This is a genomic window from Lysinibacillus sp. PWR01, from assembly GCF_043359455.1.
GTDB lineage: Bacteria > Bacillota > Bacilli > Bacillales_A > Planococcaceae > Lysinibacillus > Lysinibacillus fusiformis_F.
Map to the genome: position 1 here is coordinate 1 of NZ_JBHERJ010000049.1, position 57,671 is coordinate 57,671.

Here is a 57,671-nt window from a genome sequence, read left to right on the forward strand (position 1 = left end):
CTCACCTTGCAAAATTGCTTTTTCTGCCGTTGACATCATCTTTTTTCAACAACATGAAGCTATCTTACTGTAATCAATAAGATAGCTTTTGCTGATTTGGTTTAAAAAGATTTTTCTGCCCATTCGATGGCTTCATAATATAAAAGATCAATATCAACTAACTGAATATTCAACTGTACAGCTAGCTCTTCTAATCGCGGCCAATCTAATTTGCTTAACGCAATACTAAACTCCAAATAAGGGGACATTTCCGTTTCAAAGCCTAAAATGGTATTCGTAATATCCTCTGAGAATGGTAGTTGCTGTAAAATAACATTCATCGGTCTTTGAAGTAATGTATCGATAAGTGAAAACATGCCGACTAAAAAATATTCTGAGAAATTCTTTTTATAAGATAGCTTAGCTAGTTTCTCACAAACCTTAGCTCGGAATAAAGACGTACACATCACTTCTTTAAAAAGATCGGAATCGGCATCGATATCAATTTCACGCATGGCCAATAAATAAATCCATTTTCGTAAATTCGATACGCCTAGTAATACAATCGCTTGTTTGATGGAGCGCACTTTCGATTTAGAGCGTTTAGATGAGTTATTAATCATTTGCAATAATTTGTATGTCAATGAAATATCACGTTCAATATTTTCCGCTAATAATTGAATATTCGGTTCTTCCTCTTTCAGTAAGGAGATAATGTGAATATATTGAATCGCATTCGCTGGAATGTCTGTTGCTCGTATTATTTGCGGTTGTTCAAAAAAATAACCTTGAAATAACACATAGCCAGAGGATTTAGCGACTTCAAATTGGTGACGCGTCTCTACCTTTTCAGCAAGCAATTGAATATGTGGAAATTTCTCCTTTACTTTATTTTCAATTTCCATTCTTTTTACGATGGAAGAGGCTAAAAAATCTACCTTAATATAATCAATTTGTTCGAATAATTCATCATAAACTTCCACTTGATCATCCATCATAAAATCATCCAAAGCAATTTGAAACCCATGTTTTTTTAGCTCAATCACACGCTCCACTAACTGAGAGGTAAGTGGAACATCCTCTAATATTTCAATCACTACCTGTGAGGGATTTAAAAATTCATGTATAGAGCTCATCAGTAGGTTTTCAGTAAAATTAACAAAACCAGGTTTACCTTTCGTTACCTCTTCAAAACCAATTGAAAGAAATGAGTTCACAAGTACGTCAATCGTTGCTGCATCTGAATCAACCATTGGAAAGGCATTTACGTTTTTGCTACGATATAACAATTCATATGCAACGACCTGCTCATGCAGATTAAATATAGGCTGTCTGCCAATGAATACTTCCATTTCGTTGCCCCCATTTCTCCATTTTCTAGTAATTTATAGTATAACATTTTTTACGACCTGATGCTTATACTTCAAGCTAACTTAGCATGGTCTCATTGGCTTTTTTAGACAATTTAAAAGAAAAGACAGTCCCGTGATAATTCATCACTTTAGGACTGTCCTTATTATTTACCGACTTTGGCTTTGATTGCTCCGATCACTGCAGGCACAACTGATATAAAGATAATCAAAATAAGTACAACTGAGAAGTTATCTTTAATAATTGGAATATTTCCAAAGAAGTAACCTAATAATGTACAACTGAATACCCATAAAATGGCACCGAAAATATTAAAGAATAAGAAATAACTATATTTCATTTTACTTGCACCCGCCACAAACGGGATAAATGTACGAATAAATGGCATGAAACGTGCAATAACGATCGTTTTCCCACCATGAGTATTAAAGAATTTTTCTGCTGCTTCCATCCGCTCTTTTTTTACAACTCTACCAAGGAGGCTCTTTGGTGGGATAGATGTCCCTACCTTATGTCCAATATGATAGTTCATCGTATCTCCCAAAATAGCTGCTGCTAAAAATACAGGGATTAAAATCCACATATCAAACGCGCCCATTGCAGCGGCTAATGTGCCACTTGCAAATAACAAGGAATCACCAGGTAAGAATGGGAAAATAACAACGCCTGTTTCTACAAAAACAATCGCAAATAAAATAAGATAACTCCAATTGCCAAAATCACGAATAATTTCTTCTAAATGCACATCGATATGCACAATAAAACTGATTAACTCCTTAATGAGCTCTAACATGTTTTTGTATGCTCTCTTTCAATAGTATTTTTACCTAAAAGCTTTGACGTGGCTTCACCTCAAAGGGTTCCAGTTTTGTACGTCTTTTTACATTACTTCCTCACTATATGACAAGCCCTTGAAAAGTATGTAGAAGATTTCACAAGTTTGATTTTATCACTTACAGACATCTACTCTCAACTGATTTTACTATTATACGAATAATGTACAAAAAAAGAGCTACCATTTTTCAATAGTAGCTTTTCTCGTTTAAACTTTTTCTTTTAATGAACGTCTTAATATTTTTCCTGTTGTGTTTTTTGGTAGTTCATCCAGTATCTCAATTACTTTCGGTACCTTGTATTTCACCATATGCTTAGCACAATAGGATAAAAGATCATCTGTCGTAGTAGCCGCTACTTCTTTTAACACTACATAGGCATGAACCGCTTCTCCTAAGTTCGGGTCTGGGAAGCCTACCACTGCTGCCTCCACAATATTATTATGGGCAAACAGCACTTCCTCCACCTCACGAGGATAAACATTAAAGCCCCCTACAATAATCATATCCTTTTTGCGATCGACAATGTAAAAATACCCTTCTTCATCTACCTTTGCTAAATCTCCTGTAAAGAGCCAGCCGTCGCGAATCGCCATCGCCGTTTCTTCAGGCATTTTATAGTAACCCTTCATCACATTTGGACCACGTACAATCAGCTCTCCAACTTCGCCAACAGGCACTTCCTGACCATTGACATCAACAACTTTGTTCTCGACATTGCTAATGGATGTTCCGATAGAGCCCGCTTTACGCTCACGATCTAATGGGTTAAAACATGTAACGGGTGAAGCTTCGGATAAGCCGTATCCCTCTGACACACGCGCATTAAATTTCTGCTCGAAATTATGTAATAGTGCAACAGGCAAGGAGGCACCACCTGAAATCGCTAAACGAATTGTCGAGAAATCTTCTGGATTGCCTTCAGGTAATTGATATAAGAAATTATACATGGTAGGAACACCAGCAAATACCGTTGCTTTTTGCTCTCGTGCTAAAGCAAAAATTTCGCTAGGGCTAAAGCGTGGTGCAAGTAAAACCGTTGCTCCACTTAATAAAGGTGCATTAACCACTACCGTTAAGGCAAAAACATGGAACACAGGTAATGTTGCAATGACACGGTCCTCTGCTTTAATTCCTAGATAATGGGCAACATCACGTGCATTTGAGTACACATTGCCATGTGTCAGCATAGCCCCCTTTGGACTACCTGTAGTTCCTGACGTATATAAAATAATAGCATTATCATCATCTGCTACTTCAACAGGTTGTAAAGATTGAGAAGCATTGGCGATAACCTGTGTAAATAAATGTGTTTTTTCTTGTGCTTGTGGTGATAAAGCTCCCACTTTTTCCGCTATATCTGGTGTTGTTTCACAAACTATAAATGTTTTTACTTGTGGAAATGCTTGTACACCTTTTTCAACCAAAGGAAGCAACATATCCAGAGCAATAACCGCTTTTACATCTCCATTATGCAAAATGTAAGAAATTTCATCCGGTGTATAGATTGGATTAACAGGTATTGCTGTTGCCCCTAAACGCATTGTTGCATATAAGGCAATTAAATAGTGTGGCGTATTGCCGAGTAAAAACGCCACATGATCCCCTTTTTCAACGCCTAAATCTTGTAATCCCTTTGCAAAGCGGCCAACAGTATGCTCAAATTCCCCGTAAGTCGTATCTTTCCCCATAAAATGATACGCCACTTTTTCAGGTTGTTCTGTTGCCTGTTGACGAACACGTGAAACTAAATTCAATTACACCATCCCCTTATCGTATAAAATGAATCGCTATTCAGTAATATTATATAAGAAATATATCTAAAAAACAATGAGTCTTTTTATCTCATGTCATAAATTACGTCAAATAATTCATTTTTTTCTCTTTTAAACAAATACATCATGAACGAATATGAGAGATATAGCGCCAACGAATTAAATAAAAATAAACTACTTGTATTAATACAAAAAAGCCAAAAGCAAAGAATACTTCTTTTACAATCGAAATATTTGCAAAGTCTTTCAAAATACCTTGAACCATTAGAAAAGCAAAGGCACTATGCATCATCGCAACACCCCAAGGTAAAAAGAATTGGGGAAATAAATGGCGATTAACTAGCTTTTTTAGCTCGGTATCTGTTAACCCCATACGCTTTAATACATCAAATTTACGCTTTTCACGTTCGAGGGATGTATGCAGTTTAAAATAGATAAAGCTTCCAGCCGCAAGTAAAAATACAGTGGCAACTAAGACACCCACTAATGTAAATAATGAGTAGGTAGCTAGTATATAAGAATAATTTAATCCTGCATTTTCAAAGTAAAAAGGGCTAAATTTATCCTTCTTAATAAAATATAAATTGGATTCTAGATGATCGATATCCTTACCGATATCTTTTGTTTCCATCCATTGAGGAATAACAAATGTAAAAAGATGATAGCTTGGTTGAATTATGTCTTGATCGGAAATCGGATGAATAAGCTTTGCGAAGTCTTCATCACTAATGACAATCGAATTGACACTTACTATCGAACCTGGAAACACTATTTTGGGATAGACACTATCAATGGTGAGCGATATATTGTTTTCTTCCAAAACAGTATGCACAATTCGATTTTTTAGTTTTTTTAGGGAATCCTCCGAATAAGGAATGAATACTGCCTCACCTGCTCCCAGATTCAATAATGGATAACTATAGGAAGACAGCAAGACGTTCATATCGGACTCCCGAAAAACCTCCACTTCGTTTCGAGTGAAGGATGAGGTTTGCTTCACAACAATAAAACGGGATAGCTGATAAGATAAACCTTTCTCCTCCAATTGCAGCCTTAAAGAATTGATATGCTCCCGTTCATATGGATTATCGACATCCCCCTTATAAACTAGTCCGAGTGGATTTAATCGATCATATTGAGTTGTATAAGAGGACATCGTCGCTAAAACACCCACAGATAAAAATGCAAGTGTAGATACCATCGTCACAACGAAAAACATTTTCACGTTGTCCATCATAATATGAGTTTGTTCAGCTAGTGAGAGGAGACGGTAGCGTTGCCAATGATACTTCCGTTTCCCACGCGCTAAATCTAAAAAGCAAGGGACGGAATCACTGAAAAAATAATAGGTGCCAAATGTTGCTGAAAATGGTATTAACAGCGTTAGCCCGATTAATGATGTATGTCCGACAACAAACGCTAAAATATACGTCGTTACTATTAGAGCAATACCATAGACAGCTCGTATTTTGGAGTAAGTTGTTAAGCTATTTAAATAATCACTGCCTTTAATGAGATCTCGTAATTTTCTCTCTCGTGTAAAATACACACTAATAAAAGAAATAACGAAAAACGCACTTGTGAAAACACCAATCGTCAGTAAAAATGGCTCCCATGATACATATAGCGGTAAATCATCTAAATGTAAAATTTCTCGTACAATCATAAAAAAGAATTTTGAAAACGAGAAACCAAAGACAATCCCTACTATAATGGAGCCAGAGCCAATAATCATCGTCTCTAAAAAAACAAGTCTATTCATCTGACGCTTTTCCATTCCCAAGTGCAATAAAATGGCAAATTCATGTGATCTGGCCTCTAAAAAGGCACTCATGGAATAATATAAAAAGAATAATGTGAAGAGGACCAGAACAATTTCAGCCCCCACCATCCCAATGAGAGACATTTCTCCTAATATCCCACGTTCAATATCAGGATGAAACATCAGCATGGAATAGATAAAAAATACAGCCACAGAAAAAAAGCTCGCCATGAAAAAGGCACCATATATCCGGCTGTTCCGCACGACATTACGGTAAGCGAATTGTCGAAAGGTCACCTACTTGCCCTCCTCCTAGTAAGCTTAAAACATTTAATATACGTTGGAAAAACATCTGACGACGGTCATCTCGATAAATTTCATTGAAAAATTCACCATCTTTAATGAATAACACTCGATCACAATAACTTGCTGCAATCGGATCATGCGTGACCATCACAATGGTCGTTTGTTTATCCTGATTCACTTTTGTTAATAGTTCAAGCACATCACGTGAAGAATTCGAATCTAAATTACCTGTCGGCTCGTCCGCTAAAATGAGACTTGGATTATGAATAAGTGCTCGACCAATTGCCGTTCTTTGTGCCTGTCCTCCAGATATTTCATTTGGACGTTTATGAAGGAAAGAAGTTAAGTCTAGCTTTTCTACAATACTTGCTAGACGCTCCTCCATTACCTCTAGCGGCTGCTGATCTAATGTTAAAGGCAACACGATATTTTCCTCGACCGTCAGCATATGCAAAAGATTGAAATCCTGAAACACAAAACCGAGCTGTCTTCTTCTAAAGTAAGCAAGCTCTGTTGCATTCAATTTATGTGGATTCATTCCATCTAGTATAATTTCTCCACTAGTTGGTTCATCGATGGTCGAAATAATATTCAGTAATGTCGTTTTACCGCTTCCTGAGGGGCCCATAACAGCTAAAAACTCGCCTTCTTCCACGTCAAAGCTCAACTGATTTAATGCACGATGTGTGACTTTGCCTTCGTACACTTTTGTTACATCTTTAATTTGTAAAATAGGCATACTTCATTCACCTTATTTCTTCATTAATTCTAAGGATTGGGGTAAAAGCCACGGTAATACGACCTCAAAACCGATGTGAAAATGAGGCTCTGTTAAAGCCAGCAGTGACTCTTCCTCTACTAAACTAAAGCAATGCTCCCCAACAATCACATCCCACGCATCCGTTTCTCCCTCTATAATCTCCCCACATACAGTATAATACCCGCTGTACATGATCTGTTGACCGTCGACAGGAAAGGCATTCAATAATGTTGGTTGCTGTAAGTTTAACCCAAGGCTAGTTGAAAAATGCAGAAGCTCTTCGTCTAGCTTTTCATTTGCCATGAGGAAATTTTGATAGGCTAATGGATCTCCCGTTTGCAGATGCGTCATATAAAGAGCTTTTGTTTTCTCCTTATCAATCGTTAATTTCCAATCTTCTATACATACTTCTACCATCCGAATGCCCCCTAATTTGTAAATGTTACTGTCACAATCGTTCCTTTTTCTACCTCTGATGTAATAGCCAGCTCATGCCCTAGCTTTTCACAGATTTCTTTGGCTAAATAAAGGCCCATCCCAGTAGATTCCCCTGTTTTCCGCCCATTTTCGCCAGTAAAAAAGGCTTTCGTAACACGTGAAAGATCGGAAGCTGGAATCCCAATACCCTCATCACAAATAGCTAGCTGTACATAGTCATCCTTTTCAATGGCAGAAATAACAATTTTTTTATTGGCTTCAAACGTGTATTTCACCGCATTGGTGATAAACTGCCCTAGAATGAAGCGAAGCCATTTCGAATCACTGGCAACAATAAGGTCATCCTCAATATGAATTTCAGGGAAAACTCTTTTCGTAATAAATAAACGTTTATTTTCATTAACAGTTGCAGTTACTATGGCTTTTAGCGCAACTCGCTCTACTTGCATGTCATCCTCAAAATTTTCTAATCGTGCATTGACTAGTACCATGTCCAAACCCCTACGCAAGCGATCAATTTCCTCCTGGACATTCTTTTTATCAAGTGGACGGTCATCCTGTAATAATAATTCAATTACCGAAATAGGTGTTTTCATTTGATGGACCCACTGGTTCATAAACTGATCATGTCTTTTTTGACTTGCATATAACGCATGCAGCTCATGTTGATAAAGTCGATACAACTCATGCATATATTTCTCGGTTTGCACAGCTTCTGGCGTTTTTGCATTTTTTTGTAGCACATCCTCCATTGCTGTTGGAAGCTGGGTTATCTTCAGCAAGTAGCGTTGTCGCATTAAATAGCGGACAAGTAAAAATGAGGCTAATAGTACAAGGCTAATACAAAAGGAATAAATAGCTGTATCAATATTTCGAAAACCGTCTAGCGCATAGATAATCATGATAAAGCCAACTAATATGAGCTGAAACACAATAAATGATGCATAATCACGTAAAAAAAGCTTCCAGCCCACTATAGCTCACCTGCACTTAATATGAATCGATAGCCTGCACCACGTACCGTTTCGATTGTGGACGATATATGATAATCCGCTAACTTTTTTCGAACTCTGGTCATATTCACATTCAATGTGTTCTCATCGACAAATGCCTGATCGTCCCAAAGTTCCTCTAACAATTGCTCACGTGACACTACTTTCGGTGCATTGCCCATCAGCAGCTCTAAAATGATACATTCTTTTTTCTGAAGTGGAATTTCTAAATCATTTTTATGTAGCTCCATTCTTTCTAAATGAAGTACAAGCTGTCCTTGCTTGATTGTCCGCTCTTCTTGCCTTGCTGCATATTCACCATATGTACGGCGTAGATGACTACGGATTTTAGCCAACACAATTTCGTAGTTAAAAGGCTTTGTAATGAAATCGTCGCCACCATTTTCAAGTGCAAAGATTTGGTCCATTTCTCCTGAGCGAGCAGAAATGAAAATAATCGGGCATGTTGTATGCTGACGTAGCTGGCGACACCAATAATAGCCATCGTAAGCAGGTAAATTTATATCAAGCAGCACCATATGTGGATTAAATGCTGTAAATTCTTCTATGAGATGATCAAATTCTTGAATTGTTGCAACTTCGTATTGATATTTTCTAAGCGTTTCCGCTAGTAATGATGCAATCTTGACATCATCTTCAACTATGAATATTCGATGCTTTTCCATATCAACACTCCTTTCTTTCTATATTGTATCAAAAAAAGGTTCGACGACATAATTGTCAGCGAACCTTTAGGCTAAATCATTACACGAAACCGTATTTTCCTTAATAAATTAATTGTAAAAAGTCCTCAGTTGAAATTCCACCAAAATATGTAGGAATATCAATGTCTGCTAATGCCTTAGCAATAGCCGCTCTGTCATAGTTTGTCCCAACTAAGCGCTGTTCTATATCAGCCATATCACCTACACCAAAGAAATCTCCAAAAATATGCGCTTCTTCCATCACACCATGATTTACTTCTAGGCGAATATCAATGCCTCCTGTTGGGAATCGATGTGTTTTTTGAATATTAAAGCGTGGTGATTTCCCAAAATTCCACTCCCATGTTTGATAGCGCTCTTCTGATAGTTTGTGGATATTTGCCCAATCTTCCTCAGTTAACTCATAATAACGAATATTTTCTTCTCCATCGAAAATGGATTTCAAAATTTCAAGACGGAATTCCTCAATCGTCATTTGCTCTGTTAAAAACTCTGAAATGTTTGCTACTCGTGAGCGAATCGATTTAATACCTTTTGATTCAATCTTATCCTTTTTGACCTTTAGGGCAGAGACCACTGCATCTATTTCTGTATCAAACATCAATGTACCATGACTGAACATACGCCCTTTTGTAGAGAATTGGGCGTTCCCAGAAACTTTACGACCTTCTGCTAGTATATCATTTCGTCCTGATAGTTCTGCATTCACACCCATTTTTGCTAGAGCGTCAACTACTGGTTGTGTGAACTTTTTATAGTTCATAAAGCTATCGCCATCATCATTTGTAATAAAGCTGAAGTTAAGATTCCCTAAATCATGGTAAACAGCACCACCACCTGACAGACGGCGCACAACAATAATGCCATTATCCTCTACATAGTCTGTATTGATTTCTTCAATCGTATTTTGGTTTTTACCGATGATGATGGACGGTTGATTAATGTAGAAAAGGAGCACTGGCTCTTTCTCAACGTCCATTGTTTTTAACAAATACTCCTCAATAGCAAGGTTAATGCGTGGATCATGGATCCCTTTATTATCAACGAAAATCATAGTTCACGTTTCCTCCTTCACAAAATATCCATATTTATTTTACCGTAAATTAGGCATTTTGTGTTGACGAAAAGCATCTGTTATAATACACTAGGAAATATCAAAACAGTAATAGTACAGATGAACTTAAAGGAGGAGTCCACAATGTTAGAAAACGTAGTTGAATTTTTCAAGAATTTACCTGCAAAGCAATGTACTGAGTGCGGTGAAAAAATGGAAGAGCAAAGCGAATGCTACAGCAACACTTGTGAAAAATGTAACCACCTATAAGCATTTGCCTATTCTGATATAGTCATATACGTGCCCCACACGTAGCAATCATGACACCCTTCATCATATTTTGATGAACCCTTAATTAAATCTCTTACACTTACAAAAAACAACAGCTGATACGCTCATATCAGCTGTTGCTTTTTTGTTGTTGAAAAAGGACGATGTCACTGAGGGGCCGTTCTACCAGCGTCCTTTCCAAGAGACGTCTGATGAGTGAACTGCACTCAAAATATTGAACGTAAAAATCTAATTTAGTGAGTATAGGCGGACCCCTGCACGAAGCGGTAGCGAGGAAGCTTCTCGCCCACAGGAAAGCAAGTAGCCTGCAATGGAAATCCATTTTCATCTTTCACAAAAATTTTATTGATGGTTTTGTTTTATTTATGTCATTTGAGGTTGAAGAATTATTACATAACCCCTATGAACAAAAAAAGCACTCACCGTACATTGGGTGAGTGCTTCATGATTAGTTTTCTTCAGCTACTTTAGAGTAACGTTTATTGTGCAGTAGCATGAAATAACCAAATGTGATAGCTAAGAATGCTACTAAGAAACCAGCTAGAACACCATAGTTTTGCATTAAGAATGACGTATCGCCAGTAGAAATACTTGATTTAAATGCTTGAACTGTATATGTCATCGGTAATAGCTTGTTAAATACTTGTAATGGTGAAGGAATTAATTCTAATGGGAACGTACCTGCACTTGTTGTTAATTGTAAAATTAACACAACAATTGCCATGAAACGTCCAGGGTCACCAAAGATCGAAACAAGCATTTGAATTAAGGCTAAAAATACATAGCTTGTTAATAATGCTGTTAAGATAAAGTAGCCCATATTATTCACTTCAAGTCCTAGACCCCATTTTACAATGACTACTGTTAGTAATGTTTGCACTAAACCTACGACTGCTAGTACAGTCACTTTACTTGTAAACCAAGATGCTCCGTTTTTAGGGCGAATAGCAGGTTCAACAAGTGGGAACACAATCGAAATTAATAATGCACCTACGAATAAGCCTAAAGAAATAAAGTACGGTGCAAAACCTGTACCATAGTTAGGAACATGGTTTACTGACTCTTTTTCAACTTCAACTGGACTACCTACCATATCATACGTGTCTTGATTTGCTTTGACTTCATTTGCTTTTTCACTCGCCTCACCTAGTTTACCAGATAAAGTAGCTGTACCATCTGCAAGCTCCGTAGAACCATCCGCAAGTGTTGCAGATCCTTGTGCTAGCTCACCAGATTTTGAAGCAAGTGTAGAAGTACCTTGATTTAATGTTGTTGTACCATTCGCTAATTCATTTAATCCAGATGCTAATGTTTTTGAGCCTGTTACAGCTGTATTCACACCCGCATGTAGTTCACCTAATTTTGCAGCTAATGTGGCATTACCTGCTTGTAGACCTTTTGCACCTTCCAATAAAGCATTGCTTTTAGCTGTTAATGCATTCGCACCAGCTAATACTTCTGCCTGACCTGCTGCAATTTGAGTTGCACCAGAGCTTACTTGATTGGCACCAGCTTGTAATTTTTCTGTACCAGCTGATAAAGATGTTAAACCGTTATGCACACTAGCACTACCTGCCTGTAGTTCCGCTAATGTTTGTTTTAATGCTGCTGCTTGTTCTTCAGGCATTGAAGCCATCATTGTTTGTAATTGGTTGGATAGGGCTGTAATGCCTGCCTCCACTTTTGCAGATCCTGCTGTTAATTGGGTTGCTGCACCATTCAATGCACCAGCGTTCTCAGCAATAGATGCTGCACCTGCACTAATTTGCTGTTGTTTGTCGTTTAAAGTATTTAAACCAGCACCAACTTTTGCCACACCTTGTGTATATTGTGATAACCCTTGTTCAAGACTCGTTGCACCATTTGCAGCTTGCTGTGCACCTTGTTGTAATTGAACAGTGCCATCTTGTAGTTTGACTAAACCACTAGATAAGTCATTTGCGCCTTTTGCTGCATCCCCAGCACCTTTTGTTAATTTATCTGTACCATTTGATAATTCAACTGTGCTTGATGCTAGCTGCTCCAGATATCCTTTTAAATCTTTTGCACCATTCGCTACTTTTTGCGCACCCTCATCTAGCTTATTTGAGCCATCTGCTGCCTCTGTAAAGCCATCTCCAAGTGTTGCAATCGAATCAAATAATTTTTCAGCATAAGTCGCTGATACTTGTGAATTTACTTCAGCACGTACACGATCCATTGCCGTCTCTCCAATTTGAGCACCAAGGAAGTTTAATCCCTCGTTTGGAATGTAGTTCATCACTAATTTTGATGGTTTGTCATCTAATAGTGTTGTTGCATGTTCAGAGAAATTTGTTGGAATTTCTAAAATCATATAATAATCACGACTATTTAAGCCTTTTTCAGCTTCATCCTTTGAAACTTCTATAAAGTTAAATTGTTCGCTATCTATCAATTTATCGACTAAGGTATCCCCCAAGTCTAATTTAACGCCATCCATCTCAGCACCAGTATCTTCATTGACAACGGCTACTGGTAGATTAGGAAGCCCCGCATAAGGATCCCAAAACGCCCATAAAAACATACCCGCATACATTACTGGAATAAATAATACAGCAATGATGGAAACAAGCATTTTTCTTGTTTTAAAGATCTTCAGCCACTCAGCTTTAATCATATAATATCCTCACTCCTAAACTATTTGACCGAAAACGTCATTTGGTCATTTTCATTCAAAAAAAATAGTCAACCTCGACAATATTGCAAAAAGAACACTTGATTCGATACTTCTACAGCTGTATTTTATCGAATCAAGTTAGAATCAAACCTCGAAAGATCGTTTCCTTAAAAAGATTGAGAATCTTATCTTCAGGGATCACATCACCGTGTAACTCATGCCAATCGACAACAAAAGCTAGATATGCCTTCAGCAATAAGTAACTAACAAGTTCCGCATCACATTCTCTAATTTCACCTTTATTAATACGTCGTTGTATTAACTCTGCGACATACGATAAGATTTCAGTCTCAATGCGTAATAGCACTTGTTTAACTGCTGGTGTTCGTAATTCTTTTTCTTCCTCGATTAGCTTTGCAAATAAAAGATGTTTTTCTCGGAACTGTAGCATTTTCATTAAAGCATTATGCGCATTATCCATAAAGCTTGCTGATGCATCCAACACTGCATCCGCTTCCGCTTTCATCTCTCGTACAAGTGACATAGCGATCTCTTGAAATAAAATTTCTTTATTTGCAAAGAATGTATAAATCGTACCTTTACCGACATTAGCAATTTTCGCCACTTGCTCCATCGTTGTTGCCTTGTAGCCAAACAACGTAAAAGATTTTGCAGCTGCTTCAAGAATTTCCTGCCTACGATCCATTAGTAACATCCTTTCTTGTTAGGTTATGTACATCTATTGTACACTTCAATAAAAATGACCAGAAAACCATTTCGGTCATCTGGTCATTATCATATTCCTATTTCAAAAAAATTGCAAGCCTTTAATGATGATTTTTTTCATCTTTTTTTTCGTCACCATGATCCGTATCATCTGATGTTTCAGAATTATGATTCATCATATTATTATCCATGCTGTTATTGGCTTTTTCATCTTCTGGTACAACCTTTGTCATATCTGGGTTTCCAGCAATAATTTGTTGCTTTGGCATATTATGAACACCGTTTGCTGTTGTATGTGCATACATAAAGTAAACACCGTCATGATCAAATGTAGTCGTTGCTTTATAAACTCCGTCTTGCTCTAATTTCCCATCAATCATTTGTCCTTCATCACGTTTCCCTGATTCCCAAACTTCAAATTCTACAACAGCATCATCGACATTTTCTCCACCTTGTTCAACATGTGCTGCCAGTTCAATTGTTTCATTGAGTGCTACTTCTTTTGGTGTTAAAATCTCAACCTCGGGGATTTGAGGTACTTCTGGTTCTGGTAAAGCCTCTTTTTTTTCTCCACACCCTACTAATAATGTAGGGACTGCAATTAGCGCAAATAACCACTTTTTCATCTTTTAATCCTCCATTAATGGCAACCGTATCTTCACGGCTGTGCCTTTTTCAACAACACTTTCAATTTCTAACGTACCTTGTAACTGTTTTAGTAACTGTTCAACAATAGATAAGCCTAGTCCACTACCACCGTCCGCTCGACTTCGTGCTTTGTTAACACGATAAAATCGCTCTGTAACATGTGATATATCCTCAGCTGGAATACCGATTCCATAATCCCTAATAGTAATTTGGGCACTACCAGCCTTTTCAGCGGCAACAATTTCCACTTTAGAATTTTCATGCGAGTAATTAATCGCATTTTCAATAATGTTAATAAAAATTTGTTTTAGCTTCACTTCATCCGCTTCAATAATTAGTGCATCATCTACATCTAAATATAAAGTTATGTTCTTTTTATTTGCTTGATGTGTTAAGATTTTTTGAACCTCTCGTAATGTTTCACCTAACGGAATTGGATATAAATCAATATCGGTTTGTTCATTTTCTGTTCTTGCCAGTTGAAGTAATTCGTTTGTTAAGCGTTCCATGCGGTTGGCCTCACGGACGATTAGCTGAATGGTTTCTTCTTTTTGGCCTTCTGTAATGATGCCGTTTTGCATGGCTTCGCTATAGCCCTTTACATAGCTTATCGGTGTTCGTAATTCATGCGAGACTGTTGCCAAGAACGTTTTTTGTGCTTCATCCTCTTGCTGAATTGCCTCTGCCATTTTATTAAAGGTACTAGATAGTTTACCGATTTCATCTCGTGAATTGACAGGCACACGTGTCTCATAATTCCCATAGGACATCTGTTCCACTGCACGCTGTAAATCGCTTAATGGTCGCATAATATGTCGAATCCCTTTATAAATTAAATAGCTAGCGACTACTAAAAATATGAAGGCACTAATAAACAATAAAATAACGCCACTATTTGCCAATTCACTGATTTTGGCCAATGGGAAATAAATATAAATAATACCTTCTAATCGATTTTGATCAACAAGTGGTACAACCACCGAAATAAGTTGTCGATCAAAACGAGGCTCGTACCCAATTTTTTGCACATATTTTCCTGCTAATAATTTCTGTCTTTCCTCAGGACCAATCAATGTCTCATAATCTATATCAAATGGAACACAGGCACTTAATTCACGTGGATTCCTTACCGCAAATATATTCAAATTTGAATAATCATTAAATTGTTCGATATCTGCGATAAATTCATCCGTTACCTTTCCATTGTCATACATTGTCTGTAGCTTCAAACCGACTTCGACCATTGTATCTTCTGTATCTTGTACATATAAACGTTGATACAAAAAATTTGTGAGAACATACATAAAGACAACGGTAATAATTAAAAAAGCGAAAATTAACAACCAAATGCGAGTGGCAATCTTTTTCATTCGCCAGGATCAAAGCGGTAGCCCACTCCCCAAACGGTTTGAATATGTGCAGCCGCATCCTTTCCAAGCTTTATTCGTAACGTTTTAATATGTGTATCAACCGTGCGCGTACCACCTACATAATCAATATCCCAAATCCGTTCTAGTAATTGCTCTCTGGAATAGGCATTACCTGGATTTTTCATAAATAAGTGCAATAGCTCAAATTCCTTTAAAGTAAGTGGAATACTCTTTCCATCAACAGATACTTTTCGTGCTATTTCATCTATTTTAATAGAGCCAAAAATCACGTACTTCTGCTGTAGCTCTGTAATATTCGCACCACTTCTTCTTAATACAGCATAAATTCTAGCTACCAGTTCATCATGTGTAAATGGTTTAACAATATAATCATCCCCACCAAGTGTAAGACCTTTCACCTTATCCTCATTCGCATCACGTGCAGTCAGAAAAATAATCGGTACATTGGACATAGCACGAATGCTTTGACAAACAACAAAACCATCCTCATGTGGCATCATTACATCAAGTAATACTAAATCTATATTTTCACGTACTATTACATCGTAAGCCTCAGTTCCACTAGCGGCAGTAAATGTCTCTATATCAGAGTTATTGAGCATCATTTCAATTAAATTACGCATATCCTGCTCATCGTCAACTATTAATACAGTTGTCATCATTGTTCCTCCCTTACTAACAGCTGAAAAGCACCTTTCCCTACATCAACTGTTTTTTCCTTCTGGCCATCCTTTATAAAGTACAATGTGTGATCGTCATAGCCAGCGACAACAATATAATCTTTAAACTGATTCACTACAAAGGGATTTGCTCCAACCTCTTGCTGCCATTTGATATGACCATCAAAATCAGCCACATATAACTCGTTGTGACCATGACTTACAACAAGAACGGCATCTTTGGTCTTTTTTAACCCTACTGGCATCAAAGGCATGTCAATCTCTCCATGCAGTTGGCCTGTAGTCAAATCATATTTTTTAACTGAACTATTTGGCTTACTTCCTTCTCCATGACCGCCTATCCATAGTTCATGTGTTTCTTCTAGGACAGCTATTCCATGTGCAGATTTTTGAATCGGCCACTCTTGCTCAATAGTCAAATCCTTCATATTTAACACAGATAATTTTGTATCTTTAAAATTAATAACATACAGTTTATCCCTATAAGATGCCATTGACATCGGATAATTGCCAAGCTGTTGTGTAGCTAACTGATTGCCTTCTTGATCAAAGCTTGTCACTGTATTGGTTTTACTATTCGTGATAAAAAATTGCTTGATGTTGTCATCGTAGTATACATTGGTCGTACCAATCTCTACTTTTTTTGAATAGAGCTTTTCTCCAGTTGATATTGTATAGACTTCGATGTTATTTAATTGGTGTCCATATAATAAAACTTGGTCATCTCCTAATAGGATGGCCCCTGAATAAGCTTTATCAAATAACCATGTTGCAAGTACATTGCCATCCTCATCAATAAAATCTAATGATGGTTCTTGTATGTTTAATGAAGCTATAAAACTTCGTTCCCTTTCAATGGGTTCATATGACTTTTCAGCGCAACCCGCTAACCATAGAATTTGTAGTAACGAAAAAATGAAGAATGCCCATTTTTTCAACTTTATCACCTCTGCCCCTTTACTATACTTCACAATTGTGAAATTCGGGTGAAACTTGGAAGGTAAATTTATGACAAACCATGAAAATACATTTCACATTTCAGGCTCACAATCCCTCTATCAGTTCAATCATCCAACCAATATTTCCGTCCTTACATATATTACAAAGATAATGGTAAGGAGGAATATAGTATGATTTCCATTAGCTTATGTATGATTGTAAAAAATGAAGAAGATGTTATTGGTCGATGTCTTGAATCCGTCAAAGATCTAGTAGATGAAATTAATATTGTCGATACTGGATCAACAGATAGTACAAAACAAGTGGTTGCACAGTATACAGACAGAGTTTTTGATTTTAAATGGATACATCACTTTGCAGCAGCACGAAACTATTCCTTTCAACAAGCAACAAAGGAATACATCCTCTGGCTAGATGCAGATGATGTTTTTCTAGAGGAAGATCGACAAAAATTAAAGACACTCAAAGCATCTCTAAACTCTAATGTAGATGCTGTTTCAATGAATTATCATTTAAGTTTCGATCATGAGGGTAATGCAGACGCCTTAATAAGAAGATATCGTCTAGTCAGAAGAGAAAAACAATTTCAATGGATTGGTGCAGTTCATGAATATTTAGAAGTCGGTGGCGTGTTGTTTGATAGTGATGTCGCCGTTAGCCATTTACCGTTAACCCACGATCACGCCCGTAATATTACGATTTATAGACAACTGATTGAAGCAGGAGAAACACTATCACCACGTGATACATTTTATTTTGCTAATGAATTAGTAGATCATGGTCAATTTGAGGAAGCTATTTACTATTATGAATTATTTTTAACCTCCAAATTAGGCTGGGTAGAAGATAATATTCGTGCCTGCTTAAAATTAGCAGATTGCTATTCCCATTTAAATGATAAAGAAAACAACTTCAATGCTATTTTACGAAGCTTCGAATACGATGTCCCCCGCCCCGAAGCCTGCTGTCGCCTAGGCTATCATTTCATGGAGCAATTCAAGAATTACGAAGCAGTTTTTTGGTACGAGCAAGCACTTGTTATTAAACAAAAATCAAACGCTCCTTTTCAAAACAAAAGCTTTTCTACATGGCTCCCTCACTTACAGCTCTGTGTGCTTTACGACCGCTTACAACAATATGAACTAGCCAATGCACATAATGAATTAGCCGGCTCGTTCATTCCAAATAACCCAAAAATTCTACACAATAAAGAATATTTCAAGCGTATTTTAACAATCAATCAAAATGACTCTTAAAAAATTTCAATAACCATCTAAAAAGTTTTAACTCATATTCATATGATAAACATCCAATTATCTTAAAAACAGTTGCAACGAATCTATAAATAACTCTCGATTTACAAGTAATTAATAGTTATGTGTCTACCTCCCCTATCATTATTCAGAATACGATATTTGAGAGAGGAGGTGAGATTATGCATTTTGGAAATTTTATAGATAGAGTTTGCAGTAAGTGTCATTCATTTCCTTGTTGTTGTAAAACTGGCCCTATTCCAAGTTGTCCAATTTGGCCAGTAAAGCCTACAGGACCGACTGGTGGGATAACTGGTCCAACAGGTAGTACTGGTGTGACTGGCTCTACTGGCGTTACCGGGCCTACTGGGGTTACTGGCTCTACTGGCGTTACTGGCGTTACTGGGGCTACTGGGGCTACCGGCGTTACTGGCTTTACCGGGGCTACTGGCTCTACTGGCGTTACCGGACCTACCGGCGTTACTGGCTCTACTGGCGTTACTGGACCTACTGGGGTTACTGGGGCTACTGGCTCTACTGGCGTTACCGGACCTACCGGGGTTACCGGGCCTACTGGGGTTACTGGTTCTACTGGAGATATCGGACCTACTGGCGTTACTGGCTCTACTGGAGATATCGGACCTACCGGGGTTACTGGCTCTACTGGGGATATCGGACCTACTGGCGTTACCGGACCTACTGGCGTTACTGGCTCTACCGGCGTTACTGGCTCTACCGGCGTTACTGGCTCTACTGGGGATATCGGACCTATTGGGGTTACTGGCTCTACTGGAGATATCGGACCTACTGGGGCTACTGGCTCTACTGGTGTTACTGGCTCTACCGGCGTTACTGGCTCTACTGGCGTTACTGGACCGACTGGGGTAACCGGACCTACTGGGGTTACTGGCTCTACTGGAGATATCGGACCTACTGGGGCTACTGGCTCTACTGGAGATATCGGACCTACTGGGGTTACTGGCTCTACTGGAGATATCGGACCTACTGGGGCTACTGGCTCTACTGGAGATATCGGACCTACTGGGGTTACTGGCTCTACCGGCGTTACTGGCTCTACTGGCGTTACTGGACCTACTGGCGTTACCGGACCTACTGGCGTTACTGGGGCTACTGGCTCTACTGGGGTTACCGGGGTTACCGGGCCTACTGGGGTTACTGGGGCTACTGGCTCTACTGGCTCTACTGGGGTTACCGGACCTACCGGGGTTACCGGGCCTACTGGCGTTACTGGTTCTACTGGAGATATCGGACCTACTGGCGTTACTGGCTCTACTGGAGATATCGGACCTACCGGGGTTACTGGCTCTACTGGGGATATCGGACCTACTGGCGTTACCGGACCTACTGGCGTTACTGGCTCTACCGGCGTTACTGGCTCTACCGGCGTTACTGGCTCTACCGGCGTTACTGGCTCTACCGGCGTTACTGGACCTACTGGGGCTACTGGCTCTACTGGTGTTACTGGCTCTACCGGCGTTACTGGGATTACTGGAGTTACTGGCTCTACCGGCGTTACTGGCTCTACTGGGGATATCGGACCTACTGGGGTAACCGGACCTACTGGCGTTACTGGCTCTACTGGGGTTACCGGGCCTACTGGAGTTACTGGTTCTACTGGAGATATCGGACCTACTGGCGTTACTGGCTCTACTGGAGATATAGGACCGACTGGGGCTACTGGGGTTATCGGACCTACCGGGGTTACTGGCTCTACTGGAGATATCGGACCGACTGGAGCTACTGGCTCTACTGGAGATATCGGACCTACTGGGGCTACTGGCTCTACTGGGGTTATCGGACCTACCGGGGTTACTGGCTCTACTGGAGATATCGGACCTACCGGGGTTACTGGCTCTACTGGGGCTACTGGCTCTACTGGCGTTACTGGACCTACTGGCGTTACCGGACCTACTGGCGTTACTGGGGCTACTGGCTCTACTGGAGATATCGGACCTACCGGGGTTACTGGCTCTACTGGAGATATCGGACCTACCGGGGTTACTGGCTCTGCTGGAGATATCGGACCTACTGGGGCTACTGGCTCTACTGGGGTTATCGGACCTACCGGGGTTACTGGGGTTACTGGGGTTACTGGGATTGCTGGGGCTACTGGTTCTACTGGCACTACTGGACCTACTGGCGCGACTGGACCTACTGGGATTGCTGGGGCTACTGGCGCGACTGGGGCTACCGGTTCTACTGGGGTTGCCGGTTCTACTGGCACTACTGGGGCTACCGGCGTTACTGGACCGACTGGGGTTGCCGGTTCTACTGGCACTACTGGGACTACCGGCGCAACTGGACCTACTGGGATTGCTGGGGCTACTGGTTCTACTGGTTCTACTGGTTCTACTGGTTCTACTGGTTCTACTGGTTCTACTGGCACTACTGGGGCTACCGGCGTTACTGGACCGACTGGGGTTGTTGGTTCTACTGGCGCAACTGGCGCGACTGGGATTGCTGGGGCTACTGGCGCGACTGGCGTAACCGGCGCGACTGGGATTGCTGGGGCTACTGGCGCGACTGGGGCTACTGGTGCTACTGGGGTTGCCGGTTCTACTGGCACTACTGGGGCTACCGGCGCGACTGGACCGACTGGGGTTGCTGGCTCTACTGGCGTAACTGGGGCGACTGGACCAGCTTTTACCGAAGGATTCTCAGCATTTAAAAACACTTTAGCTGTTAGTGCGTCTACGTCTATCACTAACTGGAGTATAGCATCGCCTTACTTTACTACTCCTGCTTTTAATCCGACAACTGGCGTATTCACTGTACCAACTACGGGTAGATATTCCTTTGAAGCAACTATCAACTATTCTACTACTGCGGCCATTACCGTTGCTTTAGGAGTAGGAGTAAATCCTTCATTTGCAATCCGAAGAAATACATCAACAAATTTAATTAGCGGATTATTCCCTGTATTAAATGTAAACGTTGCACTTGTATTAACATTGCGTGCAATTCTTGGAAATGGCACTGTGACTTTGGCAGGTGAGGTACAACTAAACGCTGGAGATACTATTGATCTATTCTATGAAGCCAATGGCCTGACAATCGGTCTTACACTAGGCGGCGCTAACTCTGGTGGTATCGTTTGGTCATGTCATCGAATTTCTTAGAGCGAGGACATTGATAGCTAATACAGTTTTTAGTAGAAATATACAAAAAAATAGTACAAACATTGATAATAAATGTTTGTACTATTTTCTTTCCATTACTTAAATATTTCCATTAATACTTCATCCGCAACATGTTTACCTTGCTGCACACACTCTGGAATCGATATTCCTTCAAACGAGCTTCCTGCAAGTTTGACAGTTGGAAAATGTTCTTGTAATTCCTGCTTGATACGTTGAACTTTCGCTTCATGTCCAACTGTATATTGTGGCATCGCATTTTTCCAACGTGTTACAACTGTTGTGATAGGTTCCCCATCAATACCAATCGTTTTCTTTAAATCCTGTAGCACGGTTTTTTCGATCTCCGTATCCGATAACGCAACTATCGCTTCGTCGCCCACTCGACCAATATAACTACGTAATAATACATAATCGTCTGGTGAGGTACCTGGCCATTTTCGATTCATCCAAGTACAAGAAGTAATCGAAAAATCACTATTTCTCGAGACATAAAAAGACAGTGCATCTAAATCACCGAGCTGTTCCTTTTTAAAGGCCATTGTAACGGTTGCAATAGTTGCAGCCTTCATAGTTCCCAATTCATGTAACAGACTTTGCTTACTAAACATTTTTTCAGCCATATTAAAAGGGGTAGCAATAATAACAGCATCCGCTTTGATATGCGAGAAATTATTGAGCATCACTTGAACTGAACCATCCTTGCCATGCTCTAATTCCTCTACTTTGACACCCTTCATAACTGTCCCAGGAAGTAGTGATTCTTCTATACTTTCAATGAGTGTTTCAAGGCCATTGCTAAAGGTTTGAAAGATTCCCTTATTTTCAGCTATCTGATGATTGCTTAAAAAATTTGTTCCTGACTTCTTCATACCAATCAGCAAACTACGATATTTTTGTTCTAAACTATACAACTGTGGGAAGGTTGAGCTCATACTTAATTGCTCAATATCTCCTGCAAATGTACCCGCTAGTAATGGTTCTACTAGATTTTCCACAATCTCAGCACCAAATCTTCTTCTAAAAAACGCGCCTAGCGGTTGATCGTCATCCTGTGCTGAACGAGGAATGAAAAAGTCCCCAGCCGCACGAACTTTACCGCTAAGTGAAAACAAGCCTGATGTTATGAAAGAGGATATATGAGGTGTCTCTCCTGATAGGAGATGACTAGGTATTGGATATAACTGACTACCAACAGCAACATAATTTGGCCCTGCATTGCTTGTTAATAGTTTCTGTTCGATCCCAAGATCCTTTGCTAAAGCATTGACATAGTTTTCACGATCAAAAAAAGATTCTGGCCCACGCTCAATAATAAAGCCATCTTTTCTTAGAGTTTGAATTTTTCCGCCAAGACGTAATGACGACTCGACAAGTACGATATCTAATGGCAATTCTTTTTCGCTTGCTTCTTTTTGCATATAGAACGCAGCTGTAAGGCCTGTAATGCCACCGCCTACGACAACTACCTTTCGTCTTTTCTGAGTCACCAACATCATCACTTTCTTTTCGCTTAGCTTAATTTTTTATGAATTGCATCTACCATCGCATCAATAAATAATGGATGTGTGTTTGGCATCGCTGGACGGTAGTATTTTGCGCCAAGTTCATCACAAACTACTTTACATTCAAAATCATTGTCATACAACACTTCTAAATGCTCTGTTACAAAACCTACTGGTGTATAAACAAATGAACGGAAGCCCTTTTCTTCAAATAGCTCACGTGTTAAATCTTGAACATCTGGACCAATCCAAGGCTCTGGTGTTTGACCTGCTGATTGCCAGCCAACCTCTACATTTTTTAAATCTGTCGCAGCTTGAATAAGACGTGCTGTTTCAATTAGTTGATCTTCATATGGATCACCTAAGTTTTTAATTTTTTCAGGCAATGAATGAGCTGACACAATTAGACAAGCTTTCTCACGTTCTTCTTCTGACATTGCATTGAATGTCTCATTCACTTGTTGTGTCCAGTACTCAATGAATTTCGGCTCATCATACCAAGATTCCACAGAAGTAATCTTTAAGCGACCTCCTGCTGCCTCTTCAGCACGACCATTATAAGACTTAATAGAGAACGTAGAGAAATGAGGAGCTAAAACAATAGAAACTGCTTCTTTTATGCCCTCTGCCAGCATTTGCTCTACTGCATCTTCAATAAATGGATGAATATGTTTTAAACCAATAAACAATTTATATTCTACAGCATCCTGTACTTCGTTCAAACGCGCACATAATGCTTCAGCTTGTGCTTGAGTTGCCGCAGCTAATGGGGACAAACCACCGATTGCTTCATAGCGACTACGTAAATCTTCTAAATGCTCTGCAGAAGGTTTACGTCCATGACGAATATGCGTATAGTAAGGTTCAATATCTTCTTCTTTATAAGGTGTTCCGTATGCCATTACTAATAAGCCTTTAACTTCTTTCATTACCCTTTTCACCTCTAAAATTGTTTTATGTTTTCATACATTATGTGATAAAAAGAAGCTGCCCAATCTTTATTATTGGACAGCTCCTTTTCTACATGGAAATTAAAACTTCCTATATAGAAAAGGACATATTATTTACACTTCATTGACTTCTATTAAGAACGAGCTTGAATTTGTTGAGCACTATATTCATGAATAAGCGTTGTAAGACGTTTTAAGACATCAGGGTCAACCTCTGGGAAAACACCATGTCCTAGATTAAAGATATGACCTGGCATTTCTAAACCTTGATCGATAATATCTTTTGTTCTTTTTTCAATAATTGACCAGTCCGCAAGTAATAGGGATGGATCTAAGTTACCCTGTACAGGTTTTGTAATGCCATTCGCACGTGCGTCTTTAATAGGTAAACGCCAGTCTAAGCCCACAACATCGATCGGTAAATCATTCCATTCTTTTGCTAAATGGCTAGCACCGACACCAAATTGAATTAATGGTACATTTTCTTTTTGCAACTCTGCAAAAATACGCGTCATAATTGGTTTAATAAATACGCGGTAATCCTCGACATTTAAAGCCCCAACCCATGAGTCAAACACTTGGATGGCTTTTGCGCCAGCTTTAATTTGAGCTGTTACATCTGCAATAATCATGTCAGCTAGTTTATCCATTAAAGCAAACCAAGCTTGAGGTTCTGAAACCATAAATGATTTTGTTTTATTATAGTTTCTTGAAGGACCACCTTCAATCATGTAGCTTGCAAGTGTGAATGGTGCCCCAGCAAAACCGATTAAAGGAACATTCAATTGCTCTTCGGCAAGTAACTTGATCGTCTCTAATACAAATGGTGTATGCTCTTTGGCATTAAATTCACCTAATTTTTCTACATCAGCTACTGAACGAATTGGATTTGAAATAACAGGACCAACGCCTGCTTTGATTTTTACATCTATCCCAATTCCAGGGAGAGGTGTGACTATATCTTTATATAAAATAGCTGCATCAACATTATAATTTTCTACAGGCAGACGAGTGACATACGCACATAGTTCAGGTTGATGTGTAATTTCCTCTAAGGAATATTTTTCTTTAATGGCACGATATTCTGGCTGAGATCGTCCTGCCTGACGCATATACCAAACAGGTGTATGTGCGGTCCTTTCTCCACGCGCAGCACGTAGAAGTGTATCATTAAAAGTTGTCATGAATAGTTCCTTCCCCTCGTTAAATTGTTACTATAAAAAAATCGCTTGTTTATTCCTTTATTATTGATATCCGTTTCCAATAGTAAACGCTTCCTCTGAAATTGTATAGTTTTCCTAGTGAAATGTCATAAAATTGTTCTTTCTCGACATATTCTTTTTGAACGGAGCGTTAGACTTCCGCTAGAAAGGGTATAATCACGCTATATTAGTAAGATTCATAAGGAGGATAAATTCATGTATATTTATTTAACTTCTGGTACTGGCGATTTTTTAGAGCAAGTAAAAAATAAGTATCCTAATGACCATATGATTATAATTCATGGGGAAGGTAATTCTGTATTGATACATGAAACAGAAGGAAAAACAGTATTTGCGACGCCCCGTAAATTTGAAGTGCTAGATTCAGTAAATGATATAGAGGAACGTGGCTTCTTTGTTTTCAACAATATTCCTGTAACAGATGAAGGGCGTCCAGTTTTCGAGCACCGCTTTTTAGAGCGTTCACGCGCAATTGAAAATGAGCCAGGCTTTGTGGCATTCCGTTTATTACGTCCAATCAAGAGTGAGACTTATATTGTTATGACGCAATGGAATGGACCACATTCTTTTGAAGCATGGAAGAGCTCCAAAGCGTTTGAATCAGCCCATGCAAAAACAGACGATTCAACAGCCGTACGTCAGCAAAATATCTTTTCAGCAGCTTCCTATGTCACTACTTACAGTGCTATACCGAAAGAAGATACAGAGTAGATAGATAATAAAAAAGCTCATTTTCCGAATGCGAGCATTGGAAAATGAGCTTTTCAATTTGTCAGCTATAGCCTCTTCATTTGGACATTTTCGCTGTTAATTCACTAATCACTAAAACTAGGATAACGGCAATATAAAACATGGGCTGTGTAATGGCACATAAACCAACAATAATTGCTTGGGTAATCATTGCTAAACGTACAATTTGCTTTACAGCTAGTTGACGAGCATGATCTGGTAACGGATAGAGCATGTCCATTCGAAATTCACCACTAGATAGCAGCGCTTGTTTTAACTGAATTGTTGTGGCAAAGCTTAGTGCGCCTGCTACAATCCATGTAACGACAGGAATGTCTACAAAAGCTGCGATGACGGCAGAAATGGCCGTAAGACGAAGCCATAAATAGAAATGGTCATCTGTCCGGATAAAGGTACGGAACACCAAATACTTTTGAGTATTCTCCTTACCATACGGGACAAACCGATAGAGCCAGTCCATCCAGCCTCGACGCCGAATGCTTCCGTGTAGATGAGGTACATCTGTAAAATAATTTGCAAAACGATAGAAGCTCATCATACGATTCTGTTCGAGCTTGACAAAATGCTCATACGGCACAGGTTCGCCAACTGATTTTTTTCTAAAAACAATAATATAAATAATGCTAATAACTGTAGCGACTACTGCTAATAGCAGCTGCGCATGAAGCCCCATATATAGAGCAGCAGCAAATATAACAGCTCGAATAAATCTATCCACCCAAACCATTTGTCCTCGTTCACTATAACGATAGCTGAATTCTCCTCGAACACTTAGATATTTCAATACAATGGTAAGTAAAAAAATCGTCCATATTTCCACCGTTGTTAATTCCGTCACAGCTTTTAATAACGGGATACTAACAATATAGACAATCGCTACAATCCACACCTGAGACCAAAACGTCCAAGCCAGCGCCTTGCTGAAATACAGAGACATTTTTGATTCTAAAGGTAATAAGTATACTTGATCTGGCTCTCTCAACAGTGTAGTCGGACGGCTAAAGGCCAATAAAATCCCTATGATAACAGCTACCACGATTTCTGCTGGAAAGTCTGGTTGAACAACTTTCAGCCATTCGCTATATTGATAGCCCACTGCTCCTATTAGAAATACAAGTACAATGGCAATATGCCCTGTAAATATAAATTGCATATATTTTTGTACTTCTCCTATATAATGCATGAAGCGAGAGGACCATACATCACGCAAGTTCTTCATGGTCCCGCTCCTTTGTCATAGCAATATAAAGGTCATCTAATGTCGCATACGGCATAGCAAATGATTGACGTAAATCAGCCATTGTTCCTTGTGCTCGAACTCTTCCTTCATGCAATAAAATAATGCGATCACAATGCTTTTCAGCTGTCGATAGAATATGTGTAGACATTAATATAGAAGCGCCTTCTTTTTTCTTTTCATCCATTTGGTCTAATAACGATTGAATACCTAGTGGATCTAATCCCACAAAAGGCTCATCAATAATATATAGACTTGGATTCACTAAAAAGGCACACATAATCATGACTTTTTGACGCATTCCCTTTGAAAAGTGTGAAGGGAACCAATTTAATCTTTTCTCCATTCGAAACTCTTTTAACAGCACCTCAGAACGAGCATCGAGTGTTGCTTTGTCTATACCGTAAGCCATTGCTGTTAATTCTAAATGTTCTCTTAATGTTAGCTCATCGTATAATACTGGGGTCTCAGGAATATAAGAAAAAGCTGTACGATACTTGTCCGTATCTTCCTTTAATGTCACACCATTTAAACGAATGTCCCCTTCCTTTGGCAACATCGTTCCTATAATATGTTTAATCGTTGTACTTTTACCAGCTCCATTTAAGCCGATTAAGCCAACTAATTCACCTTTTCCAATCGTAAAAGATAGATCTTTAATAACAGGTTTTCTTGTATAACCACCTGTCACATGCTGTACCTCTAATACTGACATATCCTCACTCCTCTTCTTGTTTTATATTTTATCAAAAATTAGCAAATGATACAGGTTTGAGTATGATAGAATGTACTTACATATACGTTAAGGGGGAAATTCTTATGAGCGATTGCCTATTTTGCAAAATTATTGACGGATCCATTCCAAGTACAAAAGTTTATGAAGACGATCATGTCTATGCATTCACAGACATTTCACCTGTTGCAAAAGGACACACACTATTAATTCCAAAGCATCACTGCCAAGATTTATTCGAGATGCCAGAGGAAGTGGCACGTAATCTATATGCTGTTGCACCAAAAATCGCGAATGCTATTAAAGCAGCGTTTCAGCCAATAGGTTTAAATACGATTAATAACAACGGTGCTGCCGCTGGACAAACTGTTTTCCACTACCACTTACATTTTATTCCGCGTTACGATGAAAAAGAAGGGCTAGGCCTAATTTGGCAAACACAAAAGTACTCACCAGAGCAGTTGGCAGAAGTAGCAGAAAATATTAAAGCCAATCTATAAGCCATTTGTAATATATTAACATTGGAATGTTCAGAATGCTGTATTGCAAATTTTAAAAATTTAGCGTACAATCACAAATAAGTTTCGCTAGCGGTCAAGAGGACACGCTAGGAGACAAATAGATTAGCATAGTCGAGGAGAGATTCAAATGAATACAAAGAATTTAGTATTAATGGCACTGTTAGTAGGTGTCGGTGCTGCACTTTATGTGGTTACACCAGGAATGGTGAATGGGATGAAGCCTGATTTTATGTTAACCATGATGTTTATTGGCATTTTATTGTTCCCAACTGTGAAAGAAACGTTCCTACTTTCTCTTTCAACAGGGGTGCTTTCAGGTTTGTTTACAACATTCCCAGCAGGTCTAGTTCCAAATATTATTGATAAAGCTGTTACTGGTTTTGTATTTTTAGCTGCTTTACTCATTCTCAAAAAACTGGCAGGTCATTTCGCCGTATCTGCTGTCTTAGTTGGCTTGGGAACGATTCTTTCAGGAACTGTCTTTTTGGCAGTAGCGCTTTTTGTGTTCAATGCAAATGTTGGTGCAACATTTGCGATGCTATTTATTGGCGTTGTCCTTCCAGCTGTCGCATTTAACGTTGTTGCGTTTGCTGTTATTTATCCAATTATTGCAAAATTAGTGAAGCGCTCTAAATTCAATACAGCTATTTCTCAAATTTCATAAATAAACACTTTAAATAATCAAAAGAAACTAAACTGTGACGGTCAAATCACTCGTTTAGTTTCTTTTTTCTTTTTGTATTTGTGCATTTCATGGTTTAATAGTAGATAAACATGACTAGAAATGAGGTATCCAATATGAAAGCAAAACCATTTTTACTTGGACTAACAACAGGCATTATCGGTGGAACAATCGCTGTACTTTTCTCAACACCGCAATCTGGACAACAGCTACGTGCTTCTGTCAAACAAAATGTTGACCAAACAAAAGGTATGCTCCTTGATGTAAAACAACAAGTAGGGACTGTTAAACAATCTGTTAATACATTAACAAATGAAGTTAAAAATAATATCCCGCAAATAATAAATGATTTAAAGCAAACAATAACAACTTTTACAGAAGAAATTGAACCTACAAAAAATAATTTACAACAAGAATTAGATGCTTTACAGAATTCGATAAGCGAAATCGAGAAAAACATTGCACAAATCACAGAAAACAAGAAAAAACCGCAAGAAAAAGTTAGCGACTAAAGTCCTTCGTAATAGGTGAATAATCTATTTTTTTATTAAAAACTATTGCTATAATATTATTTTTTAGCCACTTTTCAATTTTTTAATTTTTCTAACTTTAAACTTTTTTCCTTTACTGCTATAATATTTTTAAAAATGTGAAAGAAAGCAGTAGGTGATGGCTTTGTCAGAGGAATTATATACACAAAAAGAAGCGATGCTTTATAGTCAGAGAATCGCGCAGTTATCAAAAGCGCTGTGGAAAGCGGTTGAAAAGGATTGGCAACAATGGATTAAACCTTATGATTTAAATATTAATGAACACCATATTTTATGGATTTCATACCATTTAAAAGGGGCTTCCATTTCTGATGTTGCAAAATTTGGCGTGATGCATGTTTCTACAGCATTTAATTTCTCCAAAAAACTAGAAGAGCGTGGCTTTCTTAAGTTTTCCAAGCGTGATGACGATAAACGTAATACGTATGTTGAGCTTACCGAAGCTGGCACAGAGCTCATTATAGAGATGAATAAAAACTACCATAATACGTATCATTCCGTACTGGAAGGATCACTAGCATTAAAAGATTTATATGGCCGTTTCCCTGATTTTTTAGATGTAATGGCTGTTATTCGCAATATCTATGGTGAGGATTTCATCGACATTTTCGAACGCTCCTTCCAACATTTCCGCGATTCCTTTGACACGCTAGAAGAACGCACACCTGTAAAAGGATAAGACGAAGCTTCAAACTGCACATAATTTTTCCTGCAATTATTTATAAGTTGAACATAATGAGTTATACTACTGTTCATTCAGGAATAAGTCATGTGAAAGGAGGTATTTCAGAAATATTTCTGAAGTACCTCCTTTTTCTTGCATTCTAACATAATTCAATTTACATTAAATAGGACACTTCCTATTTCGGAGTTGATAATAACCATGCATTGCTGGAAAATTTTAAATTTAGAACATCATTACGGTACTACGCGTATTATTATAATGAGTGTCATTACTTTTTTAGTGGTCTTTTCTGTTTCGTATGTAACGTTTAATTTATTCAATGAAGAGCATTATACAGATCGTTTATTCTGGCTCTTTGTAATAGCTGTGTTAACACTCTATCCCATTCACAAATTTTTGCACTTTTTGGCGCTATACGATTTACGCCAGCATTTAAAATTACGCGTACGTAGTCAATTTTATATAATTCCTGTTTTACACATGCGAATTCGAGAGCCTTTATCTAAAAATCGTTACATCTTAGCATTACTTACGCCTTTTATCGTTGTAAACACTAGTATTATAGTTGGAACATGGCTTTTACCAGCCTATACACATTATGGGACATTGCTGTTAGCCTATCATTGTAGTCTATGTCTGATTGATATCCTTTACGTGAAGTATCTATTGAATTCACCTAGAAATTCGCAAATAGAAGAAACACCTAAAGGCTATGAAATTTTAGTTCCACCAACTGTTCACTAAATGCTTGTACTTGTTTTTTATTGGCGTTCTTTGTTATGCTATTACTATTGAAAGAGGGGAGGAATAGACTTGCTATTAATGATTGTAGTTCTATTCTCGGTATTCTATTTATTTCAAATTAACCGCATGACATATGCTCTATGCATGCGACGTGAAATTCCCGAAGAAAACCAACCAAAAATATTCCGAACTATAAATATACTTATTACGATCCTACTTGTCTCATTCTACATTGAAATTTTATATGCAGTATAACAGAAAAATCCATTACGCCTCGGCGTAATGGTTTCTAAATTTTTCTAGGCTTTTTTAAAAAAATTTATAACATCCGCGCCCGTCCGCACGCTCGAAGATAAGTCGAGCCCCCCATGCAACAACTTTTTCTAGCCAATCAGATTGGCTAGAATCTCAGGCATGCGGCGCGAATGTCTAACATTGTTAAGAAAAGCTAAGAGTTAAAGCTCTTAGCTTTTCACTGTTTTATTAATTAGTATAGGAACGCTGCACCAACGATAATTAATAAAATAAATAACACAACTAATAAAGCAAAGCCTGAGCCGTAGCCACCGCCACCGTATCCTCCGTTGCCCATAACTTCACCCCCTTTCTTTTCTATATCCTATGCGCTTCAAAATTTGAAATATAGGCAATACTCAAGGGGGAACCATTTTGTTTTTAAATCGTTTATGTTATAGTAAAAAATGGACGAAACCATGTTAGGAGAGAATATCCACTATGAAAAAGACAGTTTTATCTTTAACTTTAGCTGCGTCTGTATTAGCGCTTGGTGCTTGTAGCGGCGGAGACAGCAAAGCAATCGTTACTTCTAAAGTGGGCGATATTTCAGTAGCTGATTTTAATGAAAAGGCAAAAGCTTTAACAGGCTCATATGTAATGCAGCAAATGGTGACTGAAAAAGTTTTAGCTGACAAATATGAAGTAACAGATAAAGAAATCAAAGAAGCTTATGACACAACTGCATCACAATTTGGTGATGGCTTTACACAAGCACTTGCTGAAAGTGGCTTAACAGAACAAGGCTTTAAAGATTCTTTACGTGTCCAACTTCTTCAAGAAAAAGCTTTAAAAGATCAAGCTATTAAAGAAGAAGATGTGAAAAAATACTACGAGCAAATGAAAACAGAACTAAATGGTCGTCATATTTTAGTAGCAGATGAAAAAACAGCTAAAGAAGTGATTGAAAAAATCAAGGGTGGCGCTAAGTTTGAGGACGTAGCAAAAGAGTACTCAACTGATACTGGCTCTGCTCAAAAAGGTGGAGAGCTTGGATGGTTCTCTGTAGGTTCAATGGTAGACGAGTTTAACGATGCTGCTTATGCTCTTGAATTAAATACATTAAGTGAGCCAGTAAAATCTAGCTTTGGTTATCACGTAATTGAAATTACGGACAAGCGTGATGTTAAGGGTGTTGGTTCATTTAAAGATGAAGAAGAAAACATTCGTTCAACTATGTTAAATAAACTGAATCAAACTGGCGAAGCTCAAACAATTCTAAAAGACATCATTGCAAAAATGGCAAAAGATGCAGATGTTAAAACATCTGATAAAGATTTAAAAGATTCACTAGAATTCTTCACAACAACAAGTGAAGAACAAGCAAAAGCAGCTGAAGAAGCAGCTAAAAAAGCTGAAGAAAATGCTGCAAAAGAAGATTCTGAAGACAAAGCAGAAGATACTGACAAGGAATCTAAATAAATTAGAGACTAGTGTTAATATCTATAACAAAAAGAAGCATCTGACATTTTAGATGCTTCTTTTCTTAGTGTTGAAAAACAAAACCATCAATAGAATTTTTGTGAAAGGTGAAAATGGTTTCCGTTGCAGGCTACTTGCTTTCCTGTGGGCGAGCGCCGAGCCGCTTCCTCCGCTCCCGCTCCGTGCAGGGGCTCGTCTGTCTCGCTATCCCACGGGAGTCAAGTAGCCCTCCACTCCAACCTACAAAATGTTAACTTTTTAGCAAAGTTTTCAAATAAAGTGAAGGTCTTCACTACCCATTTTATGGAGGGCTTTTGACACTCATCACTTCTTCGCAATGAAATTAAGAGTCTATCCTTTCTCTAATCATACAAATAATAGGCTAATTTGATTACTACGGCTAGCTAGTATGAAAGATAAGGAAAAGCCACTTTTGCAGAATGGTTGATTGGAGTGGAGCCAGCGTCACTCCTAGGGGATTTAGCGTCACAGAGGAGACCCTGGAGCGAACGCAAGTGAGTGAAGCGGCTCATCGGACGCCCCCTGGAAAGGACGCTGGCGGAACGGAAATCAACCTCTCACCTTGCAAAGTTGCTTTTTCTGCCGTTGACATCATCTTTTTGCAACAACATGAAAAGAAGCATCTGACATTTCAGATGCTTCTTTTTTCTTCTCTATTTTACTTTAAACTGGCTAATTTCAGCTTGTAAGTCATTTGACATTGTTTGAAGTACATTTGCCGCGCTTGCGATTTCCTCATTAGAGGCGCTTTGTTGCTCGATTGATAAAGCTATGTGCTGTATGCCTGAAGACGTACCATTCGCAATACCTACAATTTCTTTTACAGCATCGTCCGTTTGGCTTGCCTTGTCATTGACACGCAATACAATATCCGTTACTTCCTTTGTACGATGACTAATCTGTTGCAAATATACGACAATATTTTTAAAGGCATCGCCTGTCTGTTCAACAGCCTCACGCCCTTCCTCCACAAACTGTGTTCCACTATTAATAGCATAAACAGCACTAGAGGTTTGCTTTAAGATATCATCCACTAATGTTCGAATATTGTCTGCAGCCCTTCCAGATTCCTCTGCTAGCTTTCTTACCTCATCCGCTACAACTGCAAATCCTTTTCCAGCCTCTCCAGCACGTGCCGCTTCAATAGAGGCATTCAATGCAAGGAGGTTTGTTTGATCTGTAATACTTGTAATCAGCGCTACAATCGTACTAATTTCCTTTGATTTTTCACCTAAAGCATTCACAACTGCTGTTGACTGATGGACAGATTCATTGATTGTATTCATTTTATCAATCGTTTGCTCAATTAACTGTAAGCCTAAATCCGCTTTTTGGTTTGTTTCATTCGCTATAGAGGCAACTGCCTGTACAGCAGAAGATGCATGATCCATATCTTTAGTAATTAAATGTGCTGATTCAGATAATAAATCCATTTGCCCCAATTGTCCTTCTGCACTGGAGGCAATCTCCCCAATTGCATTAGAAATGGTTTCAACTGTTTGACTACTTTGCTCTGTAATCGTTGTAAATTCCTTTGTAAAAGTCGATACATCTGTAGATGCTTTATTCGTCTTTTCAATGACCGTGCCAATTTGCTCCAACATATGATTAAATTCAGTCGATAATTGACCAATTTCATCTTTCAAATGATCATCAATTCGTACTGTTAAATCGCCATCAGCAGCCTGTGTCATAGCATTTAACACACGCTTTACACGCCTTAAGACGATATACCTTGTACATAACGAAATAATTACTGTGCCAATAAACAACGAAATAAATGTATTAATGACAACACCCGCACTACCATTTAATTGCACTACCTTTTCGAATTGACGACTCACAAACTCTGAAATATGGGAGCTTATAAACAAACTTATACCAATAGCTAGTATCATTTTGAAAATCAAACTTTTCCAAAACTTAATTTTCCGCGAAAAAAGTCCCTCTGTATCCATTGCTTTTCCCCATTCCTATAATTTCTCTCTTTATTCTAAAAGAAATACTAATATTGGTACAATAGTTAGCCACCAATATTACACATATGAATATTTAGACTTAGAGAAATTAAAAGCGAATAGCTAGTAAGTAGCAACAGTTTATGGTCTAAATTATATTACTTTTAAATAGTAGGCTTATAGAATGAACGATTATCTAGTGGGAAGAGTCGCTCTGTAAATTCACCCGGTGCTGTTTTTCCTAATGCTCTTGTTAACATATTCATCTTCGCATCGATGTTATCTATATAATGCAAGATTTCCGCTTCTTGAAGCATAGGTTTTTTTGGGCTTCCCCACTCTTCTTTCCCATGGTGAGACAATACCATATGCTGTAGCAGCATGACTTCCTCACCTTCAATTTCAAGCTCACTAGCAATCTTAGCAATTTCATTGACCATAATTGTAATATGGCCTAACAAATTGCCCTCCACTGTATACGTTGTGGCAACTGGTCCTGATAATTCTACAACCTTGCCTATATCGTGTAAGATAATTCCTGCATATAATAGGTCACGATTAAGTGTTGGGTATAAATCAGCAATAGCTTTACCTAGTTTGAGCATGGATACCATATGATCTAATAAACCTGACGCATAGTCATGATGATTTTTAGTCGCTGCTGGAAAAACTAAAATGGCCTCTTGATGCCTTTTAATAGCTGCTCTTGTAATTCTAGAAATATTAGGGTTTTTAATATCAAAGAAAAATTGGTTTAATTCTTCATATAGTTGTTCTTTCGGTGTTGCAGAGGACGGCACTAAATCATGGATAGCGATTCCTTCCTCTGGCTTGGCAACACGAATCGATTTGATACGCAATTGATTCTTCCCTCTATAGTCATGAATCTCTCCACCTACACGCACAATAGCTTCCGCATGATACAGCTTTTCATGGTCCTCATTGGTATCCCATAGCTTTGCCTCAATATCTCCACTCTTATCTTGTAATAATAGCGACATAAATGGCTTTCCAACGGTTGTAACACCTTTTGTCGCTTGTTTTATTAATAAAAATTGATCAACTGCTTCTCCAACTTGGAGCGTCGTTATCCCTTTCATGTTGACGTCACTCCCCTTTCATTTGCTAATGCTCCTATATCGACAATTTGCTCTCGCTGCCAATGTTTGAGCATTGTGTCATGGCAAGTAAAATATAAAATTTGACGTTCATATCCTACTTCTTTCATTAATTGTACCATTTTGTCTGTGCGGTTTCGATCAAAATGGACAAAAGGATCGTCCATAATCATTGGAAATGGAGCCGTGTTCACTAGGGTTTTGGCAAGTGCCATTCGCAATGCAATATATGCTTGCTCTTTGGTAGCCTGTGACAATTCGACCATTTGATAACGTAATCCTGCAGCATCTTGTGCTACAAAATAACCTTCCTCATGAATCGAAAGTTTGTCATAGCTTCCGCCTGTAAGTAAACGAAATATGGCATTTACCTCTGCAAGCACATGCGGTAATTTCCCTTCGCGAAGACGAAATAAGGTTTCATGAATAGCTGTCGCTACAGCTTTTTTAGTTGCCCATTGCTCAACTAGCTGCTGTAATTCTGTTTTCTCCTGCTCAAACTGTTGAAGCACTTGGCCATACTTTTCATCATTTAATAGCTGTTCCTTTTCCATAAGCAAAGAAGCGCGTTGTTCCAGACATTGGTCAATTGCTAGTTGCAATGAATGCTGCTCTTGTTCTAAAGCAAGTATGTCCTCGTTAACTGTGTCCTCAATCAGACTCGCTTGCTGTTGAAGATTGAGTGAAGATAATTGAGCCTGAACAGTTTGCAACTCTGTCACAATTTTTCTTCTCTGCTCAGATTGTTCATGCATTTCATAATATGCCTGCTCGTTTTGAATTTGCGCTTCCTTAAATAGCTCGGACATTTCTGCTGAATAACGATCAATTCTTGATTGTCCACCTTCCATTTTTATTTGGAGGCTAGCTAGCTGATCTTTTGCATGCTGTGCTTGCTGTTGATGCTGCTGTGCTTCAAGGTAGGCTGTACGTAAATATATATAAACTTCATGTTCATCATAGGCTCCATCTAAAACCCGTTGTAGTTGCTCATAAATGCTGTTCTTTTCTACCTGAGCTTCTTGCAAAAGACTTAGGGTACTGTTTCTTTTAGCTGCTAGTTCTTGTACACCACGGATACGCATAAATAATTCGGGCATTAACGTGCGGGCTATTGTTCCCTGTAAGCGATAACGCTTTAAAAAATGCTGGAGTGTCTGAGTGGCTTCTTCACTCTCTACCTCTGCTTGTTGAATTTTATATTCAAGAGAAGTGTATTGCTGCTCCTTCTCTTTTTGCTGTTCATTGACATGTAACCAACGATCTTCGTATCTATGCTTCTTTAAAAGCACTGCTTGTACTGTCATTTCCTCTTGCTCTAACTCCCGTAGAAGGAAACTGTGCTCTTTACTAGTAGGCTCATCTGCTCGATTACCATATCGAATAAACAAAAAGGTTAGCAATGATAAAACTGCTCCGATGATCATTACAACTAGATTTTTTTCAAATACACCATAGGCAAACGACATGAAACCAAGCAGTAGTACAAGCCAGATAAAGTAATGAGGTTGCTTCTGCTTACTACGTTGCGATTTGGCAGTACGTAATTGCTCAAGCTTTCGTTTTTGTTGGGGCCACTGTGCTAAAATATGTTCTTCTTCACTTGTTAATGACTCCTGCATGATCCGCTGCTTCTGTTTAGCAATTGCATCTAATTCTAGATGAACCTGCTCAAGAGAACGTAGATGAAACTTTAACTCCTCCTCTGCCTCCTCTAACTTACCTAATTGAAGCTGAAATTGTTGTTCTTGTTGGAGTGAAACTGTTTCTTGCAGAAGTATATCTTGTGCCTCTTTCTCTTTTACACCTAATAAACGAAATTGTGCTTCGATTTCTTGCTCAAGCAAAAAGAGATCATCATGTAAATTTTGCTCTTTCACCATCAGTTGATGCCATGTTGCCTCTTTTTGCATAAGGCTAGCCATTTCATTGACCGTTTGCTCATCCACTGTTGCAAGTACTTTATCCTGCAATGTTTGATACTGCTCCTTTAATTGCATCAGCTGTTGACTTTCATGTAACAGACGATCCTTTAATTGTTCATAGCGTCTGATACCCTCTGCTGGAAACTGAACATGTTGATAATTGGTCAATGTCTGCTGTAAAGTCTGTTGTTGCTTAAGAAGAGGTAGTGCTTGTTTTTGAATAGTTAACTGCTGCCACTGTTGCTGTTGCATTTTTTGCGTACCATATAGCTGCTCTAACTTTTGCTCAAGTAATTGTAATTGCTGTAATTTGTCCTCAAATGTTTGAATCTTCCCTTGTTCCTGTTTAATCGTTCGTTCAAGCTGCTTTAATTGCTCAATCTTTTGATTAATCAATGGCACTTTACCTGTCCTTTTAAACAACTCGCTAGCCTCTTTATCCATTTTCTTTTCAAGGGTGGATAAATGCTGAATACCTGTTGTACCTGAGGCAAGTAGCAAATGGGTTAGCTCCTCCTCAGACATTTTTTCAATACCTTGTAGCTCATGCAATGAAAAAGAAAAGATGGATTCGAAGGAAGCCCTAGAATAACCATATAAAAGCTTTACTAACAACTCCTCATGCCCCGTTGTACCATCCTCAAAATAGACAGTAACATCACCAGTAGCCTTTCCTTTCACACGTTCAATTGTGCATTGGCCATAAATTGGGTGCAAAATTGTCAGCTGACCCCCATATTTCGTCGAAACTTTCGGCTCATATTTGCGCTGTGTCTGCTGCCTTGTAGGAAAACCAAAAAGCATTTGTAGTATAAACTGCTGAATCGTCGTTTTTCCTGCTTCATTTAATCCATAAAAAATAGTGACGCCATCACTTAAGGAGATGGAGATATTTTCATGCTTACCAAAGCCATATATTTGGATTTTCTGTATTGTCAGCATGTAATCACGCCCTTTGAATTTCTTCTGCTAATAATGTTTGTGCACGATGCGTTAAGTTCTCAATATCCTTTTCACTTAGTGGCTCTATCAGCCTAGCACCACCGGCATATTGGTACAAATCTTTTAGAATATCCTTCCATTCATTACTGTCCCACTGCTCCATTAAGCTCACAACGGATTGAGTTGTTGCTGTATGCTCATAAAATCTTGCTGCCTTTTGCAACACAATTTTTTGTACCCAACACATTGGCTCAATGCCTTCCTCAGCCTCTCGAATAGTCTCTAACCAAGCATCTACTGTTGCATGCTCAAATAAAGCTTCCGTTTGCTCATCAATATGTTGCAAATGAAGCTCTACTACCGATGCGCCATACTTCTTCCTATTTGCTGTAATCGCTTCTGCACATCTCTTCAGTAATTCATTGGCATGCACCACACTCGAACAGTCCACCTCTATCGTGCTATAAACGACAGCAGAAGTAGAGATAAAACCAAGTTCAGTTGATGTTTTGGATAACGTCACATCATAAAAACCTTTCATTCCTTGTTCTTTGCGATGTCGACTTTGAATATTGCCTGGATAAACAATGGCTGGGTTTTGATGTAAAAGCTGTCGTTTATGAATATGGCCTAACGCCCAATAATGATAGTTCTTTTCAAGTAACTGCTGTTTTGTAAAAGGGGCATACACATCATGTGTCGTATTGCCTGCCTCACTGCCATGTAGCATACCAATATGAATGGCTTGCTGATCCTGAGCAGTTGGATAGCTTTCAATAACGGACTCCTTTAAATGACGTTCAGGATAACTAAAACCATATATATTCACTTGCTGACCACGTATTTTTAATTGAACCACACTCGTCTCAGCTGGTAATTCATAGACATTACTTGGTAAAGCAAAACGTGTCCAAGTGCCATTTAAATGATCATGATTTCCGTAGCTCACAATCACAGGGATATTGTGTTGAAAAAGCTTTTCCATTGCATCTTGAAATCTTCGTTGTGCTTGCAAGCTACGATTTTCACCATCATAAATATCTCCAACAATTAGTAAAAAATCAGGTTTTTCCTGAATCGCTTTATGGATAATTTTATCGAATGCTTCAAAAGTGCTTGACCGAATTTTCTTTAAAATGTGTTCGGGTAGTCCAAATAAGCCCTTAAATGGACTATCTAAATGTAAATCTGCCATATGGAAAAAACGAATTGCTGACATCCAATCACCTCAAATAGTAGATAATTCTCTCTTTCGTACAAACCAAAGTAATAATATGTTGACTAATCGAAACCGAATATTTGTTCTATTTTATCATAATTCCTGTTTGATGAAAAATGCTATTACGGAAAAAAACAACATTGCCTTACTTTTTCCACAATTTTCGTAATTTATCAAAAAATTCACTAGTTTTACCGTGAAGTTTATAAATCTTCTATGTATAATAGAAATATATTCAAGTAAAAGGGTGGGGTCTGTATGGAGAATTATCGTTTTACAGCTTTTGAAAAAACAGGGGAAACATTGTTTGATGAAACTTGGACTTTTGAAAATGATGAGGCTGCTAAACTAAATGGACAACAACAAATTGAGGAAAAAGGTGTTGCCGATAAAACGCATCGTCTAGTAAACGCTTCGGGTAAATTAATTTTATTCCATGTTTAGTGGCTAATAAAAGGCACGTAGTCAATTATTTGCTACGCGCCTTTTATTATTTTTATTTCCCTACAAAGACAGGCATTCTTTTCTCTACGAATGCATGAATGCCCTCAACATGATCTGTTGTTTTACGCATTGCAGACTGGCCCTCAGCCTCTAATGCTAAGATATTTTCTAGCTGTGGCATATTTTGTGCATGCAGAATTTTTTTCGTCGTAATCATGGAAGAGATAGGGGATGCAAGCATTTTCCCAACAAGCTGATCTGCCATTGCAAATACAGTGCCCTCTGGTGCAATATAATCAATTAACCCTACATCTAATGCTTCATTTGCTGTTAATACCTTCCCTTCCCATATCATTTGTTTCGCTTTAACCGTTCCTACACGTTCCTTCATGAAGAAATGACCGCCACCATCTGGAATGAGTCCTATTCCAATGAAATTCATAGCAAGTTTACTATTTTCACAGGCTACAACAATATCTGCCCCTAGTGTTAAACTAAATCCTAAACCTGCTGATGCACCATGAACTGCTGCAATCACAATCATCGGTAGCTGATAATATGCCTTCACGATACGTGTCAGATAAACCATTGCCTCATCAATATTCAGCGGTTTGCTTTCATCTAGCATTGCTTTTATATCGCCACCCGCAGAAAAGACCTTTCCTTCTCCCCGAATAACAAGCACCTGAATATCTCGTTCCTGTTGTAGAGCCTCAAAGCATTCTGCAAGTTCACGCATCATGACATCATCCATAGCATTCATCGCCTGTGGACGATTCAACGTTAACGTTGCACGACGTTCTAACTTCTCTAAAGTAATCGTTGAAAATTCCATCTCTATAACCCCCAATTATGAATAGTCATTCACTATGTATAATTCGTGTTTTTCTTGAAAACTCCTTCTACGCTAAGCAAAATTGCTCTTGTTATGCTATATTAAAGGACGAATATCGACATAAAGGTGGTAACGTATTTTGACACAAAAAGACTATCGTGTATTACTTTATTATAAATATATTACGATTGAAGACCCTGAAGCTTTTGCAGAAGAACATTTAGCATTGTGTAAAGAAATTGGGCTTCTTGGTCGCATTTTAGTAGGCTACGAAGGTATTAACGGAACTGTATCAGGTAACATTGAGCAAACAGATGCTTACATGAACCATATGAAGGCTGATGCTCGTTTTAATGATATTATGTGGAAAATTGATGAGGTTGAAGGGCATACCTTTAGAAAAATGCATGTACGTCCTCGTCAGGAAATTGTTCACCTAGGTTTAGAACAGGATATCAATCCGTTAGAAATCACAGGTGATTATTTAACACCTAAAGAATTTATGGAACAAATGCAAGAAGATAACACAGTGATTATCGATGCCCGTAATGACTATGAATATGATCTCGGTCATTTCAGAGGTGCTGTACGACCTGATATCGAAACATTCCGTGACCTCCCTGCTTGGATGGAGGCACATAAAGAAGATTTTGCAGATAAAAAAATCTTAACTTATTGTACAGGTGGTATTCGTTGCGAAAAATTCTCTGGTTGGCTAAAACGTGAGGGCTATGGTAAGAGCGTAGGTCAATTACATGGCGGTATTGCTACATATGCGAAAGATCCTGAAGTAAAAGGCCAATTATGGGATGGTCAAATGTTTGTTTTTGACCGTCGTCGAAGTGTACCGATTAATCAGGTGGAGCATGTCATTGTTGGGAAGGATTATTTCACAGGGGAACCTTCTGAACGATATACAAACTGTGCAAACCCAGAGTGTCATAAATTAATGCTGTGTGAAGAAAAACATGAGGCATTTTACATGCGTAGCTGTTCAGATGATTGTCGTCGTGCAGAACGCAATTTCTTCGTGGAGGAAAACGGTTGGACAAAGGAACAAGTTGAAGAGCAAATTGCTAAAATTGCAGAGGTCCAACAATCAAGTTGTTAATACTTGGAGAGATAATGCATTGTTAGAAGTTGGTTTCTCTGTAGTTTGAGCAAATGAGATTTCTAATCCATTCAATAATTTGAGCTAAGTGATCATTGCTGATGGATTTCCGCTCCAAAATATGACCTAAGCGCTCATTTCTAGTGGATTTCCGCTCCATATCGTGAACTAAGTGCTCATTTCAGAGCGATTGCCGCTCAAAAACTTCAGCATAGTGATCCTACCTCAGCATGATCAACCCATTCAAAAAGAGCATCGTTCATCAAGACGATGCTCTTACTCGTATAAAGAAATACACTCTATTCTTGTGCTAAATAACGCCCTACCTGTCGTCCACTAAATAAACAGCCACCGACAAATGTCCCTTCTAAAGCGCGGTAGCCATGGACACCACCGCCACCGAAACCACTTACTTCACCAGCGGCAAATAAACCAGGTATTGGCTGACCGTCCATGCCCAATACAGCGCCATTTAAATTTGTTTGTAAGCCACCTAAAGTTTTCCTTGTTAGAATGTTTAAGCGAACGGCAATTAAAGGCCAATTTTTAGTATCTAAAATTTTATGGGGCTTGGCAACGCGTACCAATTTATCACCAATATAATTTCTTGCCCCATGAATGGCGTTTACCTGTAAATCCTTCGTAAACTTATTATCCATTTCACGATCTCTTGCCAAGATTTGCTCTTTAATTTTCATGAAATCAAGTAAGTCATTCCCAGCAAGCTTATTCATTCCATCTACGAGTTCTTTTAAATCATGTGCAATCACAAAATCCTCTCCATGATTTTTAAAAGCTTGGATAGGAGCAGGTGGACCTGGCAAAATGCGTTTTAGAACATCGCCAATGCTTTTGTTTGTTAAATCTGGGTTTTGCTCTGAGCCAGATAAAGCAAATTCTTTCTCAATAATTTTTTCCGTTAAAATAAACCAGGAATAGTCGTAACCTGTTTTTTGAATCGCCTCTAACGTACTGAGCGTATCGAACCCTGGAAAATTGGGTGCATGAAATCGATTCCCCTCTGCATCAAACCACAGGGAGGAAGGACCTGGCAATATCCGAATTCCGTGGTTGGGCCATATCGGGTCCCAATTTCTTAATCCCTCTGTGTAATGCCACATGCGATCACGATTTACAATACGTCCCCCAGCATGTTCCGTGATCTCTAGCATTCTTCCATCAACATAAGCCGGCACACCACATACCATATTTTTTGGAGGTGTCCCTAATCGAGCAGGCCAATTTTTTCTCACTAAATCAAAATTGGCCCCAATGCCACCACTTGCCACAATCACAGCTTTCGCTTCGTAGGAAAATTCTCCAATCCCTAATCTCGAACTTTTTTCACCTCGATTAATAAAGGTTTCAGCTAGTATAGTTCCGCTAATTCCTGTAATCTTTCCTTCTTGCTGCACAAATTCATCCACACGATGTCTTGACTTGAAGTCAATAAACCCTTCTTTCATCGCCTGTTTTACTTTATCTACAAATGGCTTTACAATGCCAGGTCCTGTTCCCCAGACAATGTGAAACCTTGGTACTGAATTGCCATGACCTCCTGCTAACGAACCTCCCCGCTCTGCCCATCCAACAACAGGGAAAAACTTTATACCCTTTGACTTTAACCAGTCGTATTTTTCCCCTGCAGCAAAATCGACATAGGCTCTTGCCCATTTATATGCCCAAGAATCCTCATCATCTAAACGATCAAAGCCTGCAGTTCCTTGCCAATCTTGCCATGCAAGTTCCTTACTATCTTTAATCCCAAGCCTTCGTTGCTCTGGAGAATTTACTAAAAATATTCCACCGAAAGACCAATATGCCTGTCCCCCGATTGAATTTTCAGGCTCTTGATCTACTAAAAGAACTTTTTTCTTTGCATCGATTAATTCACAAGCTGCGACTAATCCTGCAAGTCCTGCACCAACTATTGCAACATCGTACTTCATTCTTACACCCCCAAATCAATCATCCTTAACTAACATTCTTCTCTCACAGTCTGTTTACCTTCTACCATTCATATTTTTGTCTAAAATGTGACAAACAAAAACGTTCGCTTTCTTGGAACAAAACCATCGGCAATTAGCATAAATCCTCTATTTTATTCCATTTAATTCCCATATATTTTTTTATTCTAAAACTGCACAGAAACCTGATACTATCGGACTTTTCAAATATCGTTAGCGCTTTCATTGTATCCTCCAAAAAGACGAACAATAAAATGATAAAACATATAAAACGTTCGTTTTTAGTTATTTTTCAGACTTTTGAAGTCACTATTTTTAAAGTTTTTAAGAAATATCGTTGACAAAGGTGAACAATAGGGATTATGATGTTAACAAATTTAATCACACAAAATATAACGACGGAGACACACTAGTCGCAAGAAAATCCAAAGAGAGCTGATGGTTGGTGCAAATCAGTGATTTCTACGATAATAGTTCCACTCCTGAATAGATAGGCCGAACAACTTTAAAGTAAGCTTATCCGTCCCATGCACGTTACGCATATAGCTAAGACTGCCAGAATAAATTTTCCAGCAGTGATTAAGGGTGGTACCGCGAACCAATGTTTATTCAGCCTTTCGCCCCTTACAACACAATAACTGTGTTTGTAAGGCGTGGAAGGCTTTTTATATTGTTTTCGATTTAGAAAGGAGATTGTTTGCATGCTGTAAGATGTTCGAATTTTACAAATTTCAGACTGTCGTAGAAAAAGCCACAACCTACCAATAATGAGGAAAAAGGAGCTAATTATAATGACTATTGCAACAAAAACAAGAACTATTAACGTATTTATCGCTGATCCACTAAGTGAGGATGGTATTTTCCCATTACGCCAGGAACAAGATTTAGATTTAAACATTATTGTAGACACAGGACTAGCACCAGAAGAATTAATCGCTAAAATCGCAGATGTAGATGTATTACTTGTTCGTTCTCAAACAACGGTAACACGTGAAGTGATTGAAGCAGCTAAAAGCTTAAAATTAATTGGTCGTGCTGGTGTTGGTGTCGATAATATTGACCTAGCTGCTGCTACTGAACATGGCATTATCGTGGTCAACGCACCAGATGGTAATACAAACTCAGCTGCCGAGCATACAATTGCGATGATGACTTCACTTGCCCGTCATATTCCACAAGCTTTTAATACATTAAAGAATGGAAAATGGGATCGCAAATCTTATGTTGGCGTGGAGCTAAAAAATAAAACTTTAGGTGTTGTAGGTTTTGGTCGAATCGGTGTTGAAGTAGCTTATCGTGCAAAAGGTCAACGTATGAACGTTATGGCTTACGATCCTTTCCTAACAGATGAGCGTGCAAAAGAATTAGGTGTAACAAAAGCGACAGTTGAAGAAATTTGTGCAGCTGCAGATTTCATTACAGTTCATACACCACTTCTACCTGAAACTCGCAATCTTATTAATAAAGATAAATTTGCGATGATGAAAGATGGCGTACGTATTATTAACTGTGCACGTGGCGGTATCATCAATGAAGACGATTTATATGATGCAATTGTAGCAGGAAAAGTAGCTGGAGCAGCTCTTGATGTATTTGTTTCTGAACCAGCAACAGATCATAAGCTACTGACTTTGCCACAGGTGATCGCAACGCCTCACTTAGGAGCATCTACAATCGAGGCACAAGAATCTGTAGCGGTTGACGTATCAAATGACATCATTAAATTTTACAAAACAGGTACTGTAACAAATCCAGTGAACATGCCATCTATACCAAAAGAGCTTCTTGCACAAGTTGAGCCTTTCTTTGAACTAGCGGAAAAGCTTGGTTCATTCCTATCACAAGTAACAACAGAGCCGGTCAAAGAAATCAACCTATCTTATGCTGGCGAAGTAGCAAACTATGATGTTCGTCCATTAACTTCAAATGCGTTAAAAGGTTTACTGTCTAAAAATCACGGTAATCATGTCAATGATGTTAATGCTCGTTACTTATCTGAAAGTATCGGTATGAAAATTAATGAGCACAAAACAACAACAGCAAAAGGCTTTACAAGCTTAATTACGATTGAAATTATTACTGCTAACGAAACGCATACTGTGGCGGGTACACTATTAAACGGTTTAGGTGCACGTATTGTAAAAGTAGAGGACTATGTTGTTGACGTCATTCCACAAGGCCACCTTCTTTACATTAAAAATACGGACAAACCAGGTGCAATTGGCCGTGTAGCAACAAAGCTTGCAGAAAAAGAAATCAATATCGCGACAATGCAGGTTGGTCGTGCACAGGTTGGTGGTACAGCGGTTATGATGCTAACGGTTGACAATGTTGTAACAGAAGAAGATTTAGTTTTTGTGGCACAGCTTGAAAACATTGATGAGGTAAAAGCCATTAACCTATAATGAATAATAACAAGAAGCAGGGAGTCTCTACTCTCTGCTTTTTATATTGGTAAAATGATACTTTTCTAAGGGTTCTTCGTCTTTAAAGAAAAGGAGGTGTTCAGCTTGAAAATAGAAGAAATATTTTACTTACATAATCACACCATTTTTAAATACTTATATTACTTACTAAATGATGAAAAATTAGCGGAGGATTATACACAGGAAACCTTTGTCCGTTATTTGAAACATCACCAAACAATAAAAGAAGGAGCCGATCTCGCTTGGTTGCGGTGCACTGCACGGAACCTTGCCTATGATCATTATCGTCGAAAAAAGATTATTCAGTTTGTCCCTTTTTTACAACAGCATGAAGAACAAGCGTCACCTTCTCCTCATCAATGGCTGATGCAACAAGAAGATGCCAAGATACTATATCTTGCTATTCGTAAACTAAAAATCACCTATCGTGATGTGATCATTCTGCGCAAAATAGAGGGACTATCCATCGAGGAAACCTGCACTATTCTTGGCTGGAATGAGGGAAAAGTAAAAAACACATTAAAACGAGCACTCGTCGCATTAAAAAAACAGTTAGGAGGTGAGATGGATGAAGAATGATAAAAAGACATGGCAATACTTAGATGATTTAATGTTATCGGATCAGCAGCAAAAAAAATTATTACGCAATATGACAGAGCCCTCAGTAATTAGTAAACAAACGACTAAAAATAGATGGAAAATCCCTTCTGTGTCAGTGCTATTTATAGTAGTTCTTTCTATATTACTATTATCTTTTGTTCAAAGTTCTACTAATTCTCCAACAACAATGGATTCCTCCAAAGCAATCCAACGAATCTATTTAAAGGAGAATATGAACAAGGAAACCTTTATAGCACAGGATTCTTGCCTGTATGTTCCTCAGCAATGCTATGCTCATTCAAAGGCTATCACACAGCTACAACAAAATTGGGACAACGCTTCTCCTGTAACAATATCCGCTAGTCAGTGGAAAAGTGGTACTATCTATGATATTTTGGTTCTCTATAATGACCGTACACAAGAGAAATGGAAGGTACTCAATAACAAGATTTTCTTCAATGTTGAAACTAAGCAAGCCTTTGTGATTGAAGAGTCATTTGACTCACTACGCTATTTTTATGATGAGGAGCGGTCGACGAAACTTATTATTGGGAACAGTTTCATCCTACTTATGCATTTCATCCTATGGATTGCTAAAAAAAGAATGCCTCATACAGAACGTCGCTTTTTCGCTGCGACAGTTGAGCATGCTATTGCCAATGCCATCATGCTCGTGTTGTTTGGAGGTATTTCATTTGGTATCTATCTTGTACACCATACTATTCATGCAGTAATTATTTATGGCCTTTTCTCACTCTACTCCTTTATGCAAATCTATTATCGTAAAAAGGCTGGTGAACCTCAGGGTTACTTAATAGCTAGCGCTCTTGTCCAGCTTTGTATAGCTATAGCTTTTACATGTTTATATCTTGGACTGAATGTCTATTTTTAACAAAAAAATGTACTGACTCCATGAGGGATCAGTACATTTTTATATTATAGCTTATTTACAAGCTCCAACAATGCTGTCAAAGAGTCTACCTCATAGGTAGGTGTCACAGCACCATTGGCGATATTGTTTTCACGATTAATCCATACATTGCGCATTCCGACACGAGATGAACCTAAAATATCAGTATTAAGATTGTCACCAACCATAATTGCCTCGTCAGCTGTAATGCCTGCTTTCTCCATCACATACTCAAAAATAGATGCGTCCGGCTTACCTTTACCAAAGTCTCCTGAAATAATAATATGATCAAAATATGGTGCAATTTCTGGTGTAATTTCTAGCTTTAAATTTTGCAAACTTGGTGCGCCATTTGTTAGCAATACAAGCTGATATTTTCCTTTTAATTCATCTAACACTGCAAAAGTATCTTCGTATAAAAACGGCGCTACTTTACGCTCGGCTACAAAGCGCTCTCCTAGCTCTGCTCCAAACGCTGTATCCTCAATACCAAGAGCAGCTAACCCTTTTGTCCAGGCCGCTGCACGATAACTAGGAACAATTTCTTTCATTTTTTGGAAGGAATCCGTCGAGTCGTCAAACGTTCCCCAAAGCCCTTCAAATGGATTGATACCAATTAAAACCGTATAATCATATGTTTCATACCCTTCATACAAAGCACGTGCCTCTCGGCGAACAGCTTCCTCTAACTCAGCAGGATTCACATTATGTACTGTTGCTGCATAGTCACATGTTTTTTCAAATGCTGTTTTGACCGATTTTTTATCCCATAGTAGTGTATCATCTAAATCAAAAATAATTGTATTTATCGACATTTTGTCCGCTCCTAGCTCCCGATTAATACTACTATTTTAGCATATTTTCAAAATATTTAGGATAACAAATTATGTACAATTCCTCTATCTAAAAACAAGCTGTGCGTCAAATCTTCACAGCTTGTCATCTATTAATTATGTTTATTACGCAAACGGTTCATTAAACTTTGAATGTCTGCTCTTTTTTGTTGTGTTTCATCTTGTAAAATTTCAATATAGTAAATGCCATCTTTTTCTTCTATCAGAACACGATCACCTACTCGCACTGGCTTGTTCATGGCTGACTGTGAAATAATGAGTTGTTCCTCTTCCTCTGGAAACTTTAAGAAAACCGCATAGCCATCTTCAATACGGTCTAATGTGTATTTATTCGAGCTCACTGACAAGTTCCCCTTTCTCATTGCGTAATTGCGCAGCATCTCCATCATTTAACCAAATCTGTTTAGTTGTCCATTTCAAATAATTTTGCCCTTCTCGCGCATTGGTTCCACTAGTAATATATATTGTTTTCCCTGGCTGTAAAGAAAGATTAGGGAAATTAAAAACTTGATGTCCTTCAATTGAAATAAGCTGCCAATCTTTTAAAGATACCGCTTGTTGTCCACTATTTTTAATACCTACAATTTCAGTGACTAGATCCTTGCTAACGATCTCAATAGCTATTGGCGGTGCCTCTACTTTAGATGGTTTTGTGCCAGTTTCTACTTTAGAAGTTTCCTTCCCATTCACCGCATAGTTTACCCCATCTGTGGATACCGTAATCGTTCCTAAATCCGCTGTGGCATAGATTTTACTACCAATAGCCTGCAAACGATCTACTACTTCTGTATGTGGATGACCATATTTATTATCTTCTCCATAACTTAATATCGTGACTTCTGGTTTTACAGCCCGAACGAACTCCTCTGAGCTGCTTGTGTTAGAGCCGTGGTGTCCTGCTTTTAAAACCGTTGCTGTCACATCATACTGCAGCATGTCCTTTTCTAATGCTACTCCAGCATCTCCCGTCAATAAAAAGGAGACATTGCCATAAGTCATTTTTAAGACAATGGAGGCATCATTATTATCTGTAGCCTGTTCATTCGCATTTAATACTTTCACATTCACTTCCTTATCAAATTCAATCTCATCACCAGTTTTCGGTACATGATAAGGAATATTTTTTTCATCAATGCGTGTTAGCATTTCTTCAAAGGTTTGCGATGTATGTACTTTTCCTGAATCATAAAATTGCTCAATCGGCATGGTATCTAATACAGGAATAATGCCTCCGATATGATCAGCATCTGGGTGTGTCGCCACTACTATATCGAGCTTATTTATCCCAAGTTCTTTTAAATAAGAAACAATCTGTTGTCCTGCGCCCTTCACTCCTCCATCTACAAGCATTGTTTTACCATTCGGTGATTCAATCAGTATAGAATCCCCCTGACCCACATCAATAAAATGAACCTGCATTTCATGACCAGCTGTTACAGGAATTTTCTCTGTCTTGACTACCTCGGTACAGCCAGCTAATAAAAAAATACAAAGGAGTAATACTATTATTTTTTTCATCTACTAACTTCCTTTCTATTTTCCTATTATACAAAAAGAGAGCTACCCATGGGCTGCTCTCCTTTTACTTTAAACAAATATCCACCATAAAATCATCGTAATAATAATAGTCACAAGACCCTGTAATAATGTGGCCACTGTTTGCGCTCTATAGGCTTGCGTCACTTCCATACCACTATACTGTGTAATCACCCAGAAGAAGCTATCATTCACATGGCTAACGGTCATTGCTCCTGCACCTATTGCCATCACCACTAATGCTAATGGTACCGCTCCCTCAATTCCAAGTGTCACAAGCATAGGGGCTACTAAAGTAGATGTAATCACAAGAGCTGTTGTGGAAGAACCTTGGGCTGTTTTCAATGCTGCTGCTACTATAAACGGCACGAGAAGGAATAACGTACCTGAGGCAAACAACCCTAAATCCATTTCCTGAAGCATTTCTCCAACACCAGCGTTTTTAATAACAGTACCAAATGAACCACCAGCCCCTGTAATAAGTAAAATAGGTGCCGCTTCTTTTAAGCTTTCGCCAATCCAACCTGTTAATGTCGTTTCACTGATTTCCGGCAATAATAAAAATGCAGATGCTACACCTAAAAATAAAGCTACTGTTGGAGAACCTAAAAATTTAAAGATTGTATTGAAAGTGGATTCCGTATCACCAACTAATGCTGCTATAGAACCAAGACCGATTAACACAATCGGCAGAACGATTGGTAAAAACGCTTTAAATGTTGAGGGCATTTTACCAAAGGATTTAATGACTTCCTCATAATCTAATGCCTCTACCTCATCTTCAGGTACTCGAATTTTTGTCGCTACTTTCACTGACCAGAGATAACCTACAAATGTCGCTGGTATCGCTACTAGTAAACCAATAACAATGACTGTTCCTAAATAATCCGCTGCGCCAATATTTCCTGCTGCTGCAATAGGCCCTGGAGTTGGTGGTACTAATACATGCGTCGCAAATAAGCCCGTTGCTAAAGCTACTGCCATGGATGCAATCGTGACATTTGCTCGCTTTGCCAATGATTTTTGCAAGCTAGATAAAATAATAAAGCCTGAATCACAAAATACTGGTATGGAAACGATATAACCGATTAAAGACATCGCTAATTGCGGACGTTTAGGTCCTACAATGCGTAACACTACTTCTGCCATACGATAAGCAGCACCTGATTTTTCTAATATTAAACCTATGATGGTACCAGCGATAATGACTAAACCAATACTTGTCATCAAGCCTCCAAATCCAGTATTAATGCTTTCCACAACGGTCAATAATGGCATACCTGAAGCAATCCCAACAAAGAAAGCACTAATTAATAAAGCTAAAAACGGATGAAGCTTCAACTTAGCCGTTCCCAAAACAACAAATAATACCCCTATTAAAATAATGATGAACAACATCTAGTCATCCCCCTTTTGTATGTAACGCTCAATCATTCTTTTTGTTTTTAAGCGAATATAGTGAGCAGGTTCTTGCATTGCCTGTTGTACATTAATCTCCTCATCTACCAATGACTCAACAATAGTAAAATACGTTTGCAATGCTGCATTCGCTTTTTCATCGATTCCTCCAGATAACAGCATTGCCTCTACATTCGCTTGCTTAGCAGCCTTCGCTACACCCAATGGTGCCTTACCATGTAATGTTTGGAGATCGGATTTTCCCTCACCCGTTATCACTAACTGTGCTTCTGCTAAATGAGCATGTAGCTGTACAGCATCCAGCACAATATCAATTCCAGCATGAAAGGTTCCTTTTAAAAATGCGATTAATGCGCCGCCCATTCCCCCAGCGGCTCCTGCACCTTTAAAGTCATGTAATCGAATAGAAAATTCGGTTTCAACAATATCTGCAAAATGCTTTAAACAGCGATCAAATTCGGCAATCTGATGTTTTTGAACACCTTTTTGCGGGCCAAAAATAGCAGTTGCCCCTTGTTCACCAATGAGCGGATTATCAACATCACAAGCTATCGTAAATGTTGCCTCTGCTAATCTAGCATCTAACAGACTACTATCTATAGCATCTAATTTCATGAGGTTAGAAACACCAGCCTCAAGCTCTAACCCCTCCGCTGTTATTAAACGCACACCTAATGCTTGTAACATGCCAATACCCGCATCATTTGTAGCACTTCCGCCAATGCCAATAATAAATTTTCTAAAGCCTTGATCGAGTGCGGCTTTAATTAATTGTCCTGTGCCATAAGATGTAGCAAGTTCAGGGTTTTTCTCATTTTCTTGTAACAACATTATCCCGGATGCTTGAGCCATTTCTATCACACATGTTACTTGATCGCCCAATACACCATATTGGGCCTGGATAGCTCTTCCCAATGGATCAAGCACAGTTACGGAAAAATATTGACCATTTGTAGAGGCGATAAGTGATTGCAATGTGCCTTCTCCACCATCTGCAACTGGTAATATAATGGTTTCAATCGATTGATTTGCATCCAGAATTCCTTTCTGCATTGCTTTTGCTACTTCAACTGCTGACAGAGTACCCTTGTAGGAATCTGGACTAATTATGACTTTCATGTTCTACCTCCACTTATGTCGTCCATTGATATTTACGTAAATTTTCATATCCCCATGTTAAGCGCTTACAATTTATTATAATGACAATAAATTCAGAAAACATTATAATAGGTGTACAATTTAACTGTCATATAACAGGCTGTTTTTTATGCGGGGTGTATAAACATGTTGACAAAAAAGTTAGCAGAAGAAATTGTCCATCAAACGATGCTGCGTTTGCGGCACAATATTAATGTCATTAGCCCAAGTGGAGTCATTTTAGCTTCCGGAGATAAAATGAGGGTGGAAAATATTCATGAAGGTGCGCTTTATGTAGCACAAACAAAAAAGACTTTAATTATTAACGAAGAGAATATAGCGCTGTTTCCGAATACAAAACCAGGCATTAATATGCCTATTATGTATCAGGATGAGGTCGTAGGTGTTATTGGTATAACAGGAGAGTCGGAGGAGATGCTTGAAATTGCTAATCTCGTGCAACTCACAACAGAGATGATGACCCATCAAGCAATTGTTGAATCTAAAAGCGAATGGCAACGAAAGAATAACGATTACATATTTGAAGCACTCGTTCATGGGAGTAAGCTAGAAGGAACCTTAAATGAACGAATTCAAAAATTACCCTTTGCCCTAGCGGCACCCTTTCAAGTGATTTTAGTAAGCTTAAGTGAAGCATCTTACGTAGAAAATACGATTCCGTTCTTTTTTGAGGATTTATTTTACAAGCAGCCTATTCTTGCAGGTCATAGCCAATTACAGGAATACTATATCCTGCTAACAAATTGTGAGGAGCAAAATTGCCGTCCCATTATAAAAGCACTTCGCAAGCAGAAGCAGAGACTACCCTCCCTTCAAATTGGTGTAGGGCCCGTGGTACAGCAATTATCCCAGCTTCCCTATAGCTACCAGGGTGCCAGAACAGCTCTAAAATTTTCTGCAATCCATAATGAATTGACTTTTTTTGAAGATGTCGAGTTATTTTCCCTTTTTAAACCTCGTGAATCGGAGGAAGTACAAGCATTCTACCGTCGTATACTCAAAAATTTGGACGCTAAACAATTAGAAACATTACAATCATTTTTTGACTGTAATTTACAGCTAAAGCTTTGTGCACAACAATTGAATATTCATCGGCATACACTTACTTATCGTTTAAATAAAATAAGAGAATTAACAGGCTATGATCCGCAATATTTTGAGGATGCTGTTCTGCTAAAAATGGCCTGTACATTACGAGCACTACAAACAATGAAGGCAATCTGAACAAATCAGATTGCCTTCATCTTACTCGTTATATAATTCATTTAAAAACTCGATTTTTTTCCCAATAGCCTCTTCAAAGGTCATGATATAGGCGGCAGGATCTTTCGGATTATGGAATTGTGTAATTCTTCCTGTTTCGGGATGCACAAATTTTGAAGATGCCCCACAGCCAATTCCTAAGATTGTCTGCACCTCTTCCATAATAACGATATTATAAATACTTTCTTCTCCCGCTTTACTATAGCCGACATTTTCTAAATTACCTAATATATTTTTTTGGCGATATAAATAGTATGGAACATAGTCATTTTCTTTTGTCCAAATCTGTGCCATTTCCATCATTTCAGCAACCGTATCACGATCGGCTACTTTGTATTTATCCTTATTGCGTGTCATCTCTGACGCACGTTTAAATGATAGTGTATGAACAGTTAATGACTCTGGCTGCATCTTTGCCGATTCCTCTAATGAATGTTGGAATTCCTCGATTCCTTCATTCGGTAGCCCAATAATGAGATCCATATTGATATTGTTCATACCTGATTCTCTTGCAAGCCAAAACTTATCAATGGTTTCCTGAACCGTATGATGACGACCAATGGCTTTTAATGTTTCGTCTGTATAAGATTGTGGATTTACACTAATACGATCAATTCCCCACTTTTTAAGTACTTCTAATTTTTCAGGTGTGATTGTATCCGGTCTTCCTGCTTCAACTGTAACCTCTCGAATGGTTTCAGGGTTAGGGAATGATTCATACATCGTTTGATATAAGGCGTCCATTTCATCGGCCTCAATTGAAGTTGGTGTACCACCACCCCAATAAATGGAGGTAATTTTCATTTGATTGTCCTTCAGCCATTTGCCCATTTCACGTAGTTCAATATGCAAGCCATCTAAAAAAGTTGTAACACGCCCTTGCTTACGATTGCTACCAATCGCATAGGCTGGGAAAGTGCAATATGCACATTTGGTAGGACAGAATGGAATACCGATATAAACACTGATCTCTTGTCCAATCGCATCAAGATCAGGAATGGTTACTAGTTGTCGGTCCACAATTTCCTTTAATAGTGCCACTTTGTCCTTTGATAAGCGGAAATCTCGAATTAATAGATCAGCAATTTCCTGCTCACTTTTACCTTCTTTTCTAAATTTATGATATAGCTTTGTCGGGCGTACACCTGTTAAAATCCCCCATTGTTGATGCACCCCAGTATGTTGTTCAAGAACATCTAAAAATACGTGTGACAATGCACGTTTTATACGAATATTTAGCTCACGACCTGTTGCTGGTGTTTCATATTGAATACGATATTCATTTGTATATTGCTGACCATCTACAATTAAGACTGCTTTTGTAGAAATGGAAAAATCATCTCCAGTCTGATAGTCAAATGAAGCGGACATATCTGCTCCCTTTGGTTCAACCTTCAACTTGGAATCCTCAAAAAATAAATTCGCAATATGATTTAATACGCGAATCCAATCTTCAGGATATTTTTGATCTATGTGAATAATTTTCATTTCGTTTCGCTCTCTTCTTTTATATATTGCAGATTTAAGTTTAACAAATTTCTATGACTTTAAGCAAAATAACAATTAGAATCTCTTAAATGACAGAATATTCAGTTTAAATGTAGACAAACTATTTTTTTGTCATTATAATTTTCAGAAAAGGTGGTGTCGAGAATGTTTATTTTAAAAAATGGCAACTATACCTCTGTTTCGAGCTTTATACATCAAGTAGAAGTAGCATTCCACCATTTTGATTTAGAGCGATGTGACGAAAAAACATTATACGTCACGGTAAAACTTAAATACGGCACACATAAAGTACTTTGTGATTTTATTTACATTGTTGACCAACAAGAAATCTATGGTGCTATTTCAATTAACAAGCATTATGAAAAAACAAGGGTATTTATTCAACAGCACTTCCAGCAATTTTTATTGTATTCAGATGAAATGCTATTAGCCAAAAGCTTTATGAATACAGTATCCTTTAAACAATGTCTTCAGCAATTTGCGAAAAAGTACCCAACCTATATTTACTCAAAAAGCCATTACACGCTAGCAATGGCTGAATAACTACAAATAAAAATAGTATGCCAAGCATTGTTGGCATACTATTTTCTCAATTATTTTAAATATTCATCCACAAATTCAATAGGTACATATGTCTTTGTATCTTTCAAGGTCAGTGCAACTGTTAGTGTAAGTAATGCCTTATTATAGCCAAATGTTTTTTCTCCGCGAGTAATTGTGTAAGACATATTGCCCTTTGAAAGAATAGCCCCTTTATCTGTAGAGTCCACTTTGAAGCCAAGTTTTTCAGCGATCACGCGTAATGGCACCATTTTTGTACCAGCTACTTCGTAAGAATCCGATGCGATAATATTATCAATTTCTTCATTTACTGGATTCACCGTAGTTGCGGGATAATCGTCCAGTACAATCACTTTAGATGGTGTTGTTTGTGCTGGAATACTTTTAGTAGAGGCTGTATAGAAAACAACAAGGTGCTTCTCTGCTAAATCTTTAGCCTCTACCTTTTCACCTTTTACATCCAATAGCTCTGTATCTTTACCAATATTTAATTTTAAAATATCATACGTATTTGTTAAATCTTCAAAGAAATAATCAACTTCTACAAAGCCAACTTCCTCTGATTCAACAATGACAACCTCAGGGTTGAATTGTGGTGGATAAATATATTTTTGAGGTTTGTTAGCAAATGTATAAGCTAATACTTTATCACCTTTTTGAAGCTCCACTTTCTTACCAGTATTGTCAAACACAAGTGTATCCTTAGTAATTTCTAATACATTTGTTTGCTCGCCTTCTTTTACTGTGTAGTATGTAATATTTTCCCCAACACGAACATCTTCCACAGTACCACGAGTATCATTGAAAATGTGTACAGGATCAATTTGTATTTGTGGTACCTCTGCTCCTGTAGAATGT

Annotated in this window: 52 protein-coding genes (1 of these 52 running past the window's edge); 18 read left to right on the plus strand and 34 right to left on the minus strand. The window is 38.4% G+C overall.

Annotated elements, in window-relative coordinates; genetic code table 11:
- Positions 1-101: 101 nt before the first annotated feature.
- The 9 genes from ACEVFT_RS09345 to lplA all read right to left on the minus strand — a co-directional run bounded on the left by ACEVFT_RS09345 (position 102) and on the right by lplA (position 9,995).
- Complete coding sequence (locus tag ACEVFT_RS09345) at positions 102-1,331, minus strand: EAL and HDOD domain-containing protein (RefSeq protein WP_205445460.1); 1,230 nt, start codon at positions 1,329-1,331, stop codon at positions 102-104.
- Positions 1,332-1,495: 164 nt separating this feature from the next.
- Positions 1,496-2,143, minus strand: coding sequence for a VTT domain-containing protein (locus ACEVFT_RS09350; RefSeq protein WP_205445461.1), 648 nt, complete (start codon positions 2,141-2,143; stop codon positions 1,496-1,498).
- Between the two features lie 249 nt (positions 2,144-2,392).
- Entirely contained in the window at positions 2,393-3,940 is a 1,548-nt protein-coding gene (locus ACEVFT_RS09355; RefSeq protein ID WP_393949373.1) for a fatty acid--CoA ligase family protein, read from the minus strand.
- Positions 3,941-4,082: 142 nt separating this feature from the next.
- A complete protein-coding gene (locus ACEVFT_RS09360; protein WP_205445465.1) occupies positions 4,083-6,017 on the minus strand; it encodes an FtsX-like permease family protein in 1,935 nt (644 codons plus the stop codon).
- Positions 5,989-6,765 carry an ABC transporter ATP-binding protein gene (locus ACEVFT_RS09365; RefSeq protein WP_004230460.1) on the minus strand — a complete coding sequence of 259 codons (777 nt, stop codon included), beginning with the start codon at positions 6,763-6,765 and terminating at the stop codon, positions 5,989-5,991. Before ACEVFT_RS09365 ends, ACEVFT_RS09360 begins: the two co-directional genes overlap by 29 nt.
- Before the next feature lie 12 nt (positions 6,766-6,777).
- Positions 6,778-7,203: a hypothetical protein gene (locus ACEVFT_RS09370; protein WP_205445467.1), complete on the minus strand. Its 426-nt coding sequence runs from the start codon at positions 7,201-7,203 to the stop codon at positions 6,778-6,780.
- Positions 7,204-7,214: 11 nt separating this feature from the next.
- Positions 7,215-8,198, minus strand: a complete 984-nt coding sequence (locus tag ACEVFT_RS09375; RefSeq protein ID WP_205445468.1) for a sensor histidine kinase — start codon at positions 8,196-8,198, stop codon at positions 7,215-7,217.
- The gene (locus ACEVFT_RS09380) at positions 8,198-8,902 is read right to left on the minus strand and encodes a response regulator transcription factor (protein WP_004230457.1); all 705 of its coding nucleotides are present in this window, start codon (positions 8,900-8,902) and stop codon (positions 8,198-8,200) included. The genes ACEVFT_RS09375 and ACEVFT_RS09380 overlap by 1 nt, the downstream gene beginning before the upstream one ends.
- A gap of 100 nt (positions 8,903-9,002) precedes the next feature.
- Positions 9,003-9,995: a lipoate--protein ligase gene (lplA, locus tag ACEVFT_RS09385; protein WP_205445470.1), complete on the minus strand. Its 993-nt coding sequence runs from the start codon at positions 9,993-9,995 to the stop codon at positions 9,003-9,005.
- A gap of 144 nt (positions 9,996-10,139) precedes the next feature.
- On the opposite strand from lplA, the gene yhfH reads away from it, so the two are divergent.
- Complete coding sequence (yhfH, locus tag ACEVFT_RS09390) at positions 10,140-10,265, plus strand: protein YhfH (RefSeq protein WP_004230455.1); 126 nt, start codon at positions 10,140-10,142, stop codon at positions 10,263-10,265.
- Positions 10,266-10,734: 469 nt separating this feature from the next.
- Here yhfH and ACEVFT_RS09395 read toward each other — a convergent pair whose 3' ends face one another.
- The 6 genes from ACEVFT_RS09395 to ACEVFT_RS09420 all read right to left on the minus strand — a co-directional run bounded on the left by ACEVFT_RS09395 (position 10,735) and on the right by ACEVFT_RS09420 (position 17,316).
- Positions 10,735-12,924, minus strand: coding sequence for a YhgE/Pip domain-containing protein (locus tag ACEVFT_RS09395; protein WP_048390815.1), 2,190 nt, complete (start codon positions 12,922-12,924; stop codon positions 10,735-10,737).
- Positions 12,925-13,057: 133 nt separating this feature from the next.
- Positions 13,058-13,630 (minus strand): TetR/AcrR family transcriptional regulator, encoded by a 573-nt coding sequence (locus ACEVFT_RS09400; protein WP_205445474.1) that lies wholly within the window; start codon positions 13,628-13,630, stop codon positions 13,058-13,060.
- A 121-nt stretch (positions 13,631-13,751) separates the two neighbouring features.
- A complete protein-coding gene (locus ACEVFT_RS09405; protein ID WP_342533403.1) occupies positions 13,752-14,276 on the minus strand; it encodes a FixH family protein in 525 nt (174 codons plus the stop codon).
- Between the two features lie 3 nt (positions 14,277-14,279).
- Positions 14,280-15,668 carry a sensor histidine kinase gene (locus tag ACEVFT_RS09410; protein WP_205445477.1) on the minus strand — a complete coding sequence of 463 codons (1,389 nt, stop codon included), beginning with the start codon at positions 15,666-15,668 and terminating at the stop codon, positions 14,280-14,282.
- Positions 15,665-16,348: a response regulator transcription factor gene (locus tag ACEVFT_RS09415; protein ID WP_205445479.1), complete on the minus strand. Its 684-nt coding sequence runs from the start codon at positions 16,346-16,348 to the stop codon at positions 15,665-15,667. The genes ACEVFT_RS09410 and ACEVFT_RS09415 overlap by 4 nt, the downstream gene beginning before the upstream one ends.
- On the minus strand, positions 16,348-17,316 hold the full coding sequence (locus ACEVFT_RS09420; protein WP_393949379.1) for a YncE family protein: 969 nt from the start codon (positions 17,314-17,316) through the stop codon (positions 16,348-16,350). The genes ACEVFT_RS09415 and ACEVFT_RS09420 overlap by 1 nt, the downstream gene beginning before the upstream one ends.
- A gap of 183 nt (positions 17,317-17,499) precedes the next feature.
- On the opposite strand from ACEVFT_RS09420, the gene ACEVFT_RS09425 reads away from it, so the two are divergent.
- Both ACEVFT_RS09425 and ACEVFT_RS24720 read left to right on the plus strand, forming a co-directional pair.
- The gene (locus ACEVFT_RS09425; protein WP_393949381.1) at positions 17,500-18,585 is read left to right on the plus strand and encodes a glycosyltransferase; all 1,086 of its coding nucleotides are present in this window, start codon (positions 17,500-17,502) and stop codon (positions 18,583-18,585) included.
- Between the two features lie 179 nt (positions 18,586-18,764).
- Positions 18,765-21,722 carry a beta strand repeat-containing protein gene (locus ACEVFT_RS24720; protein WP_456952083.1) on the plus strand — a complete coding sequence of 986 codons (2,958 nt, stop codon included), beginning with the start codon at positions 18,765-18,767 and terminating at the stop codon, positions 21,720-21,722.
- A gap of 95 nt (positions 21,723-21,817) precedes the next feature.
- Here the strand turns inward: ACEVFT_RS24720 and hemY are convergent, their stop codons facing one another.
- The 3 genes from hemY to hemE form a co-directional block, all read right to left on the minus strand.
- On the minus strand, positions 21,818-23,239 hold the full coding sequence (gene hemY, locus ACEVFT_RS09435) for a protoporphyrinogen oxidase (protein ID WP_393949382.1): 1,422 nt from the start codon (positions 23,237-23,239) through the stop codon (positions 21,818-21,820).
- Between the two features lie 14 nt (positions 23,240-23,253).
- Positions 23,254-24,174, minus strand: coding sequence for a ferrochelatase (gene hemH, locus ACEVFT_RS09440; protein WP_393949384.1), 921 nt, complete (start codon positions 24,172-24,174; stop codon positions 23,254-23,256).
- A 155-nt stretch (positions 24,175-24,329) separates the two neighbouring features.
- Entirely contained in the window at positions 24,330-25,379 is a 1,050-nt protein-coding gene (gene hemE / locus ACEVFT_RS09445; RefSeq protein ID WP_205445488.1) for a uroporphyrinogen decarboxylase, read from the minus strand.
- Positions 25,380-25,613: 234 nt separating this feature from the next.
- Between hemE and ACEVFT_RS09450 the strand changes: the two genes are divergently transcribed.
- Positions 25,614-26,129: an antibiotic biosynthesis monooxygenase family protein gene (locus tag ACEVFT_RS09450; protein ID WP_393949386.1), complete on the plus strand. Its 516-nt coding sequence runs from the start codon at positions 25,614-25,616 to the stop codon at positions 26,127-26,129.
- 76 nt (positions 26,130-26,205) lie between these two features.
- On the opposite strand, the gene ACEVFT_RS09455 is transcribed toward ACEVFT_RS09450, so the two are convergent.
- Positions 26,206-27,387: an ABC transporter permease gene (locus ACEVFT_RS09455; RefSeq protein ID WP_393949387.1), complete on the minus strand. Its 1,182-nt coding sequence runs from the start codon at positions 27,385-27,387 to the stop codon at positions 26,206-26,208.
- On the minus strand, positions 27,371-28,120 hold the full coding sequence (locus ACEVFT_RS09460) for an ABC transporter ATP-binding protein (protein WP_115674062.1): 750 nt from the start codon (positions 28,118-28,120) through the stop codon (positions 27,371-27,373). Before ACEVFT_RS09460 ends, ACEVFT_RS09455 begins: the two co-directional genes overlap by 17 nt.
- Positions 28,121-28,224: 104 nt before the next feature.
- Here ACEVFT_RS09460 and ACEVFT_RS09465 point away from each other — a divergent pair, with 104 nt between their 5' ends.
- From ACEVFT_RS09465 to ACEVFT_RS24725, 6 genes are all read left to right on the plus strand, one after another.
- A complete protein-coding gene (locus tag ACEVFT_RS09465) occupies positions 28,225-28,638 on the plus strand; it encodes an HIT family protein (RefSeq protein WP_342441556.1) in 414 nt (137 codons plus the stop codon).
- A 148-nt stretch (positions 28,639-28,786) separates the two neighbouring features.
- A complete protein-coding gene (locus tag ACEVFT_RS09470; RefSeq protein ID WP_205445495.1) occupies positions 28,787-29,323 on the plus strand; it encodes a tryptophan transporter in 537 nt (178 codons plus the stop codon).
- Between the two features lie 134 nt (positions 29,324-29,457).
- Positions 29,458-29,853: a YtxH domain-containing protein gene (locus ACEVFT_RS09475; protein ID WP_048391751.1), complete on the plus strand. Its 396-nt coding sequence runs from the start codon at positions 29,458-29,460 to the stop codon at positions 29,851-29,853.
- Between the two features lie 157 nt (positions 29,854-30,010).
- Positions 30,011-30,571 carry an HTH-type transcriptional regulator Hpr gene (locus ACEVFT_RS09480; protein ID WP_004230760.1) on the plus strand — a complete coding sequence of 187 codons (561 nt, stop codon included), beginning with the start codon at positions 30,011-30,013 and terminating at the stop codon, positions 30,569-30,571.
- 204 nt (positions 30,572-30,775) lie between these two features.
- Positions 30,776-31,321 (plus strand): DUF3267 domain-containing protein, encoded by a 546-nt coding sequence (locus ACEVFT_RS09485; protein ID WP_205445496.1) that lies wholly within the window; start codon positions 30,776-30,778, stop codon positions 31,319-31,321.
- Between the two features lie 69 nt (positions 31,322-31,390).
- On the plus strand, positions 31,391-31,576 hold the full coding sequence (locus tag ACEVFT_RS24725; protein WP_008173337.1) for a hypothetical protein: 186 nt from the start codon (positions 31,391-31,393) through the stop codon (positions 31,574-31,576).
- Positions 31,577-31,808: 232 nt separating this feature from the next.
- On the opposite strand, the gene ACEVFT_RS09490 is transcribed toward ACEVFT_RS24725, so the two are convergent.
- A complete protein-coding gene (locus ACEVFT_RS09490; RefSeq protein ID WP_004230765.1) occupies positions 31,809-31,913 on the minus strand; it encodes a YjcZ family sporulation protein in 105 nt (34 codons plus the stop codon).
- A 143-nt stretch (positions 31,914-32,056) separates the two neighbouring features.
- Between ACEVFT_RS09490 and ACEVFT_RS09495 the strand changes: the two genes are divergently transcribed.
- Complete coding sequence (locus ACEVFT_RS09495; RefSeq protein ID WP_205445498.1) at positions 32,057-33,037, plus strand: peptidylprolyl isomerase; 981 nt, start codon at positions 32,057-32,059, stop codon at positions 33,035-33,037.
- A 674-nt stretch (positions 33,038-33,711) separates the two neighbouring features.
- Here ACEVFT_RS09495 and ACEVFT_RS09500 read toward each other — a convergent pair.
- The 4 genes from ACEVFT_RS09500 to ACEVFT_RS09515 form a co-directional block, all read right to left on the minus strand.
- Positions 33,712-34,902: a methyl-accepting chemotaxis protein gene (locus tag ACEVFT_RS09500; RefSeq protein ID WP_393949390.1), complete on the minus strand. Its 1,191-nt coding sequence runs from the start codon at positions 34,900-34,902 to the stop codon at positions 33,712-33,714.
- 278 nt (positions 34,903-35,180) lie between these two features.
- Positions 35,181-36,116 carry a 3'-5' exoribonuclease YhaM gene (yhaM, locus tag ACEVFT_RS09505; protein ID WP_205445501.1) on the minus strand — a complete coding sequence of 312 codons (936 nt, stop codon included), beginning with the start codon at positions 36,114-36,116 and terminating at the stop codon, positions 35,181-35,183.
- A complete protein-coding gene (locus ACEVFT_RS09510; protein WP_393949391.1) occupies positions 36,113-39,001 on the minus strand; it encodes an ATP-binding protein in 2,889 nt (962 codons plus the stop codon). Before ACEVFT_RS09510 ends, yhaM begins: the two co-directional genes overlap by 4 nt.
- A 4-nt stretch (positions 39,002-39,005) precedes the next feature.
- Entirely contained in the window at positions 39,006-40,220 is a 1,215-nt protein-coding gene (locus ACEVFT_RS09515; protein WP_393949394.1) for a metallophosphoesterase family protein, read from the minus strand.
- Positions 40,221-40,478: 258 nt separating this feature from the next.
- On the opposite strand from ACEVFT_RS09515, the gene ACEVFT_RS09520 reads away from it, so the two are divergent.
- A complete protein-coding gene (locus ACEVFT_RS09520) occupies positions 40,479-40,664 on the plus strand; it encodes a YhzD family protein (protein ID WP_036075853.1) in 186 nt (61 codons plus the stop codon).
- A 52-nt stretch (positions 40,665-40,716) separates the two neighbouring features.
- Here the strand turns inward: ACEVFT_RS09520 and ACEVFT_RS09525 are convergent, their stop codons facing one another.
- Positions 40,717-41,499, minus strand: coding sequence for an enoyl-CoA hydratase (locus tag ACEVFT_RS09525; RefSeq protein WP_205445506.1), 783 nt, complete (start codon positions 41,497-41,499; stop codon positions 40,717-40,719).
- A 139-nt stretch (positions 41,500-41,638) separates the two neighbouring features.
- Here ACEVFT_RS09525 and trhO point away from each other — a divergent pair, with 139 nt between their 5' ends.
- A complete protein-coding gene (gene trhO, locus ACEVFT_RS09530; RefSeq protein ID WP_393949397.1) occupies positions 41,639-42,610 on the plus strand; it encodes an oxygen-dependent tRNA uridine(34) hydroxylase TrhO in 972 nt (323 codons plus the stop codon).
- Between the two features lie 299 nt (positions 42,611-42,909).
- Here the strand turns inward: trhO and ACEVFT_RS09535 are convergent, their stop codons facing one another.
- A complete protein-coding gene (locus ACEVFT_RS09535; protein ID WP_393949399.1) occupies positions 42,910-44,559 on the minus strand; it encodes an FAD-binding dehydrogenase in 1,650 nt (549 codons plus the stop codon).
- A gap of 809 nt (positions 44,560-45,368) precedes the next feature.
- On the opposite strand from ACEVFT_RS09535, the gene serA reads away from it, so the two are divergent.
- The 3 genes from serA to ACEVFT_RS09550 all read left to right on the plus strand — a co-directional run bounded on the left by serA (position 45,369) and on the right by ACEVFT_RS09550 (position 48,495).
- Entirely contained in the window at positions 45,369-46,982 is a 1,614-nt protein-coding gene (gene serA, locus ACEVFT_RS09540; protein ID WP_393949400.1) for a phosphoglycerate dehydrogenase, read from the plus strand.
- A gap of 96 nt (positions 46,983-47,078) precedes the next feature.
- On the plus strand, positions 47,079-47,582 hold the full coding sequence (locus ACEVFT_RS09545; RefSeq protein WP_393949402.1) for an RNA polymerase sigma factor: 504 nt from the start codon (positions 47,079-47,081) through the stop codon (positions 47,580-47,582).
- Entirely contained in the window at positions 47,572-48,495 is a 924-nt protein-coding gene (locus ACEVFT_RS09550; protein ID WP_393949405.1) for a hypothetical protein, read from the plus strand. Before ACEVFT_RS09545 ends, ACEVFT_RS09550 begins: the two co-directional genes overlap by 11 nt.
- A 44-nt stretch (positions 48,496-48,539) precedes the next feature.
- On the opposite strand, the gene ACEVFT_RS09555 is transcribed toward ACEVFT_RS09550, so the two are convergent.
- The 5 genes from ACEVFT_RS09555 to ACEVFT_RS09575 all read right to left on the minus strand — a co-directional run bounded on the left by ACEVFT_RS09555 (position 48,540) and on the right by ACEVFT_RS09575 (position 53,441).
- Positions 48,540-49,328 (minus strand): HAD family hydrolase, encoded by a 789-nt coding sequence (locus tag ACEVFT_RS09555; RefSeq protein ID WP_393949408.1) that lies wholly within the window; start codon positions 49,326-49,328, stop codon positions 48,540-48,542.
- 131 nt (positions 49,329-49,459) lie between these two features.
- On the minus strand, positions 49,460-49,708 hold the full coding sequence (locus ACEVFT_RS09560; protein ID WP_393949410.1) for a DUF3006 domain-containing protein: 249 nt from the start codon (positions 49,706-49,708) through the stop codon (positions 49,460-49,462).
- Positions 49,695-50,885, minus strand: coding sequence for an MBL fold metallo-hydrolase (locus ACEVFT_RS09565; protein WP_393949413.1), 1,191 nt, complete (start codon positions 50,883-50,885; stop codon positions 49,695-49,697). The genes ACEVFT_RS09560 and ACEVFT_RS09565 overlap by 14 nt, the downstream gene beginning before the upstream one ends.
- Before the next feature lie 69 nt (positions 50,886-50,954).
- Positions 50,955-52,301, minus strand: coding sequence for a GntP family permease (locus ACEVFT_RS09570; RefSeq protein ID WP_393949415.1), 1,347 nt, complete (start codon positions 52,299-52,301; stop codon positions 50,955-50,957).
- A complete protein-coding gene (locus ACEVFT_RS09575) occupies positions 52,302-53,441 on the minus strand; it encodes a glycerate kinase (RefSeq protein ID WP_393949418.1) in 1,140 nt (379 codons plus the stop codon).
- A gap of 165 nt (positions 53,442-53,606) precedes the next feature.
- On the opposite strand from ACEVFT_RS09575, the gene ACEVFT_RS09580 reads away from it, so the two are divergent.
- A complete protein-coding gene (locus ACEVFT_RS09580) occupies positions 53,607-54,704 on the plus strand; it encodes a CdaR family transcriptional regulator (RefSeq protein WP_393949419.1) in 1,098 nt (365 codons plus the stop codon).
- Positions 54,705-54,725: 21 nt separating this feature from the next.
- Here the strand turns inward: ACEVFT_RS09580 and ACEVFT_RS09585 are convergent, their stop codons facing one another.
- Positions 54,726-56,231 carry a coproporphyrinogen III oxidase gene (locus ACEVFT_RS09585; protein ID WP_342441571.1) on the minus strand — a complete coding sequence of 502 codons (1,506 nt, stop codon included), beginning with the start codon at positions 56,229-56,231 and terminating at the stop codon, positions 54,726-54,728.
- Between the two features lie 165 nt (positions 56,232-56,396).
- On the opposite strand from ACEVFT_RS09585, the gene ACEVFT_RS09590 reads away from it, so the two are divergent.
- Entirely contained in the window at positions 56,397-56,795 is a 399-nt protein-coding gene (locus ACEVFT_RS09590; protein ID WP_342441572.1) for a hypothetical protein, read from the plus strand.
- Between the two features lie 50 nt (positions 56,796-56,845).
- Here the strand turns inward: ACEVFT_RS09590 and ACEVFT_RS09595 are convergent, their stop codons facing one another.
- Positions 56,846-57,671, minus strand: the 3' portion of a protein-coding gene (locus tag ACEVFT_RS09595) for a stalk domain-containing protein (protein ID WP_393949422.1). It continues 86 nt past the right edge of the window; 826 of the gene's 912 nt are visible here — the last part of the coding sequence; the start codon falls outside the window, past its right edge — the gene reads right to left on this strand; it ends in the stop codon at positions 56,846-56,848.

Excerpts from the sequence above, each read along its gene's own strand:
- ACEVFT_RS09345 (WP_205445460.1), bottom strand. The coding sequence starts at position 1,331 with ATGGAAGTATTCATTGGCAGACAGCCTATATTTAATCTGCATGAGCAG.
- ACEVFT_RS09350 (WP_205445461.1), bottom strand. The coding sequence starts at position 2,143 with ATGTTAGAGCTCATTAAGGAGTTAATCAGTTTTATTGTGCATATCGAT.
- ACEVFT_RS09365 (WP_004230460.1), bottom strand. The coding sequence starts at position 6,765 with ATGCCTATTTTACAAATTAAAGATGTAACAAAAGTGTACGAAGGCAAA.
- ACEVFT_RS09370 (WP_205445467.1), bottom strand. The coding sequence starts at position 7,203 with ATGGTAGAAGTATGTATAGAAGATTGGAAATTAACGATTGATAAGGAG.
- ACEVFT_RS09380 (WP_004230457.1), bottom strand. The coding sequence starts at position 8,902 with ATGGAAAAGCATCGAATATTCATAGTTGAAGATGATGTCAAGATTGCA.
- lplA (WP_205445470.1), bottom strand. The coding sequence starts at position 9,995 with ATGATTTTCGTTGATAATAAAGGGATCCATGATCCACGCATTAACCTT.
- yhfH (WP_004230455.1), top strand. The coding sequence starts at position 10,140 with ATGTTAGAAAACGTAGTTGAATTTTTCAAGAATTTACCTGCAAAGCAA.
- ACEVFT_RS09395 (WP_048390815.1), bottom strand. The coding sequence starts at position 12,924 with ATGATTAAAGCTGAGTGGCTGAAGATCTTTAAAACAAGAAAAATGCTT.
- ACEVFT_RS09400 (WP_205445474.1), bottom strand. The coding sequence starts at position 13,630 with ATGGATCGTAGGCAGGAAATTCTTGAAGCAGCTGCAAAATCTTTTACG.
- ACEVFT_RS09405 (WP_342533403.1), bottom strand. The coding sequence starts at position 14,276 with ATGAAAAAGTGGTTATTTGCGCTAATTGCAGTCCCTACATTATTAGTA.
- ACEVFT_RS09410 (WP_205445477.1), bottom strand. The coding sequence starts at position 15,668 with ATGAAAAAGATTGCCACTCGCATTTGGTTGTTAATTTTCGCTTTTTTA.
- ACEVFT_RS09415 (WP_205445479.1), bottom strand. The coding sequence starts at position 16,348 with ATGACAACTGTATTAATAGTTGACGATGAGCAGGATATGCGTAATTTA.
- ACEVFT_RS09425 (WP_393949381.1), top strand. The coding sequence starts at position 17,500 with ATGATTTCCATTAGCTTATGTATGATTGTAAAAAATGAAGAAGATGTT.
- ACEVFT_RS24720 (WP_456952083.1), top strand. The coding sequence starts at position 18,765 with ATGCATTTTGGAAATTTTATAGATAGAGTTTGCAGTAAGTGTCATTCA.
- hemY (WP_393949382.1), bottom strand. The coding sequence starts at position 23,239 with ATGATGTTGGTGACTCAGAAAAGACGAAAGGTAGTTGTCGTAGGCGGT.
- hemH (WP_393949384.1), bottom strand. The coding sequence starts at position 24,174 with ATGAAAGAAGTTAAAGGCTTATTAGTAATGGCATACGGAACACCTTAT.
- hemE (WP_205445488.1), bottom strand. The coding sequence starts at position 25,379 with ATGACAACTTTTAATGATACACTTCTACGTGCTGCGCGTGGAGAAAGG.
- ACEVFT_RS09450 (WP_393949386.1), top strand. The coding sequence starts at position 25,614 with ATGTATATTTATTTAACTTCTGGTACTGGCGATTTTTTAGAGCAAGTA.
- ACEVFT_RS09455 (WP_393949387.1), bottom strand. The coding sequence starts at position 27,387 with ATGAAGAACTTGCGTGATGTATGGTCCTCTCGCTTCATGCATTATATA.
- ACEVFT_RS09460 (WP_115674062.1), bottom strand. The coding sequence starts at position 28,120 with ATGTCAGTATTAGAGGTACAGCATGTGACAGGTGGTTATACAAGAAAA.
- ACEVFT_RS09465 (WP_342441556.1), top strand. The coding sequence starts at position 28,225 with ATGAGCGATTGCCTATTTTGCAAAATTATTGACGGATCCATTCCAAGT.
- ACEVFT_RS09470 (WP_205445495.1), top strand. The coding sequence starts at position 28,787 with ATGAATACAAAGAATTTAGTATTAATGGCACTGTTAGTAGGTGTCGGT.
- ACEVFT_RS09475 (WP_048391751.1), top strand. The coding sequence starts at position 29,458 with ATGAAAGCAAAACCATTTTTACTTGGACTAACAACAGGCATTATCGGT.
- ACEVFT_RS09480 (WP_004230760.1), top strand. The coding sequence starts at position 30,011 with ATGGCTTTGTCAGAGGAATTATATACACAAAAAGAAGCGATGCTTTAT.
- ACEVFT_RS09485 (WP_205445496.1), top strand. The coding sequence starts at position 30,776 with ATGCATTGCTGGAAAATTTTAAATTTAGAACATCATTACGGTACTACG.
- ACEVFT_RS09490 (WP_004230765.1), bottom strand. The coding sequence starts at position 31,913 with ATGGGCAACGGAGGATACGGTGGCGGTGGCTACGGCTCAGGCTTTGCT.
- ACEVFT_RS09495 (WP_205445498.1), top strand. The coding sequence starts at position 32,057 with ATGAAAAAGACAGTTTTATCTTTAACTTTAGCTGCGTCTGTATTAGCG.
- yhaM (WP_205445501.1), bottom strand. The coding sequence starts at position 36,116 with ATGAAAGGGATAACGACGCTCCAAGTTGGAGAAGCAGTTGATCAATTT.
- ACEVFT_RS09510 (WP_393949391.1), bottom strand. The coding sequence starts at position 39,001 with ATGCTGACAATACAGAAAATCCAAATATATGGCTTTGGTAAGCATGAA.
- ACEVFT_RS09515 (WP_393949394.1), bottom strand. The coding sequence starts at position 40,220 with ATGTCAGCAATTCGTTTTTTCCATATGGCAGATTTACATTTAGATAGT.
- ACEVFT_RS09520 (WP_036075853.1), top strand. The coding sequence starts at position 40,479 with ATGGAGAATTATCGTTTTACAGCTTTTGAAAAAACAGGGGAAACATTG.
- ACEVFT_RS09525 (WP_205445506.1), bottom strand. The coding sequence starts at position 41,499 with ATGGAATTTTCAACGATTACTTTAGAGAAGTTAGAACGTCGTGCAACG.
- ACEVFT_RS09535 (WP_393949399.1), bottom strand. The coding sequence starts at position 44,559 with ATGAAGTACGATGTTGCAATAGTTGGTGCAGGACTTGCAGGATTAGTC.
- serA (WP_393949400.1), top strand. The coding sequence starts at position 45,369 with ATGACTATTGCAACAAAAACAAGAACTATTAACGTATTTATCGCTGAT.
- ACEVFT_RS09550 (WP_393949405.1), top strand. The coding sequence starts at position 47,572 with ATGAAGAATGATAAAAAGACATGGCAATACTTAGATGATTTAATGTTA.
- ACEVFT_RS09555 (WP_393949408.1), bottom strand. The coding sequence starts at position 49,328 with ATGTCGATAAATACAATTATTTTTGATTTAGATGATACACTACTATGG.
- ACEVFT_RS09565 (WP_393949413.1), bottom strand. The coding sequence starts at position 50,885 with ATGAAAAAAATAATAGTATTACTCCTTTGTATTTTTTTATTAGCTGGC.
- ACEVFT_RS09570 (WP_393949415.1), bottom strand. The coding sequence starts at position 52,301 with ATGTTGTTCATCATTATTTTAATAGGGGTATTATTTGTTGTTTTGGGA.
- ACEVFT_RS09575 (WP_393949418.1), bottom strand. The coding sequence starts at position 53,441 with ATGAAAGTCATAATTAGTCCAGATTCCTACAAGGGTACTCTGTCAGCA.
- ACEVFT_RS09580 (WP_393949419.1), top strand. The coding sequence starts at position 53,607 with ATGTTGACAAAAAAGTTAGCAGAAGAAATTGTCCATCAAACGATGCTG.
- ACEVFT_RS09585 (WP_342441571.1), bottom strand. The coding sequence starts at position 56,231 with ATGAAAATTATTCACATAGATCAAAAATATCCTGAAGATTGGATTCGC.
- ACEVFT_RS09590 (WP_342441572.1), top strand. The coding sequence starts at position 56,397 with ATGTTTATTTTAAAAAATGGCAACTATACCTCTGTTTCGAGCTTTATA.